The sequence below is a fragment of the Diaphorobacter sp. genome, assembly GCF_050251835.1.
GTDB lineage: Bacteria > Pseudomonadota > Gammaproteobacteria > Burkholderiales > Burkholderiaceae_C > JBFXIE01.
Genome location: NZ_JBFWLZ010000023.1, coordinates 1 through 48,062 on the forward strand (window position 1 = coordinate 1; position 48,062 = coordinate 48,062).

45 protein-coding genes and 1 pseudogene are annotated in these 48,062 nt (G+C 64.8%); 27 read left to right on the top strand and 19 right to left on the bottom strand.

All coding sequences use genetic code 11. The features are described 5' to 3' along the window. Nucleotides 1-128: 128 nt before the first annotated feature. The 6 genes and pseudogenes from AB7E35_RS09390 to AB7E35_RS09415 form a co-directional block, all read left to right on the top strand. Nucleotides 129-260, top strand: a pseudogene (locus AB7E35_RS09390) (IS256 family transposase); the annotation flags it as partial. A 206-nt stretch (nt 261-466) separates the two neighbouring features. Further along, nucleotides 467-1,654 carry a glutamine-hydrolyzing carbamoyl-phosphate synthase small subunit gene (gene carA, locus AB7E35_RS09395; RefSeq protein WP_428163440.1) on the top strand — a complete coding sequence of 396 codons (1,188 nt, stop codon included), beginning with the start codon at nt 467-469 and terminating at the stop codon, nt 1,652-1,654. Next, nucleotides 1,654-4,902 (top strand): carbamoyl-phosphate synthase large subunit, encoded by a 3,249-nt coding sequence (gene carB / locus AB7E35_RS09400; protein WP_428163441.1) that lies wholly within the window; start codon nt 1,654-1,656, stop codon nt 4,900-4,902. Before carA ends, carB begins: the two co-directional genes overlap by 1 nt. Before the next feature lie 135 nt (nt 4,903-5,037). Continuing rightward, entirely contained in the window at nt 5,038-5,514 is a 477-nt protein-coding gene (gene greA, locus AB7E35_RS09405) for a transcription elongation factor GreA (protein ID WP_428163442.1), read from the top strand. A gap of 13 nt (nt 5,515-5,527) precedes the next feature. Then, nucleotides 5,528-5,941: a DUF4149 domain-containing protein gene (locus AB7E35_RS09410; protein WP_428163443.1), complete on the top strand. Its 414-nt coding sequence runs from the start codon at nt 5,528-5,530 to the stop codon at nt 5,939-5,941. A gap of 6 nt (nt 5,942-5,947) precedes the next feature. Further along, nucleotides 5,948-6,841: a Kdo hydroxylase family protein gene (locus tag AB7E35_RS09415; protein WP_428163444.1), complete on the top strand. Its 894-nt coding sequence runs from the start codon at nt 5,948-5,950 to the stop codon at nt 6,839-6,841. A 43-nt stretch (nt 6,842-6,884) separates the two neighbouring features. Here AB7E35_RS09415 and AB7E35_RS09420 read toward each other — a convergent pair whose 3' ends face one another. Continuing rightward, nucleotides 6,885-7,658 (bottom strand): glycosyltransferase, encoded by a 774-nt coding sequence (locus AB7E35_RS09420; protein ID WP_428163445.1) that lies wholly within the window; start codon nt 7,656-7,658, stop codon nt 6,885-6,887. A gap of 4 nt (nt 7,659-7,662) precedes the next feature. Then, a complete protein-coding gene (locus AB7E35_RS09425; protein WP_428163446.1) occupies nt 7,663-8,136 on the bottom strand; it encodes a YhbY family RNA-binding protein in 474 nt (157 codons plus the stop codon). Nucleotides 8,137-8,212: 76 nt separating this feature from the next. On the opposite strand from AB7E35_RS09425, the gene AB7E35_RS09430 reads away from it, so the two are divergent. From AB7E35_RS09430 to glmM, 4 genes are all read left to right on the top strand, one after another. Next, nucleotides 8,213-8,875 carry an RlmE family RNA methyltransferase gene (locus tag AB7E35_RS09430; protein WP_428163447.1) on the top strand — a complete coding sequence of 221 codons (663 nt, stop codon included), beginning with the start codon at nt 8,213-8,215 and terminating at the stop codon, nt 8,873-8,875. A 151-nt stretch (nt 8,876-9,026) separates the two neighbouring features. Continuing rightward, nucleotides 9,027-10,946 carry an ATP-dependent zinc metalloprotease FtsH gene (ftsH, locus tag AB7E35_RS09435; RefSeq protein ID WP_428163448.1) on the top strand — a complete coding sequence of 640 codons (1,920 nt, stop codon included), beginning with the start codon at nt 9,027-9,029 and terminating at the stop codon, nt 10,944-10,946. Nucleotides 10,947-11,010: 64 nt separating this feature from the next. Next, the gene (gene folP, locus AB7E35_RS09440) at nt 11,011-11,859 is read left to right on the top strand and encodes a dihydropteroate synthase (protein WP_428163449.1); all 849 of its coding nucleotides are present in this window, start codon (nt 11,011-11,013) and stop codon (nt 11,857-11,859) included. A gap of 146 nt (nt 11,860-12,005) precedes the next feature. After that, nucleotides 12,006-13,340 (top strand): phosphoglucosamine mutase, encoded by a 1,335-nt coding sequence (gene glmM / locus AB7E35_RS09445; RefSeq protein WP_428163450.1) that lies wholly within the window; start codon nt 12,006-12,008, stop codon nt 13,338-13,340. Between the two features lie 199 nt (nt 13,341-13,539). Here the strand turns inward: glmM and AB7E35_RS09450 are convergent, their stop codons facing one another. Beyond that, nucleotides 13,540-13,908 carry a hypothetical protein gene (locus tag AB7E35_RS09450; RefSeq protein WP_428163451.1) on the bottom strand — a complete coding sequence of 123 codons (369 nt, stop codon included), beginning with the start codon at nt 13,906-13,908 and terminating at the stop codon, nt 13,540-13,542. A 32-nt stretch (nt 13,909-13,940) separates the two neighbouring features. Between AB7E35_RS09450 and AB7E35_RS09455 the strand changes: the two genes are divergently transcribed. Beyond that, nucleotides 13,941-14,630: an ABC transporter ATP-binding protein gene (locus tag AB7E35_RS09455; RefSeq protein ID WP_428163452.1), complete on the top strand. Its 690-nt coding sequence runs from the start codon at nt 13,941-13,943 to the stop codon at nt 14,628-14,630. Between the two features lie 70 nt (nt 14,631-14,700). Here the strand turns inward: AB7E35_RS09455 and gdhA are convergent, their stop codons facing one another. From gdhA to AB7E35_RS09470, 3 genes are all read right to left on the bottom strand, one after another. Next, nucleotides 14,701-16,044, bottom strand: a complete 1,344-nt coding sequence (gene gdhA / locus AB7E35_RS09460) for an NADP-specific glutamate dehydrogenase (RefSeq protein WP_428163453.1) — start codon at nt 16,042-16,044, stop codon at nt 14,701-14,703. Nucleotides 16,045-16,340: 296 nt separating this feature from the next. Next, complete coding sequence (gene mutL, locus AB7E35_RS09465) at nt 16,341-18,332, bottom strand: DNA mismatch repair endonuclease MutL (RefSeq protein WP_428167464.1); 1,992 nt, start codon at nt 18,330-18,332, stop codon at nt 16,341-16,343. A 56-nt stretch (nt 18,333-18,388) separates the two neighbouring features. Continuing rightward, entirely contained in the window at nt 18,389-18,652 is a 264-nt protein-coding gene (locus AB7E35_RS09470) for a glycine zipper 2TM domain-containing protein (RefSeq protein ID WP_428163455.1), read from the bottom strand. A 236-nt stretch (nt 18,653-18,888) separates the two neighbouring features. Here AB7E35_RS09470 and AB7E35_RS09475 point away from each other — a divergent pair, with 236 nt between their 5' ends. Continuing rightward, on the top strand, nt 18,889-19,551 hold the full coding sequence (locus tag AB7E35_RS09475) for a DedA family protein (RefSeq protein WP_428163456.1): 663 nt from the start codon (nt 18,889-18,891) through the stop codon (nt 19,549-19,551). A gap of 114 nt (nt 19,552-19,665) precedes the next feature. Here the strand turns inward: AB7E35_RS09475 and AB7E35_RS09480 are convergent, their stop codons facing one another. Genes AB7E35_RS09480 through tsaE form a run of 3 tightly spaced genes read right to left on the bottom strand, consistent with a single transcriptional unit; the run spans nt 19,666 to nt 22,191 of the window. Beyond that, nucleotides 19,666-19,998: a cupin domain-containing protein gene (locus AB7E35_RS09480; protein ID WP_428163457.1), complete on the bottom strand. Its 333-nt coding sequence runs from the start codon at nt 19,996-19,998 to the stop codon at nt 19,666-19,668. A gap of 52 nt (nt 19,999-20,050) precedes the next feature. Next, nucleotides 20,051-21,655 (bottom strand): N-acetylmuramoyl-L-alanine amidase, encoded by a 1,605-nt coding sequence (locus AB7E35_RS09485; protein WP_428163458.1) that lies wholly within the window; start codon nt 21,653-21,655, stop codon nt 20,051-20,053. Next, entirely contained in the window at nt 21,652-22,191 is a 540-nt protein-coding gene (gene tsaE / locus AB7E35_RS09490; RefSeq protein WP_428163459.1) for a tRNA (adenosine(37)-N6)-threonylcarbamoyltransferase complex ATPase subunit type 1 TsaE, read from the bottom strand. The genes AB7E35_RS09485 and tsaE overlap by 4 nt, the downstream gene beginning before the upstream one ends. A gap of 12 nt (nt 22,192-22,203) precedes the next feature. Between tsaE and queG the strand changes: the two genes are divergently transcribed. Together queG and AB7E35_RS09500 are read left to right on the top strand one after the other, a co-directional pair. After that, the gene (queG, locus tag AB7E35_RS09495) at nt 22,204-23,262 is read left to right on the top strand and encodes a tRNA epoxyqueuosine(34) reductase QueG (RefSeq protein WP_428163482.1); all 1,059 of its coding nucleotides are present in this window, start codon (nt 22,204-22,206) and stop codon (nt 23,260-23,262) included. A 450-nt stretch (nt 23,263-23,712) separates the two neighbouring features. Next, complete coding sequence (locus AB7E35_RS09500) at nt 23,713-25,107, top strand: TIGR03013 family XrtA/PEP-CTERM system glycosyltransferase (RefSeq protein WP_428163460.1); 1,395 nt, start codon at nt 23,713-23,715, stop codon at nt 25,105-25,107. A 25-nt stretch (nt 25,108-25,132) separates the two neighbouring features. Here the strand turns inward: AB7E35_RS09500 and AB7E35_RS09505 are convergent, their stop codons facing one another. The 4 genes from AB7E35_RS09505 to AB7E35_RS09520 all read right to left on the bottom strand — a co-directional run bounded on the left by AB7E35_RS09505 (nt 25,133) and on the right by AB7E35_RS09520 (nt 28,782). Beyond that, complete coding sequence (locus AB7E35_RS09505; protein ID WP_428163461.1) at nt 25,133-26,434, bottom strand: tryptophan--tRNA ligase; 1,302 nt, start codon at nt 26,432-26,434, stop codon at nt 25,133-25,135. A 10-nt stretch (nt 26,435-26,444) separates the two neighbouring features. Continuing rightward, nucleotides 26,445-27,113, bottom strand: coding sequence for a site-2 protease family protein (locus AB7E35_RS09510; RefSeq protein WP_428163462.1), 669 nt, complete (start codon nt 27,111-27,113; stop codon nt 26,445-26,447). Between the two features lie 136 nt (nt 27,114-27,249). After that, nucleotides 27,250-27,885 (bottom strand): L-threonylcarbamoyladenylate synthase, encoded by a 636-nt coding sequence (locus tag AB7E35_RS09515; RefSeq protein ID WP_428163463.1) that lies wholly within the window; start codon nt 27,883-27,885, stop codon nt 27,250-27,252. A 15-nt stretch (nt 27,886-27,900) separates the two neighbouring features. Further along, nucleotides 27,901-28,782: a 3',5'-nucleoside bisphosphate phosphatase gene (locus AB7E35_RS09520; protein WP_428163464.1), complete on the bottom strand. Its 882-nt coding sequence runs from the start codon at nt 28,780-28,782 to the stop codon at nt 27,901-27,903. 234 nt (nt 28,783-29,016) lie between these two features. On the opposite strand from AB7E35_RS09520, the gene AB7E35_RS09525 reads away from it, so the two are divergent. Then, the gene (locus AB7E35_RS09525; protein WP_428167465.1) at nt 29,017-30,804 is read left to right on the top strand and encodes a methyl-accepting chemotaxis protein; all 1,788 of its coding nucleotides are present in this window, start codon (nt 29,017-29,019) and stop codon (nt 30,802-30,804) included. 89 nt (nt 30,805-30,893) lie between these two features. Here the strand turns inward: AB7E35_RS09525 and recJ are convergent, their stop codons facing one another. After that, complete coding sequence (gene recJ, locus AB7E35_RS09530) at nt 30,894-32,609, bottom strand: single-stranded-DNA-specific exonuclease RecJ (protein ID WP_428167466.1); 1,716 nt, start codon at nt 32,607-32,609, stop codon at nt 30,894-30,896. After that, a complete protein-coding gene (locus AB7E35_RS09535; RefSeq protein WP_428167467.1) occupies nt 32,606-33,571 on the bottom strand; it encodes a phosphoglycerate mutase in 966 nt (321 codons plus the stop codon). The genes recJ and AB7E35_RS09535 overlap by 4 nt, the downstream gene beginning before the upstream one ends. A gap of 78 nt (nt 33,572-33,649) precedes the next feature. Here AB7E35_RS09535 and AB7E35_RS09540 point away from each other — a divergent pair, with 78 nt between their 5' ends. Then, nucleotides 33,650-34,903 (top strand): lipoprotein-releasing ABC transporter permease subunit, encoded by a 1,254-nt coding sequence (locus AB7E35_RS09540; RefSeq protein ID WP_428167468.1) that lies wholly within the window; start codon nt 33,650-33,652, stop codon nt 34,901-34,903. After that, nucleotides 34,896-35,576, top strand: a complete 681-nt coding sequence (gene lolD / locus AB7E35_RS09545) for a lipoprotein-releasing ABC transporter ATP-binding protein LolD (RefSeq protein WP_428163469.1) — start codon at nt 34,896-34,898, stop codon at nt 35,574-35,576. Before AB7E35_RS09540 ends, lolD begins: the two co-directional genes overlap by 8 nt. A gap of 56 nt (nt 35,577-35,632) precedes the next feature. Here lolD and AB7E35_RS09550 read toward each other — a convergent pair whose 3' ends face one another. After that, nucleotides 35,633-36,004 (bottom strand): carboxymuconolactone decarboxylase family protein, encoded by a 372-nt coding sequence (locus AB7E35_RS09550; RefSeq protein ID WP_428163470.1) that lies wholly within the window; start codon nt 36,002-36,004, stop codon nt 35,633-35,635. Between the two features lie 195 nt (nt 36,005-36,199). Between AB7E35_RS09550 and AB7E35_RS09555 the strand changes: the two genes are divergently transcribed. The 7 genes from AB7E35_RS09555 (at nt 36,200) to AB7E35_RS09585 (ending at nt 42,737) form a co-directional block, all read left to right on the top strand. Continuing rightward, on the top strand, nt 36,200-36,397 hold the full coding sequence (locus AB7E35_RS09555) for a YgaP family membrane protein (RefSeq protein WP_428163471.1): 198 nt from the start codon (nt 36,200-36,202) through the stop codon (nt 36,395-36,397). A gap of 60 nt (nt 36,398-36,457) precedes the next feature. After that, nucleotides 36,458-37,306, top strand: coding sequence for a TatD family hydrolase (locus tag AB7E35_RS09560; RefSeq protein ID WP_428163472.1), 849 nt, complete (start codon nt 36,458-36,460; stop codon nt 37,304-37,306). A 76-nt stretch (nt 37,307-37,382) separates the two neighbouring features. After that, complete coding sequence (locus AB7E35_RS09565) at nt 37,383-37,934, top strand: DNA-deoxyinosine glycosylase (RefSeq protein ID WP_428163473.1); 552 nt, start codon at nt 37,383-37,385, stop codon at nt 37,932-37,934. Between the two features lie 4 nt (nt 37,935-37,938). Beyond that, on the top strand, nt 37,939-38,700 hold the full coding sequence (locus tag AB7E35_RS09570) for a spermidine synthase (protein ID WP_428163474.1): 762 nt from the start codon (nt 37,939-37,941) through the stop codon (nt 38,698-38,700). Nucleotides 38,701-38,728: 28 nt separating this feature from the next. Further along, nucleotides 38,729-40,549, top strand: a complete 1,821-nt coding sequence (locus tag AB7E35_RS09575) for a GspE/PulE family protein (RefSeq protein ID WP_428163475.1) — start codon at nt 38,729-38,731, stop codon at nt 40,547-40,549. A 171-nt stretch (nt 40,550-40,720) separates the two neighbouring features. Beyond that, nucleotides 40,721-41,209 carry a tripartite tricarboxylate transporter TctB family protein gene (locus tag AB7E35_RS09580; protein ID WP_428163476.1) on the top strand — a complete coding sequence of 163 codons (489 nt, stop codon included), beginning with the start codon at nt 40,721-40,723 and terminating at the stop codon, nt 41,207-41,209. A gap of 16 nt (nt 41,210-41,225) precedes the next feature. Next, nucleotides 41,226-42,737 carry a tripartite tricarboxylate transporter permease gene (locus tag AB7E35_RS09585; protein WP_428167469.1) on the top strand — a complete coding sequence of 504 codons (1,512 nt, stop codon included), beginning with the start codon at nt 41,226-41,228 and terminating at the stop codon, nt 42,735-42,737. Between the two features lie 255 nt (nt 42,738-42,992). Here AB7E35_RS09585 and rpmG read toward each other — a convergent pair whose 3' ends face one another. The 3 genes from rpmG to trxB all read right to left on the bottom strand — a co-directional run bounded on the left by rpmG (nt 42,993) and on the right by trxB (nt 44,605). Then, the gene (rpmG, locus tag AB7E35_RS09590; protein WP_013518066.1) at nt 42,993-43,163 is read right to left on the bottom strand and encodes a 50S ribosomal protein L33; all 171 of its coding nucleotides are present in this window, start codon (nt 43,161-43,163) and stop codon (nt 42,993-42,995) included. Between the two features lie 20 nt (nt 43,164-43,183). Further along, a complete protein-coding gene (gene rpmB, locus AB7E35_RS09595; RefSeq protein WP_003058229.1) occupies nt 43,184-43,417 on the bottom strand; it encodes a 50S ribosomal protein L28 in 234 nt (77 codons plus the stop codon). A gap of 234 nt (nt 43,418-43,651) precedes the next feature. Continuing rightward, nucleotides 43,652-44,605, bottom strand: a complete 954-nt coding sequence (gene trxB, locus AB7E35_RS09600; RefSeq protein ID WP_428163479.1) for a thioredoxin-disulfide reductase — start codon at nt 44,603-44,605, stop codon at nt 43,652-43,654. Between the two features lie 293 nt (nt 44,606-44,898). Here trxB and AB7E35_RS09605 point away from each other — a divergent pair, with 293 nt between their 5' ends. The 3 genes from AB7E35_RS09605 to AB7E35_RS09615 all read left to right on the top strand — a co-directional run. Then, entirely contained in the window at nt 44,899-47,241 is a 2,343-nt protein-coding gene (locus AB7E35_RS09605; protein WP_428163480.1) for a DNA translocase FtsK, read from the top strand. Nucleotides 47,242-47,252: 11 nt separating this feature from the next. Then, complete coding sequence (lolA, locus tag AB7E35_RS09610; RefSeq protein ID WP_428167470.1) at nt 47,253-47,885, top strand: outer membrane lipoprotein chaperone LolA; 633 nt, start codon at nt 47,253-47,255, stop codon at nt 47,883-47,885. Nucleotides 47,886-47,937: 52 nt separating this feature from the next. Beyond that, a partial coding sequence (locus AB7E35_RS09615; RefSeq protein ID WP_428167471.1) for a cation-transporting P-type ATPase occupies nt 47,938-48,062 on the top strand: 125 nt, incomplete at its 3' end.

Here is a 48,062-nt window from a genome sequence, read left to right on the forward strand (position 1 = left end):
CGTGGTCAAGGATTTGTTTGACCGCCTCGGTCTTGAATTCTTCGGGGTAACGTTGACTGCTCATACGGGCTCCTATTGGACAGGAAATAGGAGGCTCTTGACTGTCTACAAAACCCTGGGCGATTCACGAGGCGCTGACCAAGCTGTTCTATCTGGCCCTGCGAAACATCAGCCAGAAGTGGACCATGCCCATCCGGGATTGGAAGGCTGCGCTGACCCGTTTTACCATTCAGTTTGGAGATCGCATCTCCGTCAACTGAAGCCCGTACCGTTTACACAAAAATTCGGACACGCCCTAGCGGTGGTTCGCTGTGGGGCCTGTGTCTTTGTGACTCTCGCGCTACAATGCAGGGCTTTCCCGCAAAAAAGTCGCCCGGTCGCATTCAAAGCAATCCTTAACAAGCAGCAGTCCCCGGACGATTTGTCTCGTGGGCTCCCGGGCGACCCGTAACCATCGGAGAACCCAGTGCTTTTGTCTCTCAAGGGAACCTTCCCCCCCGCCATCTTGGCGCTTGCAGACGGCACGGTCTTTATCGGTAACTCGATTGGTGCTTCATCCGCAGAGGTGGGCGCCACGGTCGGTGAGGTGGTATTCAACACCGCCATCACCGGCTACCAAGAAATTCTCACCGACCCCAGTTACTGCCAGCAGATCGTCACCCTGACGTATCCGCACATTGGCAACTATGGAGTCAACAACGAGGATGTCGAGGCCGACAAGATCCATGCCGCAGGCCTCGTCATCAAAGATCTGCCGCTTCTGGCCAGCAATTTCCGCATGACAGAGACCCTGTCCGAGTACCTCGTGCGCTCGAAGACTGTGGCCATCGCCAACATCGACACCCGCAAGCTCACGCGTCTGCTGCGCACCAAGGGCGCGCAAAACGGTGCCATCGTGGGCCTTGCGGCTGGCGAAGCAGTGACGCAGGCGCGCATCGACGAAGCCTTGGCTGCCGCCAAGGCCGCGCCGGACATGAAGGGTCTGGATCTTGCCAAAGTAGTGACCACGCGCGAGCCCTACCCCTGGAGCCAGACCGAATGGAAGCTGGGCGAGGGTTACGGCACGCAGGCGGCGCCGCGTTTTCACGTGGTGGCGTACGACTTCGGCGTGAAGCTGAACATCCTGCGCATGTTGGCCGAGCGCGGCTGCAAGCTCACCGTGGTGCCCGCGCAGACGCCGGCGGCACAGGTGCTGGCCATGAATCCTGACGGCGTTTTCCTGTCCAACGGCCCTGGTGACCCTGCGGCTTGTGACTACGCGATTGCTGCGGTCAAACAGATCATCGACAGCGGCCTGCCTACCTTCGGCATCTGCCTGGGGCATCAGATCATGGCCCTGGCTTGCGGTGCCAAGACCTTCAAGATGGACAACAGTCACCACGGTGCCAACCATCCGGTGAAAGAGCTGGAAAGCGGCCGCGTCAGCATCACCAGTCAGAACCACGGTTTTGCGGTGGACATGGCCACGTTGCCCGCTGCGCTGCGCGCTACGCACGTCAGCCTGTTTGATGGAACGCTGCAGGGGCTGGAGCACAAGGACAAGCCGGCGTTTTGCTTCCAGGGCCACCCCGAGGCGTCGCCTGGTCCGCACGACATTGCCTACCTGTTCGACCGCTTCACGGCATTGATGGCCACGGCCCAGGAGAAGAAGTAATGCCAAAGCGCACAGACATCAAAAGCATCCTCATCATCGGCGCCGGCCCGATCATCATCGGTCAGGCATGCGAGTTCGATTACTCGGGCGTGCAGGCCTGCAAGGCGCTGCGCGAGGAGGGCTACAAGGTCATCCTGATCAACAGCAACCCCGCCACGATCATGACCGACCCGGCCACGGCCGACGTCACCTACATCGAACCGATTACCTGGCAGACGGTCGAGAAGATCATCGCCAAGGAGCGTCCTGACGCCATCCTGCCGACCATGGGCGGCCAGACTGCGCTGAACTGCGCGCTGGATCTGTGGCGCAACGGGGTTTTGCACAAATACAAGGTCGAGCTGATCGGCGCTACGCCCGAAGCCATCGACAAGGCAGAAGACCGCCTGAAGTTCAAGGACGCGATGACCCGCATCGGCCTGGGCTCTGCGCGCTCCGGCATCGCCCACAGCATGGACGAAGCCTGGGCAGTGCAGAGGATCGTGGGTTTCCCCACCGTCATCCGCCCCAGCTTCACGCTGGGTGGCACGGGCGGTGGCATTGCCTACAACCCGGAAGAGTTTGAGACCATCTGCAAGCGCGGTCTGGAGGCTTCGCCCACCAACGAGCTGCTGATCGAAGAGTCGCTGCTGGGCTGGAAAGAGTACGAGATGGAAGTGGTGCGCGACAAGGCGGACAACTGCATCATCATCTGCTCCATCGAGAACCTCGACCCCATGGGTGTGCACACGGGTGACTCGATCACCGTGGCGCCGGCGCAGACGCTGACCGACAAGGAATACCAGATCATGCGCAACGCCAGCCTGGCGGTGCTGCGTGAGATCGGTGTGGACACGGGCGGCTCCAACGTGCAGTTCTCGGTGAACCCGAAGGACGGCCGCATGATCGTCATCGAAATGAACCCGCGCGTGTCGCGTTCGTCGGCGCTGGCTTCCAAGGCCACGGGCTTCCCGATTGCCAAGGTCGCAGCCAAGCTGGCGGTGGGCTACACGCTGGATGAGCTCAAGAACGAAATCACCGGCGGCGCCACGCCTGCGTCGTTCGAGCCTTCGATCGACTATGTGGTCACCAAGATCCCGCGCTTTGCCTTCGAGAAATTCCCTACGGCGGACTCGCGCCTGACCACGCAGATGAAGAGTGTGGGCGAGGTTATGGCCATGGGCCGCACCTTCCAGGAATCCTTCCAGAAAGCCCTGCGCGGCCTGGAAGTGGGCGTGGACGGCATGAACGAAAAGACCCAGGACCGGGAGCTGCTCGAGAAGGAACTGGGCGAGCCGGGCCCCGAGCGCATCTGGTACGTGGGCGATGCTTTCGCCATGGGCCTGTCGGTGGACGAGGTGCATGACCTCACAAAAATAGACAAGTGGTTCCTGGTGCAGATCGAAGAGATCGTCAAGATCGAGCTGGAGCTGGATCAGCTGACGGCCGAAAAAGGCGAGGGCGCTCTGGCGGCTATCGACGCCCAGACGCTGCGCGTGCTCAAGCAAAAGGGCTTCTCCGACCGGCGTCTGGCCAAGTTGCTCAAAACCAGCGAGAAGGCCGTGCGCGAGGCGCGCCATGCCCAGGGCGTGCGCCCTGTCTACAAGCGCGTGGACACCTGCGCCGCCGAGTTCGCGACCAACACTGCCTACATGTATTCGACCTACGAGGACGAATGCGAGGCCGAGCCGAGCGACAAAAAGAAAATCATGGTGCTGGGTGGGGGCCCCAACCGCATCGGCCAGGGCATCGAGTTCGACTATTGCTGCGTGCACGCGGCGCTCGCCATGCGCGAGGATGGTTACGAGACCATCATGGTCAACTGCAACCCCGAGACGGTGTCCACCGACTACGACACGTCGGATCGCCTGTATTTCGAGCCGGTCACGCTGGAAGATGTGCTGGAGATCGTGGACAAGGAAAAGCCCGCGGGCGTGATCGTGCAATACGGCGGCCAGACGCCTTTGAAACTGGCGCTGGGTCTGGAGGCTGCGGGCGTGCCCATCATCGGCACCAGCCCCGACATGATCGATGCCGCCGAAGATCGCGAGCGCTTCCAGAAGCTGCTGGGCGACCTGGGCCTGCGCCAGCCGCCCAACGCCACCGCCCGCACCGAGGCCGAGGCGTTGGAAAAGGCCGCCGCCCTGGGCTACCCCTTGGTGGTGCGCCCCAGCTACGTGCTGGGCGGCCGTGCCATGGAAATCGTGCACGAGCAGCGCGACCTGGAGCGCTACATGCGCGAGGCTGTCAAGGTGAGCAATGACTCGCCTGTGCTGCTGGACCGTTTCCTGTCCAACGCCATCGAGTGCGACGTGGACTGCGTGCGCGACAGCTCCGGCGCCGTGTTCATCGGTGGCGTAATGGAGCACATCGAGCAGGCCGGCGTGCACTCGGGCGACTCGGCCTGCTCGCTGCCGCCGTACTACCTGTCAAAGGCCACGGTGGACGAGATCAAGCGCCAGACCGCCGCCATGGCCGAAGGGCTGAACGTCGTCGGTCTGATGAACGTGCAGTTCGCCATCCAGGAGCAGGACGGCCAGGACATCATCTACGTGCTGGAGGTGAATCCGCGCGCCTCGCGCACGGTGCCTTTCGTCAGCAAGGCCACGGGCATCCAGCTGGCCAAGGTGGCAGCACGCTGCATGGCTGGCCAGACGCTGGCCGCGCAAGGCGTTACCAAGGAAGTGACGCCGCCGTACTTCAGCGTGAAAGAGGCCGTGTTCCCCTTCGTCAAGTTCCCAGGCGTGGACACCATCCTGGGCCCCGAGATGAAGTCCACCGGCGAAGTGATGGGCGTGGGCAAGACCTTCGGCGAGGCTTTCGTCAAGAGCCAGCTGGGCGCAGGCACCAAGCTGCCGACGTCCGGCAAGGTGTTCCTCACGGTGAAAAACAGCGACAAGGCGCGCGCCGTGGCGATTGCCCGCGACCTGGTGGCGATGGGCTTCGACCTGCTGGCGACCAAGGGCACGGCCGCCGCGATTGCCGAGGCGGGCGTGCCAGTCGCGGTGGTCAACAAGGTGACGGAAGGCCGCCCGCACATCGTGGACATGATCAAGAACGACGAGATCGCCATGGTCATCAACACGGTGGAAGAGCGCCGCAACGCGATTGCCGACTCGCGCGCCATCCGCACCAGCTCACTGCTGGCACGTGTGACCACCTTCACCACCATCTTCGGCGCAGAGGCAGCCGTGGAAGGTATGAAGCACCTCGAAAACCTCGACGTGTATTCGGTGCAGGAGCTGCATGCGCGCCTGGCCACTGCCTGAGCGGCGCAGCGGGGTTTGGCGGGTGACCGCCGCGGCAAACGCGGCATAATTCGCCCCTGATTAATGAGACCGCCGCGCGGCAACGTGCGGCGGTTTGCTTTTTGCATCTTGAATTTGGAATCTGGAGACTGATTCATGGCAACCATTCCCATCACCAAGCGCGGCGCCGAGAAACTGAAGGCAGAGCTGCATCGGCTCAAGACCATCGATCGTCCCGCAGTGATCAACGCCATTGCCGAGGCGCGGGCCCAGGGCGACCTGAGCGAGAACGCCGAATACGACGCGGCCAAGGATCGCCAGGGCTTCATCGAAGGCCGCATCATGGAGATCGAGGGCAAGCTGTCGGCGGCCCAGATCATCGACCCCGCCGCGCTGGATGCGGGCGGCCGCGTGGTCTTTGGGGCCACGGTGCAGCTCGAGGACGAAGACACGGGTGACGCCGTCACGTACCAGATCGTGGGCGAAGACGAGGCGGATCTCAAGCACGGCCTGATCAACGTCTCCAGCCCCATCGCCCGCGCGCTGATCGGCAAGGAAGAGGGTGACACCGCCGAGGTGCAGGCGCCGGGCGGCGTGCGCCGCTATGAAGTGGTGACCGTCAGTTACGTCTGAGGGGCTGCACACCATGCGAGAACGCCTGCCCGTGCTGGTGGCCGCCCTGTGGTGGGGAAGTCTCTCCGCCATCGGCTTTTTGGCGGTGCCGATGCTGTTTGCACATTTGCCGACACCGGCGATGGCAGGCAACATGGCCGCCCGATTATTTGAGGCGCAGACCCATGTTTCCGTCGTGTGTGGCGTTTTGCTTTTGGCGCTATCCAGGCAAAAACACGCTCAAAGCCCCGAAGAATGGGCGCGGGCAGCTATGATTTTTATCATCAGCGGCACGCTGCTGGCACTGCTGGTGCAATATGGCGTGGCGCCGCGCATCGTGGCGCGGCAGAACCTGAAGCTGTGGCACAGCCTGGGTAGCGTGATGTATGCGCTGCAGTGGCTGTGCGCAGGCATCACTTTGTGGAACACGGCAAGGCAAGAGAGGTGATCACGCATGCAATCCCAAGTCATCCGTATCGAGGCCAATGACTGGCAAGCCGTGCAGGGCAGCGATGCCTGGCGCGCGGCGCTGGAAGGCGGCAAGGTGCTGTTCTTTCCACGGCTTGGCTTTGATCTCCAGCCGGGCGAGCGCGCCTTGCTGCGGCCCGACATACGCGACCCTGGCGTGCGCAACATCAGTCTGAATGTCGATGGCAGCCTCAAGGGCGCCATGGGCGACGCCGCCACTCAGGCCGCGCTGGCGGCCATGATCACGCGCTTTCGCGAGCAGGCGCTGGGCCTGATCGGCACGCTGCTGCCGCACTACACATCCGCGCTGCGGCTGGCACCCACCAGCTACCGGCCGATGCAGGTGGAAAACCGCCAGCAATCGTGGCGCGCCGATGACCGGCGGCTGCATGTGGATGCGTTTCCGTCGCGCCCCAACTACGGCGAGCGCATCCTGCGTGTGTTTGCCAACGTCAATCCCGAGGGCATGCCGCGTGTCTGGCGCGTGGGCGAGCCTTTCGAGACCGTGGCGCGCAAGTTCCTGCCCCGGGCCAAGCCCTATTCGGCCTGGCAGGCCAAGGTGCTGCAGGCGCTGCATGTGACCAAGTCCTTTCGCAGCGAGTACGACCACCTGATGCTGCAGTTGCACGACGGCATGAAGCGTGACATGGATTACCAGCACAACAGCCCGCAGGAGACGGTTCCGTTTCCCGCGGGGTCGGTGTGGGTGTGCTTCTCGGATCAGGCCACGCACGCGGTCATGTCGGGGCAGTACATGCTGGAGCAGACCCTGCACCTGCCCGCTGCCCATGCCTACGACAAGGACGCAAGTCCGCTGGCCATCCTCACCCGGCTGGTGGGGCGGCCCCTGCACGGCGTGCCCCCGCAGCAGGGCGCCTGACCCCCGGGCTTTTCTGGCCGTCTTCCTGGCCATTTTTTAGCTGCTATTCGTGCCAGTGGCGGGCTACCCAGCTTGCCGGCCGGATGAAATGAAAACGCCGGTTGCGCCGGCCTGCCAGCGCATCGGGCGGATTGCATTCACCATGAAAAACCATGATGCGTGCGCCTTGCGGCACGAAGGGTTCGCGCCAGTAGTTGCTGGGCCAGGTGGGGATGCCGTGGTACTTGAAACTGGGGCACCAGCCTTCTGGCCAGTAGGCCAGCTTTCCCTGTGCATGCAAGAAGCTGGACAGGAATGCCTGTTCGTTGCGGTAGCGGGCCTGCACTTCATCCATGTGCGTGCGAAAGTACGCCAGCACATCGGCATGCGCGCCCAGTTCAAACCGGTAAACCGATGAGTTGCCCGTGATGCGTCGGCCAAAGCGCCAGAAGCGGCGGTAGTCGTGGATGATGAGAAATTCGCCCGGCTGCTCAAAAAAAGCGTCCAGCCCGCCCACGATCACCACGTCAAGATCCAGAAACAGCGCGGTGCCGCGCAGGCCGTGCAGATCGGACTCGAAGGTGGTGAGCTTTTTCCAGGCACCATCACGCTGGCCGGGCGCCAGTTGCAGGTTCAGGGGCGCAATGGGCAGGCATTGCACCTCGGGGCGTATGCCCGCTGCGTCGTCGGTGAGGCACACAAAGTTGAAATCTCCGCTCAGATGGCGGCGCACCATGGCGTAGAGCCGATTGACATATTCGGGGCCGTATTTGGTTCCCCATTTCATGCTCAGAATGTGGCGCTGGCCCGCCGGTGCGGACGGTTGCGGTCCGGTCATGGCATCAATCAGACTGGCGTTTCTTGACGGACGTCATCTTGGGCTTGGCGCGCTTGATCTGGCCACCCGCCGTCAGGCGCTGGTTGCCCAGAACGCGCAGTTGCTTGACCTCGGGGCGCTGGCCGCCGCGCTTGCTGAACTTGAGCACCTTCACGTCCCGCGGCCCGGGCATGCGGTCTTCGTCGATGGCTTTTTCCTTCGCGGGAATAGGCCGCCACAGCACCAGCAGCTTGCCGATATGCTGGATGGGCGCAGCGTTCAAGGCGTCGGTCAGTTGCTGATACATCTGCTCGCGCGCTGCGCGGTCGTCGCTGAACACCCGCACCTTGATCAGGCCATGCGCGTTCAGGGCGGCGTCAACTTCCTTTTGAACGGCGGGCGTGAGCCCATCCCCCCCGATCAGGACCACGGGGTCCAGGTGGTGGGCATCGGCGCGGTGTTCCCGGCGCTCGGCGGGGGTCAATTGAATTTGAGGCATGCCCCCATTATCTCAACGCCCGGCAAAGGCCCGTCATACTGCTGACTTCGCTACGTGGTGACCACACCCAACCCTGATGAAAGTCCAGACTAAAAGCAAAAAGGTGAACAAGGCGTGGCTCAATGACCACGTCAACGACCCTTACGTGAAGCTCGCCCAAAAAGAAGGCTATCGCGCGCGCGCTGCCTACAAGCTCAAGGAGATCGACGAGCAGCTTGGGCTGATCAAGCCCGGCCATACCGTGGTGGATCTGGGCTCATCGCCCGGTGCCTGGAGCCAGTATGTGCGCCGACGCCTATCGCCGGGCGGTGCTGCTGTGGGGCAGCTCAACGGCACCATCATCGCGCTGGATCTGCTGCCCATGGAGCCCATCGAGGGCGTGTTGTTCCTGCAGGGGGATTTTCGTGAAGAAGAGGTGTTGGCGCGCCTGCAGCAGGCGCTGCAGGGTAAGCCGGTAGATGTCGTGGTGTCCGACATGGCGCCCAATCTATCGGGCGTGGAGTCGGTGGATGCCGTGCGCATTGCCCATCTGATCGAGCTGGCCGTTGACTTCGCGGTGCACCATCTCAAACCGGAGGGCGCGCTGGTCGTCAAGCTGTTCCATGGCAGCGGCTATGCCCAACTGGTGCAGTTGTTCAAGGACACCTTCCGCTTGGTCAAACCCGTCAAACCCAAGGCGTCGCGCGATAAGTCATCCGAAACCTTTTTGGTGGGTATCGGGCTTAAGAAATCGGGTTGAATGTGCGCTGTCACGCCGTTGACCATGAATGGCGCCGGGGTTAACAAGAGTCGCCCAGTGGTTGAAACGCCTAAAATGCGCCGTACATGCATTAGGACGCTTCCATGACACTGTCGTGGCCGTTTACCTACTTCTGAATCTGGAGCTCCGCTTGAACAATCAGTGGTTTTCAAAAGTTGCCGTCTGGCTGGTTATCGCCATGGTGCTCTTTACGGTGTTCAAACAGTTTGACACCCGGGCGGGCATTGGCGCCGGAACCGTCGGCTATTCGGAATTCCTGGAAGAGGTGCGCAACAGCCGCATCAAGAGCGCCACCATCCAGGAAGGTCAGGGCGGCACCGAGATCGTGGCCATCACCAACGATGACCGGCGCATCCGCACCACGGCTACCTACCTCGACCGCGGTCTGGTGGGCGACCTGATCAACAACAACGTCAAGTTCGATGTGAAGCCGCGCGAAGAAGGCTCGCTGCTGATGACCTTGCTGGTCAGCTGGGGCCCCATGCTGCTGCTGATTGGCGTGTGGGTGTACTTCATGCGCCAGATGCAGGGTGGCGGCAAGGGCGGCGCCTTCAGCTTCGGCAAGAGCAAGGCGCGCATGCTTGACGAGAACAACAACACCGTCACCTTTGCCGATGTGGCTGGCTGCGATGAGGCCAAGGAAGAGGTGAAGGAAGTTGTCGATTTTCTGAAAGATCCGCAAAAGTTCCAGAAGCTGGGCGGCCGCATTCCGCGCGGTTTGCTGCTGGTGGGCCCCCCGGGTACCGGCAAGACGCTGCTGGCCAAATCGATTGCTGGCGAGGCCAAGGTGCCGTTCTTCAGTATCTCGGGCTCGGACTTTGTCGAGATGTTTGTCGGCGTGGGCGCGGCCCGCGTACGCGACATGTTCGAGAACGCGAAGAAGAACGCCCCCTGCATCATCTTCATCGACGAAATTGACGCCGTGGGCCGTCAGCGTGGCGCCGGCCTGGGCGGCGGCAACGACGAGCGCGAGCAGACCCTCAACCAGATGCTGGTCGAGATGGATGGCTTTGAGACCAACCTGGGCGTGATCGTGGTGGCTGCCACCAACCGCCCCGACATTCTGGACGCCGCCCTGCTGCGCCCCGGCCGCTTTGACCGCCAGGTGTATGTGACGCTGCCCGACATCCGCGGCCGCGAGCAGATCCTGAACGTGCATATGCGCAAGATCCCGGTGGGCCAGGACGTGAACCCCGCCATCATCGCGCGCGGCACGCCCGGCATGTCTGGTGCCGACCTGGCCAACCTGTGCAACGAAGCCGCGCTGATGGCTGCGCGTCGCAATGCGCGTACCGTCGAGATGCAGGACTTCGAGAAGGCCAAGGACAAGATCATCATGGGCCCCGAGCGCAAGAGCATGGTCATGCCCGAGGAAGAGCGCCGCAACACCGCCTACCATGAGGCTGGCCACGCGCTGATCGGCAAGCTGCTGCCCAAGTGCGACCCGGTGCACAAGGTCACCATCATTCCCCGGGGCCGCGCGTTGGGTGTGACCATGAGCCTGCCAGAGAAAGACCGCTACTCCTACGACAAGGAGTACATGCTCAACCAGATTGCCATGCTGTTCGGTGGCCGCATTGCCGAAGAAGTGTTCATGCACCAGATGACCACTGGCGCCAGCAACGACTTCGAGCGTGCCACGCACATCGCGCGAGACATGGTTACACGCTACGGCATGACCGAGGCGCTGGGCCCGATGGTTTATGCCGAAAACGAGGGCGAAGTGTTTCTGGGCCGCTCGGTCACCAAGACCACCAACATGAGTGAACAGACCATGGAGAAGGTGGATGCTGAAGTCCGGCGCATCATCGACGAGCAGTACGCCCTGGCACGCCGCCTGATCGAGGAAAACCAGGACAAGATGCACGCCATGGCCAACGCGATGCTGGAATGGGAAACCATTGACGCCGAGCAGCTCGACGACATCATGGCAGGCAAGGCTCCGCGTCCTCCCAAGGACTGGACGCCCCGCACGCCATCGTCCGGTGGCGACGGCACCAGTGGCGGCGCACCCGCCGTTAAGCCAGACGCGGCGCCGACGGTGGCCTGAAGTCGGTTCTCCCTCTGTTTTTCACGGGGCCTTGTGCCCCGTTTTCTTTGTGTTTGTACCGCCCATGATTTGGCAAACCTCACGTTTTGATGTCGATCTGACACGCCCGCAGGTCATGGGCATCGTCAATGTCACCCCTGACTCCTTTTCTGACGGCGGCCAGCACGCCAGCACTGCTGCTGCGCTGCGCCACTGCGAGCAACTGCTCAGGGACGGCGTCGATATCCTGGACATTGGCGGCGAGTCCACCCGTCCCGGCAGCCCTGCAGTGCCATTGGATGAGGAACTGGCGCGTGTCGTGCCGCTCGTGCGCGAGGCCGCTGGCCTGGGCGTACCGGTGTCCGTCGATACCTACAAGCCCGAAGTCATGCAGGCCGTGCTGGATCTGGGCGCGGACATCATCAACGACATCTGGGCGCTGCGCCAGCCGGGTGCCGCGCAGGTGGTGGCGCGCCATGGGCGCTGCGGCGTGTGTCTGATGCACATGCACCGCGACCCGCAGACCATGCAAAGCGCGCCCATGCAGGGCGATGTGGTGCCTCAGGTGCTCTCGTTTTTGCAGCACGCCACATCTGAGCTGCAAGGTCTGGGGGTCAAGAAAGCGCAAATTGCGCTGGATCCCGGTATCGGCTTTGGCAAAACCGTGGCGCAGAACTTCGCCCTGCTGGCCCGCCAGCATGAATTGGCGGCGGCAGGCTTTCCCCTGCTGGTGGGCTGGTCGCGCAAATCATCCATAGGTGCTGTGCTGCAGGGCGATGCGCCCGAGCCGCCGCCACCGGTTCAGCGCGTGGCCGGCAGTGTTGCCGCGGCGCTGATGGCGGTGGAGCGCGGTGCGCATATCGTGCGCGTGCACGACGTGCGCGAGACGGTGCAGGCGCTGAAGGTGCTGGCAGCCGTGCAATCGGCAGGCTGAGCGGCAGGCTGAGTGGCAGGCGCACGCCGGTGACGCTTCACTCGCTATCTGTTACCTGTCACCCACAAGGCAAGGCCGCCCTGCCGCGCGGTGCAGGCCGCTGATAGACTGCAAAAATCATAGCTGCATGCGCATCAAGGACAACAATGACCCGCAAATACTTTGGCACTGACGGCATTCGCGGCACGGTGGGGCTGGCGCCCATCACACCTGACTTTGTCCTCAGCCTGGCCCACGCGGTAGGGCGCGTGCTGCGCCGCACGGAAGACCGGCCCACGGTGCTGATAGGCAAGGACACGCGTATTTCAGGCTACATGCTGGAGAGTGCGCTGGAGTCCGGGTTCAACTCCGCCGGGGTGGATGTGGTGCTGCTTGGGCCGCTGCCCACGCCCGGGGTGGCTTATCTCACGCGGGCGCAGCGCGCCAGCCTGGGGGTGGTCATCAGCGCCAGCCACAACCCCTATCCCGACAACGGCATCAAGTTCTTCAGCGCGCAGGGCACCAAGCTGCCTGACGAGTGGGAGCAAGAGGTGGAGGCCACGCTGCAGCAGCCGCCTGTGTGGGCCGATTCGGCATCCCTGGGCAAGGCGCGCCGGCTCGATGATGCCGCGGGCCGCTACATCGAGTTTTGCAAGAGCACCTTTGCGCACAACCTCACGCTGCGCGGGCTGCGCATCGTGGTGGATGCGGCCAATGGCGCGGCCTATCACATCGCGCCCAAGGTGTTCCACGAGCTGGGGGCCGAGGTCATCGCCATCGGGTGCACACCCGATGGTCTGAACATCAATCACGAAGTGGGCGCCACGCACCCCGAAGCACTGGTGCGGGCCGTGCGCGCCAACCATGCCGACTACGGCATCGCCCTGGACGGCGACGCCGACCGTGTACAGATCGTGGACGCCAGCGGGCGCCTGTACAACGGCGACGAACTGCTGTACCTGATGGTGTCCGAGCGCCTGGCGCGAGACGAGCACGTGCCCGGCGTGGTGGGCACCTTGATGACCAATATGGCCATTGAAGAGGCGCTGCTGCGCCGCGGCGTGAAGTTCGTGCGTGCCAAAGTGGGCGACCGCTACGTTCTGGAAGAGTTGCAGAACCAGCGCTGGCTGCTGGGCGGCGAGAGCTCCGGCCACCTGCTGGCGCTGGACTGCCACACCACGGGCGACGGCCTCATCAGCGCGCTGCAAGTGCTGCAGGCCTGTGTGCGCAGCGAAAAGACGCTGGGGCAACTGATGGCCGATGTGCGGCTGTTCCCGCAGGTGCTGCTCAATGTCCGCCTCAAGCCGGGGCAGGACTGGAGGGCCAATACGCTGCTGGCCGAAGCCACCCAGGCCGTGCAGGCCGAGCTGGGCGCCAACGGCCGCGTGCTGGTACGCGCCAGCGGTACCGAGCCCCTGCTGCGCGTGATGGTCGAGGCCCGCGATGCCGATCAGGCTACCCGGTGCGCCGAGCGTCTGGCCGAGGCTGCCCGCGAAGGGTGACCGCCGCACTGGCAAGTGCCTTCCGGCAAGAAGGTGCTGGCGCTCCGTGTCAGCACCCGAGAAGCGCGCGCCAGCCGCGCCGCTCGCAAGCAGTCTGTCGCCAGCCATTTGTGGGCGTCTCGTCAGCTCCGATCTGCTGTGCGCGAGACGACCCTTTTAGTCCCCTTGGCTTCCTGTAGTTCCAGGGCTGCACAGCGCGTCAGGCGATGCCAAAACGCGTTGAGAAGGCATCGGCAAAGGCGCCAGCGCCGCTGATGGACAGAGTCAGCGTTACCCATTCATGCGGCTGCACGGCTGGCAGCGGGTGCAGCTGGCCTGTGCGCCCGTCAAAAGACAAGGCCAGCAGCGGCTGGCCGTCGCGTTCGCATTGCAGGTCGTAGTCCCACAACCCGCCGTCTTCGACCGGGCCGCGCAGCGCGCTGAATTCGGCATGCGCCCAGGCCAGCAGGGCTGCCACCTCGTCTTGCAACTGCGCCAGCCGGTGAGCGGGCACGCTGGCGACGGCGTCCCAGGTGGCGGTGCCCTCGTCGTCCTCGCTGTAGTCAAAATCCAGAAAATGCAGTGTCATGCCAAAACCCCCGGCCCGCTGATACCCGCCACATGAAAAAAACCACACCCGTGCGCCCCACGCCGATTGAAGCATCGATACAAGCAGCCCCCGTGTTACAGGCCCAGGCTATCTGCTTTGGCCATGTGCAGCAGCAGCCTTTGTTCACCCACTGGAGTACGGATGTGCCCGCAGGTCTCACGCTCATTCAGGGTGGCGACGGCACGGGCAAGACCAGCTTGTTGCGACTGCTGGCGGGCGAATGGGCGCCGCAGCAGGGGCGACTGTTGTTGCAGGGGATAGATGCGGCAGACCGGCCCGATCAGTACCGCGCGCAGGTGTTTTGGCGCGACCCGCGTAGCCCCTGGCCCGATGACTTGACAGCCCGGGACTGGGCGGACGGGCAGCGCGCGATGCATGCACATTGGTCGCAGCACGACTGGCGCGACCATGTGGCGGGCTGGGGGCTGGCAGGGCATTTGCACAAGCCACTGCAGCAACTATCGACCGGCAGCCAGCGCAAGGTGCTGATGGCCGCCGCGCTGGCCAGCGGCGCGCCGCTGACCCTGCTGGATGAGCCGTTGGCGGGCCTGGACAAAGCGTCTATCGCCTACCTGCTGCAGGCATTGCAGCGCCAGGCACACTCACCGCTCACTCCGGGGCGGGCCGTAGTGGTGGCGCACCATGACGCGCTGGGCGAAGTGCCCTGGCGCCACACCATCGTGCTGGGCGGATCGGGCTGATCAGCGCGCCGGTGCATCAGCGGATGCATCGGCCAGCGCACCAGCCCGAGTCAGTGGGCAAGCGCTTCGATCAGACCACGCCTTGCGCCAGCATGGCGTCGGCCACCTTCACAAAACCGGCGACGTTGGCGCCGTCGATGTAGCTCACCGTGCCGTCTTCGCGCTTGCCGTACTTCAGGCAGGCGGCGTGGATGCCTTGCATGATCATCAGCAGGCGGGCATCGACTTCCTCGCGCGTCCACGACAGGCGCATGGCGTTCTGGCTCATCTCCAGGCCCGAGGTGGCCACGCCACCGGCGTTGGAGGCCTTGCCCGGGGCGTACAGCACGCCCGCGGCTTCAAAAGCCTTGGCCGCTTCGATGGTGGAGGGCATGTTGGCGCCTTCGGCCACGCACAGCACCCCGTTTTTGATCAGCGTCCTGGCGTCGTTCTCGTCCAGCTCGTTTTGCGTGGCGCAGGGCAGGGCGATGTCCACCGGCACATGCCAGGGGCGCACGCCGGCCTCGAACTTCACGCCCGTGCGGGCAGCGTAGTCGCTCACGCGGCCATAGTGGTGGTTCTTCACGTCCATCAGGATGGCGAGCTTTTCGGGGGTGAAGCCGTCTTCGTCAATGATGGTGCCGCTCGAATCCGACACAGTGACCACCTTGGCGCCCAGCTGCATGGCCTTTTCGACAGCGTACTGCGCCACGTTGCCCGAGCCCGACACCGACACGCGCAGGCCGTCAAACGACTTGCCGCGGGTCTTGAGCATCTCGTCGGCAAAGTACACCGTGCCGTAGCCCGTGGCCTCGGGGCGGATCAGCGAGCCGCCGAAGGACAGTCCCTTGCCGGTGAACACGCTGGCGGCGCTGTTGGCCAGTTTCTTGTACATGCCGGCCATGAAGCCGACCTCGCGGCCACCCACGCCGATGTCGCCAGCCGGCACATCGGTGTCGGGGCCCACGTGGCGGAACAGCTCGGTCACGAAGGCCTGGCAAAAGCGCATGACTTCAGCCGGGCTTTTGCCCTTGGGGTCAAAGTCCGAGCCACCCTTGCCGCCGCCCATGGGCAGCGTGGTCAGCGCGTTCTTGAACGTCTGCTCGAAGGCCAGGAACTTCAGCACCGACAGGGTGACGGACGGATGGAAGCGGATGCCGCCCTTGTACGGGCCAATCGCCATGCTGTGCTGGATGCGGTAGCCGCGGTTGACGTGCACGTTGCCGTGGTCGTCAAACCAGGACACGCGGAACATCACCACCCGCTCAGGTTCCACCAGGCGATCCAGCAGCCCCTGTTCGGCATAGCGCGGGTTTTTTTCGATGAACGGCCACAGGCTTTCCATGACCTCGGTCACGGCTTGCAAAAACTCGGGCTGGCCGGGGTTGCGTTGTGCAACTTGTTCAAGGAATTGACCCACGGTTTGGTACTTCATAAGGGACTTTCTACTGAAGGAAACAGATTTTTTAGCAATGCAACATGAGATTATGTCAAAACGACATGCGGTTATGCACCATTTTGGACAGGATGCCCCGCAGTTGATTTGGGTTTTCTCCAGCATGCGCCGTGACGCGATCTGGTCTTGCCTGCTTTTGGTGCGGTGGCCGACGAGTGCGCAGCCTGCGGTGACGCAATGAGGCCGCGGCGGACGCAGTGGGGGGGATCTGCTGATGCTTCCAGATTGCAGCAGGGGGCGCGGGAGGGCCGTGGGGGCCGGGGGGCCGGGGGGGCTTACCGCCCGCGCAGGAACAGTGCGTCCAGCTCTTTCATCGACAACTGGCGCCAGGTGGGGCGGCCGTGGTTGCACTGGTCGCTGCGCTCGGTGACTTCCATCTGGCGCAGCAGGGCGTTCATCTCGTCGATCGTCAGACGGCGGTTGGCGCGCACTGCGCCGTGGCAGGCCATGGTGGCCAGGATTTCATTGCGCGCGCGCTGCACCACGGTACTGGCGTCGTGCGTGCCCAGCTCGGCCAGCACGCTGCGCGCCAGCTCCACCGGGTCGCCCTGGGCCAATGTGGTGGGCACGGCGCGCACGGCCAGGGTGCGCGGGGAGAACGGCACCACCTCCAGCCCCAGCACGGCCAGCGTGTCGGCGTGGGCCTCTGCCGTGGCTACTTCTTCGGGTGTGGCGGCGAAGGTGGCGGGGATCAGCAGCGGCTGGCTGGCGATACGCGCGCCCTGATCCACCTGCGTTTTGAGCCGCTCATAGACGATGCGCTCATGCGCCGCGTGCATGTCCACCACCACCAGACCCTGCGCGCTCTCTGCCAGGATGTACACGCCGTGAAGCTGCGCCACGGCCCGGCCCAGGGGCCAGGCGGTGCCTTCGCCAGCGTGGGTGGCTGCTGTGTTGACGCTGGCCCGCGGCGCGGTGGCCACTGCTGCCGCGGGTGCCACGTCGGCAGGTGAAGCCGTGGAGGCGGCGGAAGCGGACGAGGACGATACTGCCGACGAAGCGTCCGCAGGCGCCCCCCATAGCGCCTGCAGGTCAGATACCTTGTGCCCTATGAGTTCATCAAATTTGATAGCTGCTTGCGCTTGCCAGGATTGGGCTAAAGGCTGATGGGACCCAAGCTGGGCTGGCGCAGATTGCGCGGGCAACGCTGCAGGCGCGGCGACGGGCGCGGTCGCGGTGGATGCGGCGGCGTCGGCAGCCAGCGCCTGCGCACGCGGCGCGGCCAGGGCGCTTTCCACCGCGCGGCGCACGGCCTGGTGCACCTCGCGGCTGTCGCGAAAGCGCACCTCGATCTTGGTGGGGTGCACGTTCACGTCCACGCGCTGTGGCTCGATCTGCACGTACAGCGCATACACCGGCTGCCTGTGGCCGTGCAGCACGTCTTCGTAGGCGCTGCGTGCCGCGTGGGTCAGCACCTTGTCGCGCACAAAGCGGCCGTTGACGTAACAAAACTGCTGATCCGCGCGCGACCGGGCGGCGTCGGGCAGGCCGGCACGGCCCGTGACGATGAGGTTGCCCAGCCGCCCATGCACAGCCACGGACTGATGGATGAAGTCTTCGCCCAGAACATCGCCCAGCCGCTGCTGCAGCGCGCGCTGGCGTTGGGCGTCGTCGGCAGTGGCGTCGGGGGCAAGGGTGGCGCGCCATTGCTCGACGAGTTTGCCCTCATGCCAGATGGCAAAGCCCACGTCGGGTCGCGCCAGCGCGTGCCGGCGCACGGCCTCCACGCAGTGGGCCAGCTCGGTGGCATCGGTTTTCAAAAATTTGCGCCGTGCGGGGGTGGAGAAAAACAGCTCCTTGACCTCCACTGTGGTGCCGCGGCTGCGCGCTGCGGGGCGCAGTTCGCCGCTGCGTGCATCCAGCAAAAAAGCGCTGGACTGCTCTGCGGTGCGCGACAGCAGCGCCATTTCGGACACCGACGCAATGGCCGCCAGCGCCTCACCCCGGAAACCCATGGTGGCTACCGACTCCAGGTCGTGCAGGCTGGTGATCTTGCTGGTGGCGTGGCGGCGCAGTGCCACAGGCAATTCGGCCTGCGCAATGCCCACACCGTCGTCCTCCACGGCAATCAGGCGCACGCCGCCGGCCAGCAGGCGCACGGTGATCTGGGTGGCGCCAGCGTCCAGCGCGTTGTCCACCAGTTCGCGCACGGCAGACGCGGGGCGCTCCACCACCTCGCCCGCGGCAATCTGGCTGATGAGCTCGTCGGGCAGATCGCGGATGGGGCGGCGGGGTGGGGTGCAGGTGTCTGGGGGCTGTGCGGTCACGCGGCGGATTCTAGGCGCCTGACCGATGTCGGCGCCTGTGGGGGCTGCTGATGGTTTCAGCGGCGGCGACCGTGGCCGCGGTCGTACCCGCGATCGTTGTCGCGGCCCACTTCGTTGCCGATCAGGGCACCGGCCGCGGCGCCGCCGACCGTGCCCAGCGTGGAGCCAAAAACCGCGTTGCCCACCAGGCCGCCAGCCACGGCACCAACGCCCGTGCCCAACTGGGCATTGGTGGGGCGGTGGGCGCAGCCGCCCAGCGCCACAGCGCCGGTCAGCAGCAGTGCAAAGGCCAGGGAGCGGGGGAGTTGGAGTGTGCTCATGGGGTGGGTTCCTTTTCAAACGGGGTGGGCAGGTGGCGCATGGATCACTCCGCCTTGCCTGCGCAGCGGTGATTTGCTTTGCCGTTCACTGTGAACGTACCGCGTAAAGTGTGATCCGGGTTTTGTTTGCCAAGAGCCAACAAATGTGAGCAATTGCCACCGCTACCGTGCAGCGTCCAGGGGTTTGCAGGCGGGGGGTACATTACGGCGCACCCTGGCAACAAGAGGCAAGAATTTTGGAAGTCATCTCCTTTCTGATCGATTTCATCCTGAATGTGGACAAGCATCTGGCGGCTTTTGTGGCCAGCTACGGGCCATGGGTTTATGCGCTGCTGTTCCTCATCGTGTTTGTCGAAACCGGCGTGGTGGTCATGCCTTTCCTGCCCGGCGATTCGCTGCTGTTTGTGGTGGGGGCGCTGTGCGGCGCGGGGTTGATGAACTTTCCGTTGGCCTGCGCGGTGCTGCTGGTGGCGGCCGTTTTGGGCGACCAGTGCAACTACAGCATCGGGCGGTACTTTGGCCCGAAGGTGTTCCAGTGGGAAAGCTCGCGCTGGTTCAACAAAAAGGCCTTCGACCAGGCCCATGCGTTTTACGAGCGTTACGGCGGCATCACCATCGTGCTGGCGCGCTTCATGCCCTTCATCCGCACCTTCGCGCCGTTTGTGGCGGGCGTGGCCGTCATGGGGCGCGCCAAGTTCACGGCCTACAACGTGGGCGGGGCCATTTTGTGGGTGCTGGGCATCTGCACGGCAGGTTACTTTTTTGGCAACCTGGCCTGGGTGCAGCAGCACCTGGACAAAATCATCTGGGCCTTGATTCTGGTGCCGGGGCTGATCGCCATAGGCGGCGCATGGCATGCGGGGCGCAAGTCCAGGGCGCAAGAAGTTGCTATGGATTAAATAGCTACAAGCGCTTGATTGATAAGCGCCAGAGCCTGTTTTGAATACATAACGCCACTGCCCGCCCGCAGTGGTGTTTTTTATGGTGTCGCCCGTCTGGCACCCGCCGTGCCATCAGGCAGGGGCCAGGCAGATGGTCACCAGCAGCGATGTGTGCGTGACAGCGCGCAACCCGTGCGGCGTGCGCGGCGCCAGGTGCACAAAGTCGCCCTGGTGCAGCAGCCGTGTGCTGTCGCCGGTCTGGAAGGCCACCTCGCCCTCCAGGCACTGCACGGTGATCTCGCCGGGCGTGTCGTGCTGGCGCAGCTCTTTGCCTGCAGGCAGCACGACGCGGATCACCTCCAACTGCCGTGCCTTGATGAGGGCTGCGGTGGTGGCCTGCGCCAGGTGCGGCCCCAGGGGCCGGACGCTGACGACTTCACCGGACTGGGCGTGGGGCAATGCCATGGCAATCTCCTGGTTGCGGGCGCAGCGCCGGTCGCCCCGGCCTGCGCCGGGATTACACGCTGCGGCTGCGCGCCAGCGGCGGGTTCTTGGCAAAGTAGCGCTTGATGCCGCGTATCAACGCATCGGCCAGCTGCTCCTGGTAGGCCGCCGTGCGCAGCTTGGCTTCTTCCTCAGGGTTGCTGATGAAGGCAGTCTCCACCAGCACGCTGGGAATGTCGGGCGCCTTGAGCACCGCAAAGCCCGCCTGCTCCACGCGCGGCTTGTGCAACCGGCCCACGTTGCCTATCTCGCCCAGCAGCACGCTGCCCAGCTTGATGCTGTCGTTGATTTGCGCGGTGGTGCTCATGTCCAGCAGCGCGCGCTGCACATGCCGGTCTTGCTGTGCGCCCAGGTTCACGCCGCCGATCAGGTCGGCCTCGTTTTCCTTGTTGGCCAGCCAGCGCGCGGCCGAGCTGGACGCCCCCCCCTGACTCAGCGCAAACACGCTGGCGCCGCGTGCAGCGGGGTTGGTGAAGGCGTCGGCGTGGATGGATACGAACAGGTCGGCCTGGACACGACGGGCCTTGTCCACGCGCGCCGCCAGGGGCACGAAGTAGTCGGCATCGCGTGTGAGAAAAGCGCGCATGGGGTTGCCGCCCACCTGGCTGGCGTTGATGCGGTCGCGCAGCAGGCGCGCCACCCGCAGCACCACGTCTTTCTCGCGCGTGCCGCCAGGACCGATGGCGCCGGGGTCTTCGCCGCCGTGACCAGGGTCCAGCGCGATGATGATCAGGCGGTCTGTCTCGCGTGCAGCGCCAGCCGCAGCGTTTGCGCGGGGCGGTGCGGTGGGCGCGGCGGCTGCGGCCGGGGCTGTGGGCGTTGCGGACGTCGTGGCTGCAGTGGTTGGTGGGGAGCCGGCCTGCGCAGCGGCGGGCGCCGCAGGCTTGATCGTGTGCTGCGCAATCAGATCGGCCAGGGGATCCGGGTGCGAGGCGGCGGCGGAAGGCGGTGCCGCAGCCACGGATGGCACAGGTTTTGGCGTGGCAGCGTGCGCGCCAGGCCCGGCAGAGTCTTGCGTCAGCGCCAGCGGTGCTTTGGCGGGGGGGGCTGGCTGCAGCGCCTGGGTATCGGCAGGGCTGGACGGGGTGGCGGACATGGCCTGGGCCGGGGCCGGTGGGGCCGCCTGCGCCGCGTCGCGCAGGCGCTCGGTGATCAGCGCGGACAGCGGATCAGGCGCCTCGGTGGGGTAGAGGTCAAACACCAGGCGGTGCTGGTAGGCCGCCACCGGCTTGAGTGAAAACACCTGGGGCTGCGCCGCCTGCTTGAGATCCAGCACCAGACGCACCACGCCGGGGGCGTTCTGGCCAACGCGAATGCGGGCGATGTTGGGGTCGTCGGCCCGCACCTTGGCCACCAGCTCGCGCAGCGAGGGGCTCAGATCAAGGCCCTCGATGTCCACGGCCAGGCGCGGCGGCGTGGGGATGAAAAATTGCTTGGCGTTGAGCGGGCGGTCGGACTCGATGGTCACGCGAGAGTAGTCGGCTGCAGGCCATACGCGCACAGCCACGATGGTGGCGCCGCGCGCAATCTGCTGGCGGCCCAGCAGCAACACCAGCGCGCCAGATTGCAGCAGCAGGCGGCGCAAGGGATGCGGATGGCGGGGGGGCGCATTGCTCATGGGGTGTCCAGTCCTTGGAGTAGGGCGCTGCCGCGGGGTGTGCCGGCTTGCAGCGTCACGAGCCGGGCCGAATCATCCCCCGCTTCAATGTAAATAGCAATATCCGCAGGTGGGACAAGGGTTCCTGCGTTGTCAGGCCACTCGGCCAGCTTCAGCCCAGGGCTGGCGAAAATGTCGCGAAAGCCTGCATCCTCCCACTCACGCGGGTCGTTGAAACGGTAGAAGTCGAAGTGCCAGATGTTCAGTCCAGGCGTGTCCACTCCCGGAGTGTCCAGCCCCGGTGCGTGGTGCGGCTCGACGACGGCGTAGGTGGGGCTTTTGATGCGCCCGGTCACGCCCAGCGCGCGCAGCAGATGGCGCACCAGCGTGGTTTTGCCCGCGCCCAGATCGCCGCGCAGGGCGATGAAGGCATTGCGCACGCCGGGCTGTGCGGCCAGACGCGCGGCAAAGCGTGCCGTGTCGTCCTCATCGTTCCAGCGCAGCGCCAGACGCTGCGGCGTTTCTACAATCGATGCTTGATGGTGTGCAGCAGTCAACTCGTTCCTCAAATTCAAGGCTGGGCCCGTGAGCTGGGATTTTCCCAAATCAAGGTGGCCGGCGTGGACTTGTCCAGCGCCGAGCGTGGATTGATGCAATGGCTGGCCCAAGGGTTCCATGGTGATATGCATTACATGGCCGCGCATGGCATGAAGCGTGCCCGCCCGGCCGAATTGGTGCCAGGCACCGTGAGTGTGATCACCGCGCGCATGGACTATCTGCCGCGCAGCACGCCCGTGGATGCACCGCACGGCTGGCAGGCCATCGAATTCGACCGCCTGGACCGTCCTGCCGAGGCCATCGTGTCCCTCTATGCCCGGGGGCGGGATTACCACAAAGTGCTGCGCGCGCGGCTGCAAAAGCTGAGCGACCGCATTGCGCAAGCAGTGGGTCCGTTTGGCCACCGTGTGTTCACCGACTCGGCTCCCGTGCTGGAGGCAGAGCTGGCGCAGCGCAGCGGCCAGGGCTGGCGCGGCAAGCACACGCTGGTGCTGAGCCGCGAGGCGGGCTCCATGTTTTTCCTGGGTGAAATTTATGTGGACATGCTCTTGCCGTCCACCGAGCCCGTCACCGAGCACTGCGGCAGTTGCCGCGCCTGCATCGACGTGTGCCCCACGCAGGCCATCGTGGCTCCCTACCGCCTGGATGCGCGCCGCTGCATCTCGTACCTGACCATCGAGCACGCGGGGCCCATCCCCCTGGAGCTGCGACCGCTCATGGGCAACCGCATCTACGGCTGCGACGACTGTCAGCTGATCTGCCCCTGGAACAAATTTGCCCAGACCAGCAGCCTGCCAGACTTTGATCCGCGCGCTGGTCTGGTGGGGCGGCAGCTGGTGCACCTGTTTGCCTGGGACGAGGACACTTTCCTGCGCATGACCGAGGGTGGCCCGATACGCCGCATAGGCCACGAGCGCTGGCTGCGCAACATTGCCGTGGCGCTGGGCAATGCACTGCGCGCTACGAGTGATGCCGGCGTACGCGCGGCCCTGCAGTCGCGGACGCAGCACAACAGCGCGCTGGTGCAAGAGCATGTGGCCTGGGCGCTGGCGCAGGATGTGAACCACTGAGCAACGCCGATCGGCCCCGGCCGCGGAGGAGATGCGTGGGACGCGACGCAGGGAACGTGGGGTGGAAAGCCGCGACACAGGGCCGTGAAGGATGCGCTGACGCTGAGATGGCCGTGGTTCGCACCACCGCGCGTCCACGCATCAGGTGATCGGCCGTGGAGCCGAACTTATGGTAAATCTTGTTGCGATTGTGTATGTATCCACTATGCTTTGCGTGTTGCTTGTCGTATCACCGCTGTAATGAGAAGAAGGACAGGGCCTGAGAGGAATGAAGTGTTGAAAGCTTGGTAATTTTTAGTAAGCCATCTCGCAAGAATATGTGTTAAATGAGGATTGCAAAAGACGGTTTGCGCAGAACGTGTTGAATATTTGATGGTCAGGCCCTGGTAAGGCTAATGCGGTTGATTTTCTGGTGTTCGCGCCCGGTGCTGGGGCGCAATGGGAGTGGAGATGATCAGAATATTCAATCACTATTTTCACCGGCGTCACATTTTGCAGATCATGGTGTACTCGGTGGTCATCGTGAGTGCCATTTTTGCGGCGCTGGCCTTGCAGACCGAAGCTGGTTCGCTGAGTGCTTCCACAATTTCATCTGGTTTGGTGCGCGGACTGCTGATGGCGATCGGCATTCTTGCTGTCAATTTTGCCTTGGGTCTTTATGGCAACATGGGCGAATTAACCTTGGGGCAGATGCGGGCGCGGGCAGTTCTGTCTTTTCTATTCACCTTGATTATTACGGCCGGTATTTTGCTGCTGATGCCGTTGCACTCCCCCTATCAGAACGAACCGGTTTTCTTCGCTCTTTTGCTGACGGCGGCTGGCATGCTGATCATCCGGTTTTTGGGCGGCGATTTGTTGCCTGCGGCCTATCAGCGCCAGCGCCTGCTGATTTACGGCACGGGTGCGCGTGCACGTATCGTGGGTCAGTCCCTCGCAATGAGTGGTCGCGACACTGAGCTGGTGGGCTATTTTGCCGGCTTGCAGGAAAAAGAGCGTGTGGTCCCCGACTCCAGCGTCATCGCGTCCGGACAGAGCCTGGCTGAATTGGTCCGGCAACGGGGCATCAATGAAATCGTGGTAGCCCTGGACGAGCGTCGGCGCGGCAGCATGTCTCTGCGGGATTTGCTGGACTGCAAGTTGAGCGGTGTCAGGGTGATTGATATTGCGGTTTATTTTGAGCAGAGCTTGGGGCAGATTCACATGGACGCTGTCTCTGCCGGCTGGCTTGTCTTTGGGGATGGATTCAAGCAGGGAGTGGTCAGATCGGCAGTCAAATGGCTGTTTGACGTTGTGGGGGCCAGCGTTTTGCTTTTGCTTGCGTCGCCAGTGATGCTTTTGACGGCAATCCTGATTTACCTGGAAAGCGGCGGGCCGATTTTTTATCGGCAGGAGCGTGTGGGGCGCGATGGACGGGTTTTCAATGTCGTCAAGTTTCGCAGCATGCGCAACGATGCAGAGAAAGACGGAAAACCCCGATGGGCAACTTCAGGCGACTCTCGCATCACCCGTGTGGGCCGGATTATCCGAAAAATGCGCATCGACGAGCTGCCGCAGTTGTTTTGCGTGCTCAAGGGCGATATGAGTCTGGTGGGCCCCCGACCCGAAAGGCCTTTTTTTGTGGAGCAGCTAACCAAGGATATTCCGTACTACGCCTTGCGCCACGGAATCAAACCCGGTTTGACCGGGTGGGCGCAGGTGCGCTATCACTATGGCGCATCCATAGAGGATGCTGCGCAAAAACTGCAATACGACCTGTATTACGTCAAAAACCATTCCTGGTTTCTTGACCTGATCATTTTGTTTGAAACCGTGGGGGTGGTGCTGACAGGCAAGGGTGCGCAGTAGCTTTGGTGGTCTTCGGCACCAATCGTCAGGTGCTGGCAGCGGCAGCCAGTGCCTGCAAGGCGGCCGTCACCTGCTCTGTGTCCACGCCTTCCAGTGGCACCAGCTGCGCTTGTAGCGCCTGCAGTGCGCCGGCATCTTTTTGCAGCAGGGCAATGGCCTGACCAGCGTCGCGGGGGGCGTCAAAGCCGGTGCTTTGCAGCAACAGCCGGCCGTCGGCAGCCACCAGCTTGAAATAGAACTTGCCGTCTGTCTCGCGGTACTGCTTGAAAGTCGGCAGTGCCGTCTTGGCGGCTTTGGGGCTGGCCTGGGCCGGTGCCGCGGCGCTCAGGCTGCGCAGACCCACGGCAGCGCGCAGGCGCTGCATGAAGGGTTGTGCCAGGGCGCGGGCGCGTTCGGCGCCGATTTGCAGCTGCGCTTCCACCTTCTCGGGGTGGGCCATCAGGTCGTCGTAACGCGCGCGCATGGGGGTGATCTCGCGGTCAATGCGCTCGAACAGCATCTGTTTGGCCTCGCTCCAGGCAATGCCTTCGGCGTAGGCGCGGCGCATAGCAGCAGCGTCTTCGGGCGTGGCAAAGGCCTGGTACAGCTGGAACAGGGCCGAGCCTTCCACCTCCTTGGGTTCACCGGGCGCGCGCGAGTCGGTCAGGATGCCGCCAATGAGCTTTTTTAGCTGCTCGCGCGTGGCAAATAGCGGGATGGTGTTGTCGTAGCTCTTGCTCATCTTGCGCCCGTCCAGGCCCAGCAGCGTGGCTACGTTGTCCTCGATGGCGGCCTCGGGCAGCGTGAAATGCTCGCCGTACAGGTGGTTGAAGCTGGCGGCCATGTCGCGCGCCATCTCGATGTGCTGGATCTGATCCCGGCCCACGGGTACCTTGTGGGCATTGAACATCAGGATGTCGGCGGCCATCAGTACCGGGTACATGAACAGGCCGGCAGTCACGCCGTCATCCAGATCGTGCCCGGACTCTGTATTTTTGTCCTGCGCGGCCTTGTAGGCATGGGCGCGGTTGAGCAGGCCCTTGCCGGTCACGCAGGTCAGCAGCCAGTGCAGCTCGGGGATTTCGGGCACGTCGGACTGGCGGTAGAAGGTGACCTGCTGCGGGTCCAGTCCGGCGGCCAGCCAGCTGGCGGCGATCTCCAGGGTGGAGCGGTGCACGCGCTCGGGTTCCTGGCACTTGATGAGGGCGTGGTAGTCGGCCAGAAAGTAAAAGCTCTCCACGCCAGCGCTGCGGCTGGCGGCCACGGCGGGACGAATGGAGCCCACAAAGTTACCCAGGTGCGGAGTGCCCGAGGGCGTGATGCCTGTAAGAAAACGCGTGGTGGTCATGGGACAGGGGTCAGCGAAGCAGCGCGGTGAGCGGGGAGATCAGCAGGTCGATGGCGGCATAGCCCAGCGACATCAGCGGGCGCAGCCACAGCGTGCCCACGATGCCCGCCACGACCAGCGCCAGCACGATGAAAAAGCCATAGGGCTCGATGCGCGCCAGCAGGTGCGCCTGCTTCCAGGGCAGCAGGCCGACGAGAATGCGCCCGCCATCGAGCGGCGGCAGAGGAAACAGGTTGAAGGCCCACATCACCAGATTGACCGCTATGCCGGCCCGGGCCATTTCGATGAAAAAGCGTTCTTGTGTGCCCATGGCGGCCAGCACAACCAGCAGCAGTGCCCAGCCAATGGCCTGAACGAAGTTGGAGGCCGGGCCCGCCAGCGCCACCCAGACCATGTCGCGCTTGGGGTGGCGCAGGTGGCTGAAGTTGACCGGTACGGGTTTTGCGTAGCCAAACAGGAAAGCGCCCGAAGTGGCAAAGTACAGCAGCAGGGGCATCAGCACGGTGCCAACGGGGTCGATGTGCTTAAGCGGGTTGAGTGTGATGCGCCCCATCATCATGGCGGTGTTGTCGCCAAAATGCCGGGCCGCGTAGCCGTGGGCTGCCTCGTGCACCGTGATGGCGAACAGCACCGGCAGGGCGTAGATGAGTACGGTCTGGATAAGGTTGGATAGGTCCACGGCTGTGATTGTGTCAGACGCCCGATGGTCGGGCCTTGGCAAGATGCATTGCAAATGCTTGCAAGCGGGTTGCGCTGAGCGCAGGTTTATTCGATAGGGAGCAGGGTGCCCCCCACACTGGCAGCCAGCCGCATCTTCAAAACCCCAGCGCCTGCAAGCTGCCACGCCCTTCACGCACCACGATGGCCTGGCCACCAGTGCTCATGGGCGTGAGATCCAGCACCGTGGTGGGCTCCAGGGGGCAGGCGCCAGAGTCGATGATGCCGTCGATCTGCTTTTCAAAGCGCTCGCGGATTTCCTCTGGGTCGTTCAGTGGTGCGGTCTCGCCCGGCGGGATCAGCGTGGTGGCCAGCAGCGGCGCGCCGTGCAACTCCAGCAGCAGTTGCAAGCCCTTGCGGTCGGGCACGCGCAGGCCGATGGTCTTGCGTTGCGGGTGGCTGACCCGGCGAGGCACTTCCTTGGTGGCATCGAGGATGAAGGTGTAAGGCCCCGGCGTGGCGAGCCTGAGCAGCCGGTACTGCCGGTTGTCCACGTGGGCATAGCTGGCCAGCTCGGACAAGTCACGGCACAGCAGCGTCAGGTGGTGCTTGTCGCTGATCTGGCGCACGCGGCGGATGCGATCTACCGCGTCCTTGTCGTCGAGCTGGCAGACCAGCGCGTAGCTGGAGTCCGTCGGCACGGCCACAACGCCGCCGCCCGACAGCAAGGCGGCCGCCTGCTTGAGCAGACGTGGCTGCGGGTTGTCTGCGTGAATTTCGAAATGCTGGGCCATGTGAGAGCGGTGCTTTCAGGCGGTACCAGATGGCCGGGGGGCGTGCAGGACGCGGCCGGCAAGAAGATCCCACACGGGGGTGAGCTGCCCCGGCAGGTTGGGCAGGACGCCCAGGTCGGTGTGCGACTCGTTGGGGCTGTGAAAGTCGCTTCCGCGCGATGCGGCCAGGTCGAATTCTTGGGCCAGGGCTGCATAAGTGGCGTATTCGGCGGGAGTGTGGCTGCCGGTCACCACCTCCACGCCCTGGCCACCGTGTTGCTTGAATTCAGAGAACAGCGCGTATTCCTCGTTGGCCGTGAAGCCGTAGCGCGCAGGGTGGGCGATCACCGCCATGCCCCCGGCCTCACGAATCCAGCGTACCGCATCGCCCAGCGATGCCCAGCGGTGTGGCACATAGCCGGGCTTGCCTTCGATGAGGTATTTGCGAAACACCTCGGATGTGTCGTGACAGACACCGGCTTCTACGAGAAAGCGCGCAAAGTGCGTGCGCGAGATCAGCTCGGGGTTGCCCGCGTAGCGCAGCGCGCCCTCAAAAGCGCCGTGGATGCCCACCCGGGCCAGCTGATCGCCGATCTCTCGGGCGCGCTCCTCACGCCCGCCGCGCGTATCGGCCAGGCCCTGGGCCAGTTGCGCGTCGTCGGCATCGAAACCCAGGCCCACGATGTGCACCGTGGTGCCGGCAAAGGTGACGGATATTTCGGTGCCCGTGAGGTAGTCCATGCCCTGCGCGTGCGCGGCGGCCATCGCGCGGTGCTGGCCGCCGATCTCGTCATGGTCGGTCAGCGCCCACAACTGCACGCCATTGGCATGTGCGCGGGCGGCCAGTTGTTCGGGCGTGAGGGTACCGTCGGACACCACGGAGTGGCAATGCAAGTCGGCGTTGATGGATGTAGTCACAAAATCATTGTAGGGCGTGGGCGGCAGTCGCGTTGTCCGGCCGGCGGCGCTGGTGATTTCGTCGGTGAGGGCAGCTTTGCCATTGTGTAATCAAATGTTTTGCAAGACGCAGTACATTGCCGCACCAGTCGCGTCCGATGGCGGGGCTGTGATGTGTGGGCTCGGCGGGGATGCCGAGGGCCTTTTGGATCAACCGGGCGCCTAGTGCGCGTCTTCAGAAACGATGTAAAACATATGAATCTCAACCACATTCCGGTTGCCCGCAAACTATGGGTGCTGGTTCTGGCCATGGTGATTCCTATGGTGGTGCTGCTGGTCGGCGTGATGAACCACCTGGGGGATCTCGATGACCAAGCCACGCTGGCCGTGCATGCCAGTGAGAACCGGATCAGCATGGCTTTGCGCTGGAAGGGTCTGTCTGCGCTGGCCGTGGATCAATCCGTGAATGCGTTGATCACCACCGACGAAGCCCTGACGGCACGCTTGCAGCAAAAAGTCAGGCAGGGCATCGAGGCCATCAATGTCCTGCAAAAACAGATCGAGTCTGAAGCCCTCACGGCGGACGACAAGGCCCAGTTGGAGCGCGTGGCCGCCGCCCGCCAGGCGACCCTGGATGCGCTGGCGCAAGCCAGCAAACTGCGCGCCGATGGTGACTTGGCCAGCGCGCAGGCGCTGGTTGACAGTCAATTTGTGCCCGCCGTGGCGCGCTACGCGGGTGAGCAAGACGCCTTCGTGCAACTGCAGGAGCGCCAGCGCGACGCGGCCAACGCGTATTCCGAGGCGCAGCGCAAGCGCGCCGAGTGGGCCAGCCTGGGCATTGCCGCGCTGATGATGATTGCGGGCCTGGCGCTGGCCAACCTGCTGGTGCGCGCCATCACGCAGCCGTTGTCGCGTGCGGTGGGCCTGGCCGACGCCATCGCCACGGGCGATCTCACGCAGGATGTGCATGACGGCCGTCGTGACGAGCTGGGGGACTTGCTGCGCTCTTTGTCAGCCATGGGCGCGCGCCTGCGCAGCGTGGTCGGCGAAGTGCGTGCCGGCGTTGAGTCGGTCTCGGCCGCATCCAGCCAGATCGCCACCGGTAATCAGGATTTGTCCGCGCGCACCGAGCAGACCGCCGCCAACCTGGAAGAAACTGCCGCCAGCATGGAAGAGCTGACGGCCACCGTCACCCAGTCGGCTGACACTGCCCGCCAGGCCAACCAGCTTGCCGCCAACGCGGCGCAGGCCGCCGAGCGTGGCGGCGAAGTGGCAGTCCAGGTGGTTGCCAGCATGCAGCGCATCTCCGACAGCAGCCGCAAGATTGCCGACATCATCGGCGTGATCGATGGCATCGCTTTCCAGACCAACATCCTGGCGCTGAACGCCGCTGTCGAAGCCGCCCGCGCCGGCGAGCAGGGCCGCGGCTTTGCCGTGGTGGCCGGCGAGGTGCGCAGCCTGGCGCAGCGCTCTGCCTCGGCGGCGCGCGAGATCAAGCAACTGATCACCACCAGCGTGGACAACGTCGAGGCCGGCTCTGCCCAGGTGGAGCAGGCGGGCCAGGCCATGCAAGATATCGTGCAGGGCGTGCGCCGGGTCAGCGACCTGATTGGCGAGATCACCGCCTCGTCCACCGAGCAGCGCGACGGCATCGGCCAGGTCAATCAGGCTGTGGCCAACCTGGATCAGATGACGCAGCAAAACGCCGCGCTGGTGGAAGAAGCCACCGCCGCCGCCGCATCCATGCACGAGCAGGCCCAGCGCCTGAGCGAGGTGGTGGCCGTATTCAACGTGGGCAGCGCCGCCCTGACGGCCGTGCGCGTCCCTGCGCGCGCACCGGCGCAGGCGCCCGCTTCGCAGACCCGGCCCGCAGTGGCTGCCACCGCCCGCACGGCGCTGTCCAAGCCTGCGCCCGCCAAGTCCGCATCGCCGAATCCTGCATCACCCAGGCCTGCGCCCGCCAAGGCCGCGCCGCCCCGCATTGCCCCGGCCTCCAGGGTGGCCGTCGCGGCGGGCGCTGATGATGATTGGGAGAGTTTCTGAGGCTCCTGGCGAATTGCTATGAATAAATGAGCTTTCAGCGCTTGATATACAAGCGCTAGAGGCTTATTTGATGTGAGGTGACGTGTGCCTCAACCCTGCACGCCCTCAATCAGGAACTGCACCCTGCGCTCGCCGCGCCATTCGTTCACGTCCAGCCGGAAGGCCAGCAAGGGGCGCTCTGGCAGGGGATCGGTGTGGCCAAACCAGATCGCGTCCACGGGCTGGCCCTGGTGCAGCAGCTTGATTTGCAGGTGGTTGCGCGCCTCGCCCACCAGGCGCTGGCTCAGCACTTGCACTTCTTCGCTGAACGTCGGCGGTGCAAAGCCCTGGCCCCACACTTGCAGCTGCAGCGCGTCCACCAGTTCGGCGCGGCAGTATTGCGGCGCCAGCGGGCCGTCGGTTTCCAGCTGGCGCGTTAGCGTGGCGGCGTCCAGCCATTCTTGTGCGACCTGCGCAAAAGCCTGCTCAAAGGTTCCGAAATGCTCCTCGGCCACGGTGCAGCCGGCGGCCATGGCGTGCCCGCCAAACTTCAGGATCACGCCGGGGTGGCGCTTGGCCACCAGGTCCAGCGCGTCGCGCAGGTGAAAGCCGGCAATCGACCGGCCCGAGCCCTTCAGCTCATGCTCTTTGCCCGGCGCGCTGCTGGCGGCGAACACGAAGGTGGGGCGGTGCAGCTTGTCTTTGAGGCGCGAAGCCACGATTCCCACCACGCCTTCGTGAAAGTCGGGGTCGAACACGCTGATCGCGGGCGGCGGCTCCTCGGTTTCGTCAAACAGGCTCTCCGCCAGCAGCAGCGCCTGCTCGCGCATGCCGCCCTCCAGCTCGCGGCGCTCGCGGTTGATGGCGTCCAGCTGGCGTGCCAGCTCGGCGGCGCGCGCCGGGTCGTCGGTCAGCAGGCATTCGATGCCCAGCGTCATGTCGGCCAGGCGCCCGGCGGCATTGATGCGCGGGCCCAGCGCAAAGCCAAAGTCGAAGGTGGTGGCCACCGGGGATTTGCGCGCGGCTGCATCAAACAGTGCCTGGATGCCCGCCTGCATCTGGCCGGCGCGGATGCGCTTCAAGCCCTGCGCCACCAGGCGGCGGTTGTTGCTGTCCAGGCGCACCACGTCGGCCACGGTGCCCAGGGCGACGAGCGGTAGCAGCGGCTCCAGCCTGGGCTGCGTGGCCTTGTCGAACAGGCCGCGCGTGCGCAGCTCGGCGCGCAGCGCCAGCAGCACGTAGAACATCACGCCCACGCCGGCCATGGACTTGCTCTCGAAGCCGCAGCCCGGCTGGTTGGGGTTGACGATGGCGTCGGCCGCGGGCAGCTCGGGGCCCGGCAGGTGGTGGTCGGTGATGAGCACTTGCAGGCCCAGCGCCTTGGCGCGGGCCACGCCTTCGATGCTGGCGATGCCGTTGTCCACGGTGACGAGCACGTCGGCGCCCTTGTCAAACACGCGCTGCGCGATGGGGGCGGTGAGGCCGTAGCCGTCCACCACGCGGTCGGGCACCAGATACTGAACATGGCGCGCGCCCAGCAGCCGCAGGCCGCGCACGCCCACCGCGCAGGCGGTGGCGCCGTCGCAGTCGTAGTCGGCCACGATGACCAGGCGTTTGTCCTGGGCGATGGCGTCGGCCAGCAGGGCGGCGGCCTCGCGCGCGCCCTTGAGGGTGCCCGGCGGCAGCAGGCGGGCGAGGGCGTCGTCCAGCTCCTCCTTGGCGCGGATGCCGCGCGCCGCATACAGGCGTGCCAGCAGCGGGTGCACGCCGGCTTGCTCCAGCGCCCAGACCACGCGCGGGGGGGTGTCTCTAGCTACTATTTTCATAGCTGTTCGCGCAAGCTGGAAAAGCGCTGGGGCCTGAAAAGGCTTTGAATGCGCTGGCCCAGGCCGCGCGGGGCGCTGTGAAAGCCCAGCGCGTTGCGTTCGCCGCTCAGGGTCAGGCGCACGGGCGTGCCGCTTTCGGCCTGGCGCAGCAGATCGGCCACGGGGCCGGCGTCCAGCGCGGCCCAGGCAGTGGCCCAGGCACGCCAGTCCTCGCGCAGCGCGGCATCGCGCAGCTGGTGGGCTACTGTGGGCGCGGCGGCGGCGGCGGTGGTGGTAGGGGTTGGGGCGGGCGTGGGCAGCGCGCCGGTGCCGTGCACCCACAAGGCGTTGACGACTGGCAGGCCGCGCGCCGCGCGCTCGTCGTTGAAGGCGTGGGTGTACAGCAGCATCTGCATCTCGCTGTGCAGGCGGTGCAGGGTGCGGGCAGCGCGCACGTCAGGCATCCACGGCCGCACGTCGCGCAGCAGCACGCGCTCCAGCGATGCGGTGGCCAGACCGTTGAACACCTCGCCCTGCGCCAGCCAGCGGGTGGGCTGGTCGTAGTGCAGCGCAATGCCGTCTTCGGCAAACCAGGGCGCCACGATGGCCAGCAGCGCGCGCGATGCGGCCTCATCAAGCATCAGGTGATCCGGGTCGCGCAAGGTGACATGGTCGGCGCCCACCTGCCACTGGCAGGGCGTGAGGAAGGCCCAGGCCTGGCCGTCCGTGGGCAGGCCCTGCTGGTGGCGGTGCCAGGCGGCCCATGGGATGCGGCCATCCTCATGGGGCAGACCCAGGGCTTGCGCCAGTGCGCGCTCGTGCGGGGTGCTGAAGCTGGTTTCTTCTCCCGGGTGGGTGCCAGCGGGGCTCAGGCGGGCGAGAAGCCTGTCCAGATGCGGCAGCGCCATGCCTGCCAGGGCTTGCTGCGCTCCCTCGGAGGCGCTTGCTGCGTAGGGAATGAGCAAATGAGTGATGTCTGACATGGGGCGTTATTGTCCGGGATGCTCTAAGCCGGCAGTTGCGTGGAGCACGGTTCAACCCGGTGCCACAATCGCGCTTCCATGCAAATTCCCTACGAACTGGCCTTGGGCTGGCGCTACACCCGGGCAGGCCGGGCCACGCGGCGCAACGGCTTCATCTCCTTCATCTCGGGCGTGTCCATGCTGGGCATATCGCTCGGGGTGGCGGCGCTCATCATCGTCCTGTCCGTGATGAACGGTTTTCAGAAAGAGGTGCGCGACCGCATGCTCAGCGTGGTGTCGCACATCGAGATCTTCGCGCCGGGCGGCGCGGCGCTGCCCGATATGCCGCGCACGCTGGCCCAGGCGCGGGCCAATCCCAACGTGGTGGGCGCCGCGCCCTTCGTCGCCGCCCAGGCGCTGCTGGCGCGTGGCGAGGACATGAAGGGCGCGCTGGTGCGCGGCATCGACCCCGCGCACGAGGCCGAGGTGACCGACCTGGCCGCCGAGAACCTGGAGGGCCTGAAGGCCCTGGTGCCGGGCGAGTTCCGCGTGATCCTGGGCAGCGAGCTGGCACGCCAGCTGGGTGTGCATGCCGGCGACGCCGTCACGCTGATCGCGCCGGCCGGCCAGGTCACACCTGCGGGTGTGGTGCCGCGCCTCAAGCAGATGACGGTGGCTGGCACCTTCAACTCGGGGCACTACGAATATGACTCGGCCCTGGTGATGCTGCACCACGAGGATGCCGAGCGCATCTTCCGCCTGGAAGGGCCGACTGGCGTGCGCCTGAAGCTCCAGAATCTGCACGACGCACCCGACGTCACGCAGCAACTGGCGGCCAGCCTCTCGGGCAACCTGTTGATCCGCGACTGGACGCAGCAAAACCGTACCTGGTTTGCCGCCGTGCAGCTGGAAAAACGCATGATGTTCATCATCCTCACGCTGATCGTGGCTGTGGCGGCATTCAACCTGGTGTCCACGCTGGTCATGACAGTGACCGACAAGCGCGCGGACATCGCCATCCTGCGCACGCTGGGTGCCAGCCCCGCCAGCATCATGGGAATCTTCGTGGTGCAGGGCGCCATGGTGGGCGTGATCGGCACGCTGGCCGGCCTGCTGCTGGGCCTGGGCGTGGCCTTCAACATCGACGTGATCGTGCCCGCCATCGAGCGGGCGCTGAACGCCAGCTTTTTGCCCAAAGACATTTACCTCATCAGCAAGATGCCCAGCGACCCGCAAAGCAGCGATATCGTGCCCATTGGCGTCATCTCGCTCATTCTGGCTTTTGTGGCCACCCTGTACCCGAGCTGGCGCGCCAGCCGCGTGAACCCGGCGGAGGCGCTGCGCTATGAGTAATGGGCAAGTGGTGCTGCAGGCGCAAGGCCTGACCAAGCGCTTTACCGAGGGGCGGCTGGACGTCACCGTGCTCAAGGGCGTGGACCTGGCGGTGCATGCCGGCGAAACACTGGCCATCGTCGGTGCGTCGGGCTCGGGCAAGAGCACGCTGCTGCATCTGCTGGGGGGGCTGGATGCGCCCAGCGCCGGCAAGGTCACGCTCAAGGGCCAGGCGCTGGGGGCGCTGTCGCCGGCGGCGCAGGGGCAGCTGCGCAACGCCCACCTGGGCTTCATCTACCAGTTTCACCACCTGCTGCCCGAGTTCAGCGCGCAGGACAACGTGGCCATGCCGCTGCGCATCCGCCGCGAGCCTTACGCGCAGTGCATCGCCCGGGCGGTGCAGATGCTGCAGACGGTAGGCCTGGGCGAGCGCGTGCACCATCGCCCGGCGGAGTTATCGGGCGGCGAACGCCAGCGCGTGGCAATTGCGCGCGCACTGGTCACGCGCCCGGCCTGCGTGCTGGCAGACGAACCTACGGGCAATCTGGACCGCGCCACCGCCGACGGGGTGTTTGCCCTGATGCTGCAACTGGCGCGCGAGCAGGGCACGGCCTTTGTGCTGGTCACGCACGACGAATCGCTGGCCGCGCGCTGCGACCGCGTGGTGCGTCTGGTGTCGGGCGTTCTGACGTGAAAACAGCTGCCAGCCCTTATCTATCGGGTGCTAGCAGCTATATTTTTTGCACTTAATTAACGGGCTGCGGCCGGTGCCTGCTCGGGCGCGCACTGGTCAAACGCCGCCACCGCATTGGCCGCGTACATCAGCGACGGGCCGCCGCCCATGTACACCGCAATCGCCAGCGTCTCGTGGACCTCGGCGCGCGTGGCGCCCAGCCGCGCCAGGGCCTGCGTGTGAAAACCGATGCAGCCGTCGCAGCGCGCGGCCACGCCGATACCCAGGGCGATCAGCTCTTTGGTCTTGGCGTCAATGGCGCCGGGCGCCAGGGCAGCCTTGCCCATGGCGTTGAAGCCTTGCATCACCTCGGGCTGGCTGGTGCGCAGCTGGCCCACGTTGCCAGAGATTTCACGGGTGAGTGCCTTGTAGTCGGGGATTGCGGACATGTAAAGTTCCTTCGCAGTGTGGATGACGGTGAAAGATGAAGGCGCCGCCCTGAGGCGCCGCCGTTGACATGTTCTTTAGTTTTTCCTAAATTAGCAAGTCCCTATTTTCTTGTTTAGCGTGAGCCGGTGATTGCCGGGGCGTTCAAAGATGCGCAGTACGCGCACATCAAGCGGTTTTTAACCAGGAGAAATGTCATGAAACACAACGTCGGAGGTTTGGATCGTGTGCTGCGCATCGTCGTGGGGCTGGTGCTGATTGCGCTGGCGGCCACAGGCACGGTGGGCTGGTGGGGCTGGATTGGGGTGGTGCCGCTGCTCACAGGTCTGTTCAGCGTCTGCCCGGCGTATTCGCTGCTGGGTGTGAACACCTGTCCCATGCGCAAATCCGAATAAACCGTTTTGTATCGCGCTGCGCCGCGATGTGCGGTGATGTGCGGTGGCATCATCCGGCGCATGCCTGTCTGGATAGACACCCACTGCCACCTGGATGAGTTCGCAGTCCATGGCGGCGCCGATTTTGCCGATGCCGAGCGCGCCCGCGCTGCGCGCGCTGGTGTGGCGCACTGTGTGCTACCGGCAGTGGACTTGGCCAACTTGCAGGCCGTGCGCGACATGGCCCACCGCCACGGCGACAGCTACGCGCTGGGCATCCACCCCCTCTATACCCCCCAGGCTGGTGACGACGACCCGCAGGCGCTTGCGCTCATGCTGGAGCAGTGCATGGGCGACCCGCGTCTGGTGGCTGTTGGCGAGATCGGGCTGGATTTTTTCGTGCCGGGCCTGGATGCTGAGCGGCAAGAGCAGTTTTACCGGGCGCAGCTGCAGCTGGCACGACGCTTTGATCTGCCGGTGATCCTGCATGTGCGGCGATCGGCGGACAAGTTGCTCAAAGGCTTGCGCGAGCTGCCTGTGCGCGGGGGCATCGCTCACGCCTTCAACGGCAGCCTGCAGCAGGCGCAGGCGTTCGTCGGCCTGGGCTTCAAGCTGGGCTTTGGCGGCGCCGTCACCTATGAGCGAGCGCTGCAGCTGCGGCGACTGGCTGCCGAGCTGCCGCTGGATGCGCTGGTGCTGGAAACCGATGCGCCCGACATCCCACCACACTGGCTCTATGTGACCGCCGCTGAGCGCGCAGCCGGCCACCCGCCCGCCCGCAACAGCCCGGCCGAGCTGCCTCGCATCGGCGCGCTGGTGGCGCAGCTGCGCGGCATCTCCAGCGCCGAACTGGCCTGCGCCACCCGCACCAACGCCTGCGCGGCGCTGCCGCGGCTGCAGGGTTTGCTGGCACGTGATGGCGGGCATTGATTCAGGGTGTTCTGGTCTCCAGTCCTTATCTGACAAGCGCTGTCTGCTGCATAAATAATAGTCTTGAAGAGGTGTGATGACGCAACAGATGTCGCCGGCACAGCCTGCTGCCCGCTTGGTCGGCCTGCCTCCAGTGGTGGGCCCTGGCACGCGAATACTGGTGCTGGGCAGTTTTCCGGGTGTCGCTTCGCTGGCCGCACGGCAGTACTACGGCCACCCGCAGAACCATTTCTGGCGCATTCTTGCGGCGCTGTGGCCGCAGCATCCGCTGCCCGGCCGCGACCAGTACGCGGCGCGCTGCGACTGGCTGCTGGCCCGCGGCCTGGGCCTGTGGGACGTGTATGCCGCCTGCGAGCGCCAGGGCAGCCTGGACGCCAGTATCCGCAACGCGCAGGTCAACGATTTCGCGGCCTTGAATGCGCTGGCGCCGCATCTGGCCGCCATCGCCCACAATGGCGGGGAGAGCTTCCGCCACGCCATGGCTGTGCGCACTCGTCTGGGGCTGGGGGCAGATGCACCGATCGCGTCGCTGCGCCTGCCGTCCACCAGCCCGGCCAATGCGTCGTGGAGCTTTGACAGAAAACTGAGCGCCTGGGGCGATGCCCTGGCCAATTTTGGATTGGTATAAAAATTTGACCCGCAAGAAGACCGCCGCTGCCGAACTGCCCGAGGTCAGCGTCTCAGACGATGGCGAAGTGCGCCACCTGCACCTGGGCACGCCGTGGATCCAGGGCTCCATGCGCATCGCCGAGCCGTTCGAGATCGAACTGGAATACGTGCAGCGCATGATGGCCTGGCTGCTGTTCGTGGAGCCCGCCAGCGTGGCCAAGCGCCACGCAATGCAGCTGGGCCTGGGCGCCGGCGCCATCACCAAGTTCTGCCGCAAGAAGCTGCGCATGTGCTGCACCGTGGTCGAGCTGAATCCGCGCGTGGAGGCCGTTTGCCGCGCCTGGTTCAAGCTGCCGCCTGACGGCCCCATGCAGCGCGTGGTGCTGGCCGATGCGGCCCAGGAGATCAAAAAAACCGAGTGGCAGGGCACGGTGGACGCGCTGGCCGTGGATTTGTACGACCACGAAGCCGCCGCGCCTGTGCTGGACAGCGCAGAGTTCTACGCCGACTGCCGCGCGCTGCTGACGCTGGACGGCTGCCTGACGGTGAACCTGTTCGGCCGCGCCTCCAGCTACGAGCGCAGCCTGGCCGGGCTGGCCGAGGCTTTTGGCCCCGAGGCGCTGTGGGCCTTCAAGCCCACGCGCGAGGGCAATACCGTGGTGCTGGCCCAGCGTACGCCCATCCGGCCCAAACGCGCGCAGCTACTGGCCCAGGCCGAGGCGGTGCAGGCACGATGGAATCTGCCAGCGCCCAAGTGGCTGCGGGTGTTCAAGCCTGTGGCCTGAAATGGCGGCAACTCATCCCGTTCACACCATGACTGCATCCACGTTCTCTAAGGCGCATGAGACACCAGAGGGCAGGGCTGCGCGCGAGCACGCCCGGCAGGCCGCAGGGCCGCTGCAGTGGCGCAGCATCGTGGACTGGCTGCGCGCGGACGGCGTCATCAGCGCCGAGTTGGCGCAGCGCACCATTGCGCGCTGCTCGCAGGCCGAAAGCAGCCAGCATCCGCTGGTGCGGCTGGGTACCGTGAGCCTGGTGCGCGCCGCAGACGGCAAGCCGCTGGATGTGGACATGCTCACCGAATACGTGGCGCGCCGCTGCGGCATCGAGTACCTGCGCATCGACCCCTTGAAGGTGGACGTTGGCCGCGTGTCCGATGCCATGAGCGCCAGCTACGCCGAGCGTCACAAGGTGCTGCCCGTGCAGGTGACCGGCACCGAGGTGGTGGTGGCTACGGCCGAGCCCTTTGTGGATGACTGGGTGGCCGAGGTGGAGCGCCAAGCCAGGCGCACCGTGCGCCGCGTGCTGGCCAACCCGCAGCACATCACACGCTACACGGCGGAGTTTTACGCGCTGGCCAAGTCGGTGCGCGCTGCACAAAAAAGCGGCGGTGCTGCGGCTGGCAGCAGCTTTGAGCAACTGGTGGAGTTGGGCAAGACCAACAAACAGCTGGACGCCAATGACCAGGGCGTCGTCAAGGTGGTGGACTGGCTATGGCAGTACGCCTTCGACCAGCGCGCCAGCGACATCCACCTGGAGCCGCGGCGCGAGCAGGGCGTGATCCGTTTTCGCATCGATGGCGTGCTGCACGCGGTCTATCAAATGCCTTTGGGCGTGCTGAGCGCCATGGTGGCGCGCGTGAAGCTGCTGGGGCGCATGGACGTGGTGGAAAAACGCCGCCCGCAGGACGGGCGCATCAAAACGCGCAACCCGCGTGGCGACGAGGTGGAAATGCGCCTGTCCACGCTGCCCACGGCCTTTGGCGAGAAGATGGTGATGCGCATCTTCGACCCCGACAACGCCGTGAAGGACCTGGATGCGCTGGGCTTCACCGCGCACGACGCCGAGCGCTGGGAGCAGCTGGTCAAGCGCCCGCACGGCATTATTTTGGTGACCGGGCCCACGGGCTCGGGCAAGACCACCACGCTGTACTCCACCCTCAAGCGCGTGGCCACCGAAGAGGTGAACGTGAGCACGGTGGAAGACCCGATCGAGATGATCGAGCCCAGCTTCAACCAGACCCAGGTGCAGCCGCAACTGGACTTCACCTTTGCCGACGGGCTGCGCGCTCTCATGCGGCAGGATCCCGACGTGATCATGGTGGGCGAGATCCGCGATCTGCAGACCGCCGACATGGCAGTGCAGGCCGCGCTGACCGGCCACCTGGTGTTCTCCACGCTGCACACCAACGACGCACCCAGCGCCGTCACGCGCCTGATGGAGCTGGGCGTGCCGCCGTACCTCATCAACGCCACGCTGCTGGGTGTGCTGGCGCAGCGCCTGGTGCGCACGCTGTGCCGGCATTGCCGTCAGGTGGACGAGGCGGCCCACCCCGACGTGCTGGCCGACATGATCCGCCCGTGGAAGATCAACGGCGGCTACCGCGCCTACAAGCCCGTGGGGTGCGTGGAATGCCGCATGACGGGCTTTCGGGGACGCATGGGGCTCTATGAGCTGCTGACCATGAGCGAGGCGCTCAAGACGCAGGTGAACCAGTCGCCGTCCATCGACGCGATGCGTCGTCAGGCCGTGCAGGAGGGAATGCGCCCGCTGCGCCTGGCCGGCGCGTTGCGCGCTGCCGAGGGGCTGACCACGCTGGAGGAGGTCATCGCGGCCACTCCGCCGCTCGATTGATCAACGCCGGCCGGGCCTTGCTGATGCCGGCTTCGGTGTCCTGGGTTCTTCAGCGGATCGCCAACCCGGAGTCCTAGGGAAACCTTGTATCCGTATGTAGGTGGAATCCACATCTGCGAGCGTGTCCCGGCGCCCCACAATCGCCCGTCGCGTTCCTTTTGGGAGACATTTGTGAAAATCAAGAGTCAGAGAGATTTCTTTTCGGGTCTCATGTTCCTTCTGGTGGGAGGTGGCTTCGCCTGGGGCGCCACCACGTACAGCGTTGGCACAGGCGCCCGCATGGGGCCGGGCTACTTCCCGCTGATGTTGGGCATTTTGCTGGCCATCATTGGCGCCGTGATCATGTTCAAGGCCACCGTGGTCGAGACCATGGACGGTGACCGGATCGGCAAGTGGGCCTGGAAGCAGATCTTCTTCATCATTGGCGCCAACCTGCTGTTTGGCGTGCTGTTGGCAGGTCTGCCCAGCTTCGGCATTCCGGCCATGGGCCTGATCGTCGCCATCTACGGTCTGGTCTTCGTGGCCAGCCTGGCGGGCAGCCAGTTCAATTTCAAGGAAGTTCTCGTCCTGGCCACAGTGCTGGCTGTGGGCTGTTACGTGGCATTCGTTTGGGCGCTGAAGCTTCAGTTCCCCGTCTGGCCCAGCTTCATCGTGGGTTGATTGGAAAGACTGAACCATGGAATTGATTGAAAACCTATCGACAGGTTTTGGCGTCGCGTTTACGTTCCAGAACCTGATCTACTGCTTCATCGGCTGTCTGCTGGGCACGCTGATCGGCGTGCTGCCCGGCGTGGGCCCTGTGGCCACCATCGCCATGCTGCTGCCTGCCACCTATGCGCTGCCGCCCGTGGCTGCGCTGATCATGCTGGCCGGCATTTACTACGGCGCCCAGTACGGCGGCTCCACCACGGCCATTCTGGTGAATTTGCCGGGCGAGTCATCCTCGGTGGTCACGGTGATCGACGGCTACCAGATGGCGCGCAACGGTCGCGCGGGGCCGGCGCTGGCGGCTGCTGGTATCGGCTCGTTCTTTGCGGGCTGCGTGGGCACGCTGATCCTGGCGGCTTTTGCGCCGCCGCTGACCGAAGTGGCCTTCAAGTTCGGCCCTGCCGAGTACTTCTCGCTGATGGTGCTGGGCCTGATCGGCGCCGTGGTGCTGGCATCGGGCTCGCTGCTCAAGGCCGTGGCCATGATCGTGCTGGGCCTGCTGCTGGGCCTGGTCGGCACTGACGTGAACTCCGGCGTGGCGCGCTACAGCTTCGACATCCCTGAGCTGACCGACGGCATCAACTTCGTGGTGATTGCCATGGGTGTGTTCGGTTACGGTGAAATCATCGCCAACCTGTCCAAGCCCGATGACGAGCGCGAGGTGTTCACAGCCAAGGTGGAAGGCCTGTTCCCCACAGCGCAGGACTTCAAGCGCATGCTGCCCGCCATGATCCGCGGCACGGCCCTGGGCTCGGCCCTGGGCATCTTGCCCGGCGGCGGCGCGCTGCTGTCGGCTTTTGCGGCCTACACCATCGAAAAGAAGACCAAGCTGCACCCCGGTGAAGTGCCTTTCGGCAAAGGCAACATCCGCGGCGTGGCGGCCCCCGAGTCGGCCAACAACGCAGGCTCGCAGACCTCCTTCATTCCGCTGCTGACGCTGGGTATCCCGCCCAATGCCGTGATGGCGCTGATGGTGGGTGCCATGACCATCCACAACATTCAGCCCGGCCCGCAGGTGATGACCAGCAACCCCGAGTTGTTCTGGGGCCTGATTGCCTCGATGTGGATCGGCAACGCCATGCTGGTGATCCTGAATCTGCCGCTGATCGGCATGTGGATCAAGCTGCTCACCGTGCCTTACCGCTGGCTGTTCCCGTCCATCGTGCTGTTCTGCGCGATCGGCGTGTACTCGACCAATAATAACACCTTCGACGTGTGGCTGGTGGGCGCCTTTGGTTTCATTGGCTACCTGTTCTACAAACTGGGCGTGGAGCCGGCGCCGCTGCTGCTGGGCTTCATCCTGGGGCCGATGATGGAAGAGAACCTGCGCCGCGCCCTGCTGCTGTCGCGTGGTGACTGGAGCGTTTTCGTTACGCGCCCCATTTCTGCGGGCCTGCTGGCTGCCGCAGCCCTGCTGCTGGTCATCGTGCTGCTGCCGGCAGTGAGCAAGAAGCGCGAAGAGGCTTTCGTCGAAGACTGACGGCTGGCTCTGCTCACCCCAAGGCGCCCCTTTCGAGGGGCGCTTTTTTGTCCCAGTGCGTCCCAGGCGTCGGGTGCAGTCGGTGCGATGCGGTGGCGCAGGCCTGTACGGCGAGCCAATGGACGGTGTGGTCGCGGCCCGATTACGTGCTTGCCCGCCTGCGCCCCGCCGATGGACGCGCGCACAAGAGGCGCAGAGCCAAAAAAAGCCGCCGGGCATATGCCGGGCGGCTTTTCGGGGCAGGGGCTGGCCGAATTACTTCAGCTTGGCTTCCTTGTACTCGACATGCTTGCGAGCCTTGGGGTCGAACTTGATGATGCTCATCTTCTCGGGCATCGTCTTTTTGTTCTTGGTAGTGGTGTAGAAGTGACCGGTTTCAGCTGTGGAAACCAGCTTGATCTTTTCGCGTCCGCCTTTAGCAGCCATGGTGGTTCTCCTTCAGTGAATCAGGCTTGGCCACGGGCGCGCATGTCTGCGAGCACGGAGTCGATACCGTTCTTGTCGATCAGACGCAGGGCGGCGCTGGAAACACGCAGGCGCACCCAGCGGTTTTCGCTTTCCACCCAGAAACGGCGGTACTGCAGGTTGGGCAGGAAACGACGCTTGGTCTTGTTGTTGGCGTGAGAAACGTTGTTTCCCACCATGGGCTTCTTGCCCGTTACTTCACATACGCGTGCCATCAGGACACTCCGATAGTTGCATCGGCTGCCAGCGGTGAACTCCTGCGCAAGCAGGGCGTGCCGGTCAGCCTCACCTCGCCAGTTTGAACGGGTGGCGGTAACCCGGCTGCCGTGGCCGGCGCGCTGTAAAAATAGGCGCCGTGTTCAGCAAAGCCGCGCATTATAGCCCGGCAATCAAAAAAACCCGCACGCCAACACGTGCGGGGGATTTGCAACAGGTGTTGGCAGATGCCCTTATTCCTGCTGCTCCAGAAAGCGCTGTGCGTCCAGCGCGGCCATGCAGCCCGTGCCTGCGCTGGTGATGGCCTGACGATAGACGTGATCCTGCACGTCGCCAGCGGCGAACACGCCGGGCACGCTGGTTTGCGTGGCAAAGCCTTTCAAGCCACCCTGGGTGACGATGTAGCCGTTTTCCATGGCCAGCTGGCCCTGGAAGATTTCGGTGTTGGGCGCGTGGCCGATGGCGACAAAGCAGCCTTGCAGGGCGATGTCCTCGGTGTGGCCGTCCTGGGTGTGCTTGATTCGGATGCCGGTCACGCCGGATTGGTCGCCCAGCACCTCATGCAGCGTGAAGAAGGTCTTGAGCTCAATCTTGCCCACGGCCACTTTTTCCATCAGTTTGTCGATGAGGATGGGCTCGGCGCGGAACTTGTCGCGGCGGTGCACCAGCGTCACCTTGCGGGCAATGTTGGACAGGTACAGCGCCTCTTCCACGGCAGTGTTGCCACCGCCGATCACGCACACATCCTGATCGCGGTAGAAGAAGCCGTCGCAGGTGGCGCAGGCCGACACGCCTCGGCCCATGAAGGCTTCTTCAGAGGGCAGGCCCAGGTACTTGGCCGATGCGCCTGTGGCGATGATGAGCGAATCGCAGGTGTAAGTGCCGCTGTCGCCCGTGAGGGTGAAGGGGCGCTTGGACAGATCCACCTTGCTGATGTGATCGAACACGATTTGTGTCTTGAAGCGCTCGGCATGCTCCTGAAAGCGCTGCATCAGTTCGGGGCCCTGAACGCCATTCACGTCGGCGGGCCAGTTGTCCACCTCGGTCGTGGTCATCAGCTGGCCGCCCTGTGCCAGACCGGTGATCAGCACAGGGTTGAGATTGGCGCGGGCGGCGTACACGGCGGCGGTGTAGCCTGCCGGGCCGGAGCCGAGGATCATGACTTTGGCGTGTTGGGTAGTGGACATGGCTGGAAAGTGAAGGTTTGTGATGCCGGACAACCGGTATGCCCCGCGCGGGTTCCGGGGGGCGGCCTCAAGTATCAATCGGCACGCTGGGTGTCGTGCGTTGCCGTTTTCAATTCCGGTCATTGTAAGAAGGCATGAATGGCACGGCCCGGGCAGGCCTATCAGCTATCAGTTATGGCGCGCACAGGGCCGACAAAGGCGCCGGGCCGGGGGGCGCCACACAGCTCCAGCGGCGCCTGCCACAGCCTGCGGTGTGCCATTGGCATGGGGTAAGCTTGCGCGCTCTGATTGCCATGACGTATTCCCTCAACACTCTGAACGCATCTTCATCCGGCAGGACGGCGCCGCGCACGGGCGCTGCGCGCTTTGGCCACGAGATCGGCTTGGTGCTGGGCCTGCTAGGCCTGGTGTTCTGGTTGCTGGCTTTGCTCAGCTATTCCGCGCAGGATCCGGCCTGGTCCACCTCCGGGGTGGGCGATGGACAGCGCCTGTCCAACTGGGTTGGCAGGCTGGGCGCCTGGCTGGCCGATGGCAGCTACTTTGCCCTGGGGTTTTCCGTGTGGTGGATGGTGGCTGCGTGCGTCAGCGCCTGGCTGTCGTCGCTGGCGCGCTGGATGCGCGGCGGCGAGCCGGCGCAGGGCCGTGTGTCCGCCGGCGGCGCTTGGCAGCGGCGCGCTCCGTTCTGGGGCGGTCTGGCGCTGCTGATGTGCGCCAGCACGGCGCTGGAGTGGTCGCGGCTGTACCGTTTCGAGGACCTGCTGCCCGGCCATGCGGGCGGCATGCTGGGTTATGTGACGGGCCCGCTGGCCGTTCAATGGCTGGGTTTTACCGGGTCGGGCCTGGCGGGTGTGGTGCTGGTGGTGCTGGGCGCGTCGCTGGTGTTTGGCTTTTCCTGGGGGCAGCTGGCCGAACGCCTGGGCGGGCGCATTGACGCGCTGGTGCAGCGCAGCCGCGCGCACCGCGAGAAGGCCAGGGACGTGGCCGCCGGCCGCCGCGCCGCGCGCGAGCGCGAAGAAGTTCTACAGGAAGAGCGCCACGAAGTCGATGTGCAGCACCCCAAGCCCGTCACCATCATCGAGCCCGTGCTGGCCGATGTGCCGCAGAGCACGCGCGTGGTGAAGGAGCGCCAAAAACCCCTGTTCAGTGAAATGCCCGACAGCCACCTGCCGCAGGTGGGCCTGCTGGATGCGGCCCAGGCCCGTCAGGAAACCGTGTCGCCCGAGACGCTGGAGATGACCAGCCGCCTGATCGAGAAAAAACTGCGCGACTTTGGCGTGGAGGTCACGGTGGTGGCCGCCATGCCCGGCCCGGTGGTCACGCGCTACGAGATCGAGCCCGCCACGGGCGTGAAGGGCTCGCAGATCGTGGGCCTGGCCAAAGACCTGGCGCGCTCTTTGTCGCTGGTGTCGATTCGCGTGGTGGAGACCATCCCCGGCAAAAACTTCATGGCGCTGGAGCTGCCCAACGCCAAGCGCCAGACCATCCGCCTGAGCGAAATCCTGGGCTCGCAGGTCTATCACGACGCCAAGAGCCTGCTGACCATGGGCCTGGGCAAGGACATAGTGGGTGCGCCCGTGGTGGCCGACCTGGCCAAGATGCCGCACGTACTGGTGGCCGGCACCACGGGTTCGGGCAAATCGGTGGGTATCAACGCCATGATCTTGTCGCTGCTCTACAAGGCAGAAGCGCGCGATGTGCGGCTGATGATGATCGACCCCAAGATGCTGGAAATGTCCGTCTATGAGGGCATTCCGCACCTGCTGTGCCCGGTGGTGACCGACATGAAGCAGGCCGCCAACGGCCTGAACTGGTGCGTGGGCGAGATGGAGCGGCGCTACAAGCTCATGAGCAAGCTGGGCGTGCGCAACCTGGCGGGCTACAACGCCAAAATCGACGAGGCCAGGGCACGCGAAGAGTCCATTGCCAACCCTTTCAGCCTGACGCCCGAGCAGCCCGAACCCCTGGACCGCCTGCCGCACATCGTGGTCATCATCGATGAGCTGGCCGACCTGATGATGGTGGTGGGCAAGAAGATTGAAGAGCTGATCGCCCGCCTGGCGCAAAAGGCGCGCGCCGCGGGCATCCACCTGATTTTGGCCACCCAGCGCCCCAGCGTGGACGTGATCACCGGCCTGATCAAGGCCAACATTCCCACGCGCATTGCCTTCTCGGTGGGCAGCAAGATCGACAGCCGCACCATCCTGGACCAGATGGGCGCCGAGGCGCTGCTGGGCATGGGCGACATGCTCTACATGGCCAGCGGCACCGGCCTGCCGATTCGCGTGCACGGTGCGTTTGTATCGGACGATGAAGTGCACCGCGTGGTCAGCTACCTCAAGCAACAAGGCGAGCCCGACTACATCGAAGGTGTGCTGGAAGGCGGCACCGTGGATGGTGACGGTGAGCTGTCAGCAGACGGCGGCGAAGGTGGCGGCGAGAAAGACCCCATGTACGACCAGGCCGTGGAGGTGGTGCTGAAAGACCGCAAACCCACCATCTCCTACGTGCAGCGCAAGCTGCGCATTGGCTACAACCGCTCGGCGCGTCTGCTGGAAGACATGGAGAAAGCCGGTCTCGTCAGCGCCCTGACCAGCAGCGGCCAGCGCGAGGTTTTGGTGCCCGCGCGCAGCGAATAGGAGTCCTGGCTGTGAAGAAAATTATTGCTACTGTATTAATAGCTGCTGGCGCAGGCGCAGCCTGGGCTGATGGGCTGAAAAGCCTTGAGAACTTCATGAAGTCCGCCCACAGCGGCCGGGCCGTTTTTACACAGACAGTGACATCGCCCCCGAAGGACGGTCAGGCCGTGCGCGCCAAGACCAGCAGCGGTACTTTTGAGTTCCAGCGCCCGGGTCGCTTCAGGTTCAGCTACCAAAAACCCTTCGAGCAACTCATCGTGGCAGACGGCACCAGCTTGTGGCTGTTCGACGCGGACCTGAACCAGGTCACCCAGCGCGCCCAGACCCAGGCGCTGGGCAGCACGCCCGCCGCGCTGCTGGCCTCGGCCCCCGACCTGGCCGCGCTGCGCGCTGACTTCGCGCTGGAATCCGTGCCAGACCAGGACGGCCTGCAATGGGTGCAGGCAGTGCCCAAGGCTCGGGACGGTCAGCTCAAGAGCGTGCGTGTGGGCTTTGCGGGCGGCCAGCTTGCGGCACTGGACATCCTGGACAGCTTCGGCCAACGCTCAGCCATACGCTTTACGGGCATGCAGCTCAACCCGGAGCTGCCTGCGGGCACGTTCACGTTCAAGCCGCCGCAAGGGGCGGATGTGCTGCGGCAGTGAATCCTCAGCTTCTTGGGCGGCACATTGATGGGGCGACGGGAGGGAGAGCGCGATGACCCTGGACAACGTGGAGCCACCAGCCGCCAGCGCAGGCCTGACCAGCGCCCAGGCGGCGCAGCGGCTGGCGCAATTCGGCACCAACCAGCTCAAGCCCCGGCGCCAGAATCTGCTGCTGCA

Excerpts from the sequence above, each read along its gene's own strand:
- AB7E35_RS09535 (WP_428167467.1), bottom strand. The coding sequence starts at position 33,571 with ATGTCAGACATCACTCATTTGCTCATTCCCTACGCAGCAAGCGCCTCC.
- AB7E35_RS09470 (WP_428163455.1), bottom strand. The coding sequence starts at position 18,652 with ATGAGCACACTCCAACTCCCCCGCTCCCTGGCCTTTGCACTGCTGCTG.
- AB7E35_RS09555 (WP_428163471.1), top strand. The coding sequence starts at position 36,200 with ATGAAACACAACGTCGGAGGTTTGGATCGTGTGCTGCGCATCGTCGTG.
- AB7E35_RS09430 (WP_428163447.1), top strand. The coding sequence starts at position 8,213 with ATGAAAGTCCAGACTAAAAGCAAAAAGGTGAACAAGGCGTGGCTCAAT.
- AB7E35_RS09500 (WP_428163460.1), top strand. The coding sequence starts at position 23,713 with ATGATCAGAATATTCAATCACTATTTTCACCGGCGTCACATTTTGCAG.
- rpmG (WP_013518066.1), bottom strand. The coding sequence starts at position 43,163 with ATGGCTGCTAAAGGCGGACGCGAAAAGATCAAGCTGGTTTCCACAGCT.
- AB7E35_RS09450 (WP_428163451.1), bottom strand. The coding sequence starts at position 13,908 with ATGACACTGCATTTTCTGGATTTTGACTACAGCGAGGACGACGAGGGC.
- glmM (WP_428163450.1), top strand. The coding sequence starts at position 12,006 with ATGACCCGCAAATACTTTGGCACTGACGGCATTCGCGGCACGGTGGGG.
- gdhA (WP_428163453.1), bottom strand. The coding sequence starts at position 16,044 with ATGAAGTACCAAACCGTGGGTCAATTCCTTGAACAAGTTGCACAACGC.
- AB7E35_RS09605 (WP_428163480.1), top strand. The coding sequence starts at position 44,899 with ATGACGTATTCCCTCAACACTCTGAACGCATCTTCATCCGGCAGGACG.
- AB7E35_RS09480 (WP_428163457.1), bottom strand. The coding sequence starts at position 19,998 with ATGGCATTGCCCCACGCCCAGTCCGGTGAAGTCGTCAGCGTCCGGCCC.
- AB7E35_RS09515 (WP_428163463.1), bottom strand. The coding sequence starts at position 27,885 with ATGGCCCAGCATTTCGAAATTCACGCAGACAACCCGCAGCCACGTCTG.
- AB7E35_RS09455 (WP_428163452.1), top strand. The coding sequence starts at position 13,941 with ATGAAAAAAACCACACCCGTGCGCCCCACGCCGATTGAAGCATCGATA.
- greA (WP_428163442.1), top strand. The coding sequence starts at position 5,038 with ATGGCAACCATTCCCATCACCAAGCGCGGCGCCGAGAAACTGAAGGCA.
- AB7E35_RS09575 (WP_428163475.1), top strand. The coding sequence starts at position 38,729 with ATGACTGCATCCACGTTCTCTAAGGCGCATGAGACACCAGAGGGCAGG.
- folP (WP_428163449.1), top strand. The coding sequence starts at position 11,011 with ATGATTTGGCAAACCTCACGTTTTGATGTCGATCTGACACGCCCGCAG.
- rpmB (WP_003058229.1), bottom strand. The coding sequence starts at position 43,417 with ATGGCACGCGTATGTGAAGTAACGGGCAAGAAGCCCATGGTGGGAAAC.
- carB (WP_428163441.1), top strand. The coding sequence starts at position 1,654 with ATGCCAAAGCGCACAGACATCAAAAGCATCCTCATCATCGGCGCCGGC.
- AB7E35_RS09485 (WP_428163458.1), bottom strand. The coding sequence starts at position 21,655 with ATGAGCAATGCGCCCCCCCGCCATCCGCATCCCTTGCGCCGCCTGCTG.
- recJ (WP_428167466.1), bottom strand. The coding sequence starts at position 32,609 with ATGAAAATAGTAGCTAGAGACACCCCCCCGCGCGTGGTCTGGGCGCTG.
- AB7E35_RS09550 (WP_428163470.1), bottom strand. The coding sequence starts at position 36,004 with ATGTCCGCAATCCCCGACTACAAGGCACTCACCCGTGAAATCTCTGGC.
- AB7E35_RS09410 (WP_428163443.1), top strand. The coding sequence starts at position 5,528 with ATGCGAGAACGCCTGCCCGTGCTGGTGGCCGCCCTGTGGTGGGGAAGT.
- AB7E35_RS09585 (WP_428167469.1), top strand. The coding sequence starts at position 41,226 with ATGGAATTGATTGAAAACCTATCGACAGGTTTTGGCGTCGCGTTTACG.
- lolD (WP_428163469.1), top strand. The coding sequence starts at position 34,896 with ATGAGTAATGGGCAAGTGGTGCTGCAGGCGCAAGGCCTGACCAAGCGC.
- AB7E35_RS09565 (WP_428163473.1), top strand. The coding sequence starts at position 37,383 with ATGACGCAACAGATGTCGCCGGCACAGCCTGCTGCCCGCTTGGTCGGC.
- AB7E35_RS09560 (WP_428163472.1), top strand. The coding sequence starts at position 36,458 with ATGCCTGTCTGGATAGACACCCACTGCCACCTGGATGAGTTCGCAGTC.
- AB7E35_RS09420 (WP_428163445.1), bottom strand. The coding sequence starts at position 7,658 with ATGACCGGACCGCAACCGTCCGCACCGGCGGGCCAGCGCCACATTCTG.
- AB7E35_RS09540 (WP_428167468.1), top strand. The coding sequence starts at position 33,650 with ATGCAAATTCCCTACGAACTGGCCTTGGGCTGGCGCTACACCCGGGCA.
- trxB (WP_428163479.1), bottom strand. The coding sequence starts at position 44,605 with ATGTCCACTACCCAACACGCCAAAGTCATGATCCTCGGCTCCGGCCCG.
- AB7E35_RS09415 (WP_428163444.1), top strand. The coding sequence starts at position 5,948 with ATGCAATCCCAAGTCATCCGTATCGAGGCCAATGACTGGCAAGCCGTG.
- AB7E35_RS09525 (WP_428167465.1), top strand. The coding sequence starts at position 29,017 with ATGAATCTCAACCACATTCCGGTTGCCCGCAAACTATGGGTGCTGGTT.
- AB7E35_RS09505 (WP_428163461.1), bottom strand. The coding sequence starts at position 26,434 with ATGACCACCACGCGTTTTCTTACAGGCATCACGCCCTCGGGCACTCCG.
- AB7E35_RS09425 (WP_428163446.1), bottom strand. The coding sequence starts at position 8,136 with ATGCCTCAAATTCAATTGACCCCCGCCGAGCGCCGGGAACACCGCGCC.